Source organism: Curtobacterium sp. MCSS17_005, from assembly GCF_003234225.2.
GTDB classification, from domain to species: Bacteria; Actinomycetota; Actinomycetes; order Actinomycetales; family Microbacteriaceae; genus Curtobacterium; species Curtobacterium flaccumfaciens.
The window spans coordinates 1,469,509-1,525,267 of record NZ_CP126258.1 but is presented as its reverse complement, the minus strand read 5'-3'; the positions used below and the strand labels follow the sequence as shown (position 1 = coordinate 1,525,267).

Here is a 55,759-nt window from a genome sequence, read left to right as displayed (position 1 = left end):
GATGACGTCCGGATCCTGCAGGGCGACGAAGTCGGTCGACTCGGGCAAGGGCGTTACCTCGGTGTTCTGTGCGGGCGGCCCGACGACGCTGACCGTACCGGGCCGCGCGTCGTCGATGGGCGTCCTGGCGGGGTGCCGGGACCATCAGAGCCTAACGTGCAGGCGTCGACTTCCGTTCCCGCATGACGGCCTCGCGCGCGGAGCTCGCCCGCTCCTTCACGCTGGTGGCGTAGACGTCCATGTACTCCTGACGGCTCAGGCCGGCGAGCTCGTGCATGACCTCGTCCGTGACGCTGCGCAGGATGAAGCGGTCGGTCTCGAACCCCTGGAACCGCGAGAAGTCGAGCGGCTTGCCGAACACGACCCCGACGCGCTTGATCTTCGGGAAGCGCTGCCCGATCTGCTGCACCTCGCGCGTGCCGACCATGGCCACGGGGACGACGAGCACGCGCCCCTCGAGGATCATCCGGGCGATGCCGGTGCGGCCGCGGTAGAGCTTGCCGTCGGGGCTGCGGGTGCCCTCGGGGTAGATGCCGAGCTGCTCACCGCGCGCCAGGACCTGCAGGCCGGTGCGCAGCGATGCCTCGGACGCCTTGCCGCCGGAGCGGTCGATCGGCAGCTGGCCGATGGCGTTGAAGAACGTCTTCGTCGCCCAGCCCTTCAGCCCGCGGCCGGTGAAGTAGTCGCTCTTCGCCAGGAACGACAGTCGACGGTCGAGCACCGCCGGCAGGATCACCGAGTCGATGAACGAGATGTGGTTCGACGCGAAGATGACCGGGCCCGAGGTCGGGACGTGCTCACGTCCGACGACCCACGGCCGGAACAGGGTGAGGATGAGCGGGCCGAGCACGAAGTTCTTCAGCAGCCAGTAGGTCATCGACGACTCCAGGTGGTGAGAAGGTGGTGGCCCGGGTGGGTGGCCCGACCCTACGCCGTGCGGGCGTGGATGCGGGCGAGGTCGGCGGCACCGACGACGCCGGCGTCGTTGACGAGTTCGGCGATCACGAAGTCCGGCTCCGGGTGGTACCCGCGGGCCGGCAGGTTGTTGAGGTACGCCTGCTTGATCGGGTCGAGCAGCCGGTCCCCCGCACTGGCGACCCCGCCGCCGAACACGAAGAGCTGCGGGTCGAGCACCGCGGACAGCGACGCGCACGCCTCGCCGAGGTGTCGACCGAGCCGACGGAGGGCCGCGAGGGCACCCGGGTCGTCGGCCAGGATCAGGTCGCCGACGATCTTGCCGTCGAGCTGGCCGCCGTTGTCGGCGCGGGCGTCGGCCAGCGCCGAACCGATGCCACCGGCGTCGGCGACGTCGTTCGCCATGCGCTGCAGGGCACGGCCCGAGCCGTACTGCTCGATGCAGCCGCGGGCGCCGCAGCCGCAGGGCAGCCCGTTCGGGACGATGCGCAGGTGGCCGATCTCGCCGCCGGTGCCGAAGCCACCGCGGAACAGGCGGTCCTCGGTCACGATGGCCCCACCGACACCCGTGCCGATGGTCAGCATGGTCATGTCGGACACGAGTCGACCGGCGCCGAACCGGAACTCGGCCCAACCGGCGGCGTTCGCGTCGTTGTCCACCGTGATGTGCAGGTCGCCGAGGCGCTGCTGCAGCTTCTGCCGGAGCGGTTCGTTCCGCCACCGGATGTTCGGCGTGTAGTAGACGATCGACTGCGAGGCGTCGATGAACCCGGGGGCAGCGACCCCCACGGCGCCGACCTGGTGGAGCGAGCTGAGTCGCTCGACCATCGAGACGACGTCGTCGAGCATGGCGTTCGGGTCCGCAGCGTTGGTGGCCACGCGGTCCTCGGCGACGATCTCGCCCAGTTCCGTCACGACCGCACCCGCGATCTTGGTGCCCCCGATGTCGATTCCGATGGCGTGCACGAGCAACGAGCCTACCGGTTCGCCGCGAAGTCACGGAACGCCCGGTGACGCGTCCTATGCTGGCGGTGTCGCCTCGGTGTTGAGGCGCACTCGAGTCGAACCGGCAGACAAGGGAGTCACCGTGAACGATCAGCGTCCTGCACGCAGCAGCGCCTCCACCGACACGTCCACCGCTGGCAGCGCCGCCACCGGGACCACGCCGTCGGCCGGGAGGCACGCCACACCACCCAGCGCCGGTCCCGTCGCCCCGGACCACGGCTCGGCAGCGAGGCTCCTCGGCGACCGCGTCCGCCGGACGCCCGACCGTCCGATCCTCGCTCAGCGCCACGGCGACACCTGGACCACCTTCACCGCTGCGGAGACCCTCGCCCGGGTCCGCGGCATCGCGAAGGGCTTCGTCGCCGCCGGGCTCGAACCGGGCGCACACGTCGCGATCCTGTCCCGCACCCGTCTGGAGTGGACCCTGGTCGACTTCGCCGTGTGGACAGCCGGCCTGGTGTCCGTGCCCGTCTACGAGACGAGCTCCCCCGATCAGGTGCGCTGGATCCTGTCCGACTCCGAGTCGGTCGCGATCGTCGTCGAGCAGGAGGAGCACGCACGCCGCGTCGCCTCCATCGCGCCCGACCTGCCGTCCCTGGGCCAGCACTGGACGATCGACGGTGGCGGCCTCGACGACCTGACCCGGCTCGGCGAGGACGTCACCGACGACGAACTCGACGCCCGGACCGCGAACGTGCACGGCCACGACGACGCCACGATCATCTACACCTCCGGCAGCACCGGCCGGCCGAAGGGCTGCGTCCTGCGGCACGACAACTTCACCGCCACGGTCGAGGGCGCGAGCGAAGCGATGCCCGAGGTCGTCGCCGACGACGCCTCGACCCTGCTGTTCATCCCGCTCGCCCACGTCTTCGCCCGGTTCATCGCCGCCATGTCGGTGTCCGCCGGCGTCCTCGTCGGCCACGAGCCGGACACCAAGGACCTGATGCGCGCGGTGTCGACCTTCGAGCCGACGTTCCTGCTCGCGGTCCCCCGGGTGTTCGAGAAGATCTACAACTCCGCCGAGCAGAAGGCCGACCTCGGCGGCAGGGGCCGGATCTTCCGCGCGGCGGCGGACACCGCCGTCGCCCACTCCGAGGCCCTCGCAGCCGGCAGGGTGCCGTTCCTGCTCGGGCTGAAGTTCAAGCTGTTCGACCGGCTCGTGTACGCCAAGCTCCGCGACGCCCTCGGCGGACGGGTCGAGTACGCCGTCAGCGGTTCGGCCCCCCTCTCCCCGCGGCTCTCGCACTTCTTCCGCTCGATCGGGGTGCTCATCCTCGAGGGCTACGGCCTGACCGAGACCACCGCTCCCGCCACCGTCAACCGTGCCCGGGAACTCCGCATCGGGACGGTCGGTCGGGCGCTGCCCGGCATCGAGGTCCGGATCGCCGACGACGGCGAGATCCTGATCCGCGGCGTCGACGTCTTCGACCGGTACTGGCGGAACGACGAGGCGACCGAGCACGCCTTCGCCGACGGCTGGTTCCGCACCGGCGACCTCGGCCGGATCGACGCCGACGGGGTCCTCACCGTCACCGGCCGCGCCAAGGAGCTCATCGTCACCGCGAGCGGCAAGAACGTCGCGCCGGCACCGCTCGAGGACGGCATCCGCGAGCACCCGCTCATCGGCCAGGTCGTGGTCGTCGGTGAGGGCAAGCCGTTCGTCGCAGCACTCGTGACGCTCGACCGCGAGATGCTCCCCGGATGGTGCGAGTCCCGCGGGATCACCCCGGCGCTGAGCGGGCACGAGGCCGCCTACGACGAGCGTGTGCTCTCCGCCGTCCAGGAGGCCATCGACGCCGCCAACGGCCGGGTCTCCCGCGCCGAGTCGGTCCGGTCGTTCACGATCCTCGACACGGACCTGACCGAGGCCTCCGGGCACCTCACGCCGAAGCTGACGATCAAGCGGTCGGTGATCCTCAAGGACTTCGCCGCGGACATCGACCACATCTACTCCGGGTCGAAGGTGCAGACGACGGCGACCCCGGTGATCGAGGGGCGGCGCCGCAACCGCGCGTAGCGCCCGCCGGGCGTCCCTGGTCGTTCCGGGCGTACCAGGTCGTTCCTTCTGACCAGGTACGCCCGATTCCGCAAGGTGCGCGCGCGGCTGCCCGTGAGCGACCAGCTCCGGGCGTACCGGGTCGTTTCGGGGGTTCCGGGTCGATTCTTCTGACCCGGTACGCCCGATTCCACCAGGTACGCGCGGGTCGGAGACGCAACGGCCTGGAGGCCCGGATCACGTCCGTCGGACGTGATCCGGGCCTCCAGGCCGTTCAGCGGGCGCCGGGGGCGCCGCGGGGCTCAGGCCTCCGGCGACTGCTCCGTCGCGGGGGCGTCGAGGACGGCGGTCGAACCGGTCGGGACGGTGGTCTCGGCTGGTCGACGGTTGGTGCGGGTGCGGTGCGAGCTGAGCTCGTCGTTCTGACTGGTCATGCGGGAGTCCTGGGGGGATGGGATGGTCGTCGGTGGGAGGCCGACAGCAGCACGGTACCTCCTCGTCAGGACAAAGCGACAATCCCCCGTGGGGGTGTCACACCACTGTTCACAGCCGGCGAACGCGGGCCTGTGCAACCACTCAGTGGAACCAGTCCTGCGCGCGGATGTCGCGCAGTGCCTGACGGCGGATCTCGGGGTCGAGCGTCATCACGTAGACGGTGCCGTCGAGGTGGTCGCACTCGTGCTGGAGCGCCTCGGCCATCAGGCCCGTGCCCTCGAGGACGACCTCGTCGCCGTCGACGTCCACACCCCGCACCTTCGCGTACGGGGAGCGACGCGTCGGGTAGCCGAGCCCCGGGACGGAGAGGCAGCCTTCTTCCATGAGCTCGGGCTCCCCGGAGACCTCGACGATCTCGGGGTTGAGGACGTAGCCGACCTCGCCGTCCACGTTGTACGAGAACGCACGGAGCCCGACGCCGATCTGGGGCGCGGCCACTCCGGCACGTCCGGGTTCCTTGACGGTGTCGATGAGGTCCTGCACGAGGTCACGGACCCCGGCGCTCCCGAGCAGTTCGGGGCGGATCGGGTCGGCCGGCGAACGGAGGACGGGGTCGCCGAACAGGCGGATGGGACGAACGGTCAATTTACTGCAGCACCACCAGGAGGTCGCCGGCGTCCACCTGCTGGGTCACCGGGATCGCGAGTCGGCCGACGGTGCCCGACACGGGCGCCGTGATGGCCGCTTCCATCTTCATCGCCTCGATGCTCGCCACCGGCGTACCGGCCTCGACGACGTCACCGACGGCGACCTTGAGCGTCACCACGCCGGAGAACGGCGCGGCCACGTGCTTGGGGTCCGACGCGTCGGCCTTCTCGGCCGCCTTCGTCTCGACCTCGACCGAACGGTCGCGGACGGCGACCGGGCGGAGCTGCCCGTTCATCGTCGCCATGACCGTGCGGATGCCCTTGGCGTCCACCTCGCCGATCGCCTCGAGCCCGACGAACAGGTCGACGCCCTTGCCGAGCGGGACGCTGTGCTCCTGCCCGGGGCGCAGCCCGTACAGGTAGTCGACGGTCGGGACGACGGACAGGTCGCCGTACTGCTCCCGCACGCGCTGGAACTGCTGCGTCGGCTGCGGGAAGAGCAGGCGGTTGAGGGCCTGCTGGCGCTCGGGTCCGGGGTTCTCGAGGTGCGCGCGCTCGTCGGCGGGCACCGGGGTGATCTCGAGTCGGACGTCACGCCCGGCCAGGACCTTCGAGCGGAACGGCTCGGGCCAGCCGCCGGGCAGGTCGCCCAGTTCGCCGGCCATGAACCCGACCACGGAGTCCGGGATGTCGTACTTGTCGGGGTTCTGCTCGAAGTCGACCGGGTCGGCACCGACCGCGGCGAGCTGCAGCGCGAGATCACCGACGACCTTCGACGACGGCGTGACCTTGGTGGGGCGCCCGAGGATCCGGTTCGCCTCGGCGTACCAGTCCTCGACCTGCTCGAACCGGTCACCGAGGCCGAGGGCGATCGCCTGCTGCCGGAGGTTCGAGAGCTGACCGCCGGGGATCTCGTGCTTGTAGACACGCCCGGTCGGACCGGCGAGCCCAGACTCGAACGGGGCGTACACGCGACGGACCGACTCCCAGTAGGGCTCGAGGTCACCGACGGCGTCGAGGGACAGACCGGTGTCGCGCTCGGTGTGGGCCAGCGCGGCGACCAGGGCGGACATGCTCGGCTGGCTGGTCGTGCCGGCCATGGGTGCCGCGGCCACGTCGACGGCGTCGGCCCCGGCGCGCGAGGCGGCGAGCAGGGTCGCGAGCTGGCCGCCGGCGGTGTCGTGGGTGTGCACGTGCACGGGCTGGTCGAAGCGCTCGCGCAGGGCGGTGACGAGCTTCTCGGCCGCACCGGCACGGAGGAGCCCAGCCATGTCCTTGATGCCGATGACGTGCGCGCCGGCCTCGACCATCTGCTCCGCCAGGCGGAGGTAGTAGTCGAGCGTGTAGAGGTCCTCGGCGGGGTCGAGGAGGTCGGCGGTGTAGCAGAGCGCCGCCTCGGCGACGGCCGTACCGGTCGCGAGCACGGCCTCCAGGGCTGGACGCAGCTGGCTGACGTCGTTCAGCGCGTCGAACACGCGGAAGACGTCGACGCCGGACCGGGCCGCCTCGTCGACGAAGGCGTCGGTGACCTCGGTCGGGTAGGGCGTGTACCCGACGGTGTTGCGGCCGCGCAGCAGCATCTGGATCGGGATGTTCGGCATCGCTTCGCGCAGCGAGGCCAGGCGCTCCCACGGGTCCTCGCCGAGGAACCGGAGGGCGACGTCGTACGTCGCACCGCCCCAGGCTTCGACGCTCAGCAGCTGCGGCGTGAGCCGCGCGACGTACGGTGCGACGGCGACGAGGTCCTTCGTGCGGACCCGGGTGGCGAGGAGCGACTGGTGGGCGTCGCGCATCGTCGTCTCGGTCACCGCGAGGGCCGTCTGGGCACGCAGGGCCTTCGACCACTCGGCCGGACCCATCGCCAGCAGGCGGTCGCGCTGTCCCTCGGGCACCGGCGTCGTCAGGTCGGTGGCCGGGAGCTTGTCGGCCGGGTCGGTGACCAGCGGCGACCGCTCACCGTTCGGCTTGTTCACCGTGACGTCGGCGAGCCAGGTGAGCACCTTCGTGCCGCGGTCCTTCGAGACGTGGCCGCCGAAGAGCTGCGGACGTTCCTCGATGAACTTCGTCGAGACGTCGCCGCGGGCGAAGTCCGGGTCCTCGAGCACGGCCTGCAGGAACGGGATGTTCGTGCTGACGCCGCGGATGCGGAACTCGGCGAGGGCGCGCTTGGCACGGGACACCGCCGCCGGGAAGTCCCGGCCGCGGCACGTCATCTTCGCGAGCATCGAGTCGAAGTGCGGGCTGATCTGCGCGCCGGTGGCGACCGTGCCGCCGTCGAGCCGGACGCCCGCGCCGCCGGGGCTGCGGTAGGTGCTGATCCGGCCGGTGTCCGGACGGAAGCCCTGCGTCGGGTCCTCGGTCGTGATGCGGGTCTGCAGCGCGGCGCCGTGCACGGCGACGGTGTCCTGCGACAGGCCGAGGTCGGCGAGGGTCTCCCCCGCCGCGATGCGCATCTGCGACTGCACCAGGTCGACGTCGGTGACCTCTTCGGTGACCGTGTGCTCGACCTGGATGCGCGGGTTCATCTCGATGAAGACGTGCTGCCCCTCGCGCTCGCCCTCGGTGTCGAGCAGGAACTCCACGGTGCCGGCGTTCACGTACCCGATCGACTGGGCGAAGGCCACGGCGTCACGGTGCAGTGCCTGTGCGATCGCGGGGTCGAGGTTCGGCGCCGGCGCGATCTCGACGACCTTCTGGTTGCGCCGCTGCACCGAGCAGTCCCGCTCGAACAGGTGGATCGTGCCCGCTTCGGTACCGGTCGCGTCGGCGAGGATCTGCACCTCGATGTGGCGCGGACGGATGACGGCCTGCTCGAGGAACATCGTCGGGTCGCCGAACGCGCTGTCGGCCTCGCGCATGGCTGCTTCGAGGGCGTCGCGCAGCTCGGGCTTCGTCTCCACCCGGCGCATGCCTCGGCCACCACCACCGGCGACGGCCTTCGCGAAGACCGGGAACCCGATCGCGTCGGCGCCGGCGATCAGTTCGTCGATGTCGCGGCTCGCCGGGGTGCTCGCGAGGACCGGGACGCCGGCCGCGATCGCGTGCTCCTTCGCGGTGACCTTGTTGCCGGCCATCTCGAGCACGTGCTCGCCCGGACCGATGAACGTGATGCCGTTCGCGGCCGCTGCCGCGGCGAGCTCGGGGTTCTCGGACAGGAACCCGTACCCCGGGTAGATCGCGTCGGCCCCCGACTCGCGGGCGACGCGGATGATCTCGGAGACGTCCAGGTACGCCCGGACCGGGTGGCCCCGCTCCCCGATCAGGTAGGCCTCGTCGGCCTTGAGGCGGTGCAGGGAGTTCCGGTCTTCGTACGGGTAGACGGCGACAGTACGAGCCCCCAACTCGTAGGCGGCACGGAACGCGCGGATGGCGATCTCGCCACGGTTCGCAACGAGGATCTTCGTGAACACGACGTCCCTTTCAGCCCGGGTTGAGGTGAGACAACCCTAGTGGCGGTAACGTTGCTCAACGTGCATGTACTCAGCGTGAGCTCCCTCAAGGGTGGTGTCGGCAAGACGACGGTGACGCTCGGCCTGACCTCGGCCGCGTTCGCCAAGGGACTGCGCACGCTGGTGGTGGATCTGGACCCGCAGTCCGACGTCTCCACGGGCCTCGACATCAACCTCGCCGGCCACCTCAACGTCGCCGACGTCCTCGAGAACCCGAAGGAGAAGATCGTCCGTCAGGCGATCGCCCCCTCGGGCTGGACGAAGGGGTCGCAGGGCAAGATCGACGTCATGGTCGGGTCGCCCTCCGCCATCAACTTCGACGGGCCGCACCCGTCGATCCGCGACATCTGGAAGCTCGAAGAAGCCCTGGCCAACGTCGAGCAGGACTACGAGCTCGTCCTCATCGACTGTGCGCCGTCGCTGAACGCCCTGACCCGCACCGCGTGGGCCGCGTCCGACCGCGTCACCGTCGTCACCGAGCCCGGCCTGTTCTCCGTCGCCGCCGCCGACCGTGCGCTGCGCGCCATCGAGGAGATCCGCCGCGGCCTCTCCCCACGCCTGCAGCCCCTCGGCATCATCGTGAACCGTGCCCGGGTGCAGTCACTGGAGCACCAGTTCCGCATCAAGGAACTCCGGGACATGTTCGGCCCGCTCGTGCTCTCCCCGCAGCTGCCGGAGCGCACGTCGCTGCAGCAGGCGCAGGGTGCCGCGAAGCCGCTGCACGTCTGGCCCGGTGAGTCCGCGCAGGAGATGGCGAAGAACTTCGACCAGCTGCTCGAGCGCATCATGCGCACCGGCAAGATCGGTCCGTACGCCGAGGGCGGCGCCGCGTAGGTCGGTGCTCGTGCGGTCGCGGCGCGGTCGCGGTCGCGGTCGCGTGACATGCCGCTCACGTCCGCCGAGAGGTCACCAACCGTCGGTCGGCAGCGTCGCAGCCGACAGTTCGTGACCACTCGGCGACTGCCGGGAGGCCCGCCCCGGCCCCGGCAGGCACGCTCGACCCCGGCTCGCCCAGCGGCCACAACATGCCGCTCACGTCCGCCGAGCGGTCACCAACTGTCGGCAGGCGGCGTCGCAGGCGACAGTTCGTGACACCTCGGCGACGCGCACACGACGGTTCGCGACCACTCGGCGACTGCCAGGAGGCCCACCCCGGCCCGGCAGACACGCCCGGCCCCGGCTCGCCCAGCGGCCACAACACACCGCTCACGTCCGCCAAGTGGTCACCAACTGTCGGCCGGCGGCCGCGCAGGCGACAGTTCGCGACCACTCGGCGACACGCAGGCGACGGTTCGCGGCCGCTGGGCCCGAACCCGAAAGGTCAGGAAGCGCGGGAAGCGCGACGAGCGGCGAGCTCGTCGGAGGGGTCGGCCGCGGCGGTGGCGTCGAGCTCGACCAGGGAGCTCTCGACCTCACGCAGGACCTTGCCGACCGCGATGCCGAAGACACCCTGGCCGCGGGACACGAGGTCGATGACCTCGTCGTCGGAGGTGCACAGGTACACCGAGGCGCCGTCGGACATCAGTGTGGTCTGCGCCAGGTCGGAGACGCCGGACTCACGGAGCTGGTTGACGGCGGTGCGGATCTGCTGCAGCGAGATGCCGGTGTCGAGCAGGCGCTTCACGAGCTTGAGCACGAGGATGTCGCGGAACCCGTACAGGCGCTGTGACCCGGAGCCGGCGGCCCCACGGATCGTCGGCTGCACGAGCTCGGTGCGGGCCCAGTAGTCGAGCTGTCGGTACGAGATGCCAGCTGCCCGTGCGGCGACGGTGCCGCGGTAGCCGTTCTGCTCGTCGTGCTCGGGCAGACCATCGGTGAAGAGCAGCCCGAGGTCGTACCGGGTCACATCAGACTCGGTGCCAGGGGTGTCGTTCCCACTCATGAGCTTGCCTTCCACGACGATCGAGCTCCCGCCCGAAGCTTCAACGACGGGTTGAGAGTTGTTCCGAGGTCCACGGTAGCGACTCCGACCGCTCCCGCGCGGGACATCCGACCCGGCGCGTCCGGCGTGTCGAGGATACGCCTCGGCCACTGACACACAAGCCCTGTCGGAGCACCGGACGGCGTCATGCGTCGAGACGACCGATGGCCTGGCGGATGAGGTTCGACCGGATGATCTCGAGGTGCCCGGCGATCTCACGTGCGAGCTCGGTGGCCTTCGCGCGAGAGGTCGCGTCGCCCCGGCGGGAGACCGGCATGAGGGCGGACTCGATGAGACCCACCTCGCGTTCGGCGGTACTGCGCAACGTGCGGAGGTGTCGCGGCTCGATGCCGGTGCGCTGCAGTTCGACCAGGGCCTTCAGCACGGAGACGCCGTCGTCGCCGTAGGTGTCGGTGGCCGGCAGCAGCGAGGCCGAGACCGCATCGGCGAGGAGCATCGGGGAGGCTCCGGCTGCCCGGACCGTCTCGTCGCGGGTGTACCGGCGTTCGCGACCGAGGATTGACGGCTTCGGCGCGTCGCCACCGCCGGGGAGGACGGGTTCGCGTCCGGCATCGAGGTCGGCGAGGTACTCCTTGATGACCTTGAGCGGCAGGTAGTAGTCACGCTGCAGTCCGAGGACCACCCGGAGCCGCTCGAGGTCGGCAGCGGAGAACTTGCGGTACCCACTGGCAGTGCGGATCGGGGTGACGAGCTCGCGCTCTTCGAGGAACCGCAGCTTCGAGCTCGACAGGTCCGGGAACTCGGGCTTGAGGCGAGCGAGGACCTGCCCGATGGTGAGCAGGTCCGGTGCCGCGGACCCCGCCCGGGCCGCAGCGGACCGTGCGGCCACTACGCGTTCGCCAGGCGCGCCAGGTCGACCCGAGATGCGTAGAACGTCAGGCGGAACTTGCCGACCTGGACCTCGGCCCCGTCGGTGAGCAGCGCTTCGTCGATGCGGACACCGTCGAAGTACGTGCCGTTCAGCGAACCGTTGTCCTTGACGCTGAAGCTCGTGCCGTGGCGCAGGAACTGCGCGTGCTTGCGCGACACGGTGACGTCGTCGAGGAAGATGTCGGCGTCGGGGTGTCGACCGGCCGTCGTGACGTCGGAGTCGAGGAGGAACCGCGCACCCACGTTGGGGCCGCGACGGACCACGAGCAACGCCGACCCGGAGGGCAGTGCGTTGACGGCTTCACGTTCTTCGGTCGAGACACCGGACTCGGCGGTGAGCGCCGCGCCCATGTCCATGCTGAAGGTCAGCGTGGTGTCGACCAGCCGCTGCTCCGGGGTCTTCTGACCGCCCGGCTGCGGGACCACTGGATCTGGCATCGGTGGACCTCCTCCTCTTGGCCCACCAGCGTATCGGAAACGACGGCCCGAGCGGCAGCCCCGATCTGGGACTGTGGAGGGACTTCCGCGATCCGCGAACGCACGAGCCGCGTCAGCGACCCGTGGGACCCGGCGTCAGCGTCCCCGCGCGAGCAACCAGAGCAGGTACGGCGCCCCCACGACGCCCGTCACGACGCCCACCGGCAACGCGGTGCCGGGGAAGGCGAACTGTGCCAGCAGGTCGCTGCCGAGCGTGATCGCGGCACCGACGGCGGCGGCCGGCGCGAGCGCCACCCGCCCGCCGCCGACCAGGCGTCGGGCGATCGGCGCGGCCATCAGCGCGACGAACGACACGGGCCCGGCCGTGGCGACGGCTGCGGCGGTCAGGCACACGGCGGTGAGGAGCAGGAGCACCTTGGCCCGGTCCGGCCGGAGTCCGAGTGCGGCGGCGACCTCGTCCCCGAGGCTCAGCACCTGCAGACGGGCGGACTGCAGCAGCGCGAGCACGACGAGCACGACGAACGCGACGCCGAGCACCCCGACCAGGTCGCGGTCGACGGCGTTCAGGCTGCCGGAGAGCCAGAGCAGCGCGGTGCCGGCCTGGGTGACGGTGCCGCTCGTGAGCATCCAGCCGGTGATGCTCAGGCAGATCGCCGCGACGCCGATCCCGACGAGGATCACCCGGTTGCCGGTGATCCCCCGTCGCCAGGCGAGCCCGGCGATGACGATCGAGACCACCACGGCACCGACGAGCACGACCGAGAAGAGGGTGCCGCCGCTGGCACCGAACAGCACGATGGCGGTGAGTCCGGCGGCACTGGCCCCCGAGGTGATGCCGATGACGTCGGGGCTCGCGATCGGGTTCCGCACGACGCTCTGCACGATGGCGCCGGCGACGCCGAGGCTGGCGCCGACGAGGACGGCACCGAGCACCCGCGGCCCGCGGAGCTGCCCGATGACGAAGTCCGAGATCCGGTCCCCCTGGCCGAACAGGGCGGCGAGCACCTGCCCCGGGGTGAGCGGGATGGAACCGGCACCGAGCCCGACCAGGACGAGCACCACGACGACCGCCACCACGGCGACGAGCACCGCGACCTCACGACGCAGGCCGGCCGAGCGGCGCAGACCGCCAGACCGGCGGCGGCCGGAGCCGAACAACTGCCTCACAGTCCTCGCACCGCCCTCGACCGCACGAGCGCGATGAACACCGGCGCCCCGATCAGCGCCGTGACGATACCGACCTGCAGCTCCCCCGGGTACGCCACGACGCGGCCGATCACGTCGGCGACGAGCAGCAGTGCGGGGGCGACGATCGCCGACAGCAGGATCGTCCAGCGGTGGTCGGGTCCGCTCAACCGACGGACGGCGTGCGGCACGGCGAGCCCGACGAAGGCGATCGGCCCGGCGGCGGCCACCGCGGACCCGGCCAGCAGCACCGCGACCAGACCGCCCACGGCGCGGACGAGCACGACCCGCTGCCCGAGCGACGCCGCGAGTTCGTCCCCGAGCGCCAGCGTGTTGAGCGACCGCCCGAGACCGAACGCGATCACCAGCCCGACGAGCACCGGCGCCGTGATGATCCCCGCCGTGCCGAGGTCCTTGCCGGCGAGGGCACCGACCTGCCAGAACCGCAGCTGGTCGAGCAGGCTCTGGTCGGTCACGAGCACCGCGGTGGTGACCGACGACAACGCTGCGGCGACCACGGCTCCGGCGAGTGCGAGTCCGACGGGTGAGAGGCCGCGACGGGCGACGGTCGCGATCCCGTACACGAGCAGTGCGGCGAGGGCGGCCCCGACGAACGCGAAGGGCAGGTAGGCGGCCGTGCCGCTCACGCCGAAGAGCGCGATCCCGGCCACCACGGCCAGGGTCGCACCGGAGTTGATGCCGAGGACGCTCGGGTCGGCGAGCGGGTTGCGCGTCACGCCCTGCATGACCGCCCCGGCCACCCCGAGCGCGGCTCCGGCGAGCAGTCCGACGACGGTGCGGGGCACGCGGTTGCCGAGCACGATGAGCCCGACCTCGTCACTCCGACCGGGGTGCAGCACCGTGTCGAGGACGGTGCCGAGCGGGATCGGCCGCGAGCCGTACGCGATCGACAGCGCACACGCCACGGCGAGGACGACGACCGCCAGCACGGTCGCACCGACGAGTCGGGGGACGGAGCTGGGAGCCGGGGGCGTGGACGTCGACGGAGGCATGGAAGTAAGGCCACCCTAACGCCGGAGCCCCACTCGGCGTCCCCCGAGCAAGCCCGGAGCGTGCGCAGGGTTCGTTCATAGGCTCATCATGGGGAAGCGATCTGTACTGGTCTCCATCGACGCCCGACCGGGCCGTCGAGGGACGACCGGAGAGCACCGATGAACGAGACCCCGAACCCCGCAGCCGCCGACCACGACGAGGACGGCACCCCCGCCGCGCAGCAGCAGGCTCCCGGGATGCACTGGGAGGCGCCGCACGCCGACCCGGCCTCCCTGCGCCCGGCGTACGCGTTCGACGGCTCCGGCCCCTACCTCTACGGTCCGGACGGCTCCGGCCCCTACGCCTACACCCCGGACGGCCGCGGCCCGTACCTGATCGGCAGCCCCGCCCTCGCCGGCGCCAACCACGCGTGGGCGTACTCGGCGGCGACCGCGAACCACCCCGGCACGACGAAGCGCCCGCGCCGGCTCGGGCTGATGATCGGCTCCGGGATCGCCGCACTCGCCATCGTCGGTGCGGCCGGCGGCACCGCCCTCGGCCTGTCCTCGCAGGGGACGACCACGACGTCGAGCCAGTCGCAGGGCACCACGACGCTGCCCGGCACCGGATCCGGGACCGACGGGACCGGCGGCACCGGAAGCAGCGACGGCACGAACGGCTTCACGGTGCCCGGCGACGGCAGCGGCAGCGGCTCCAGCGGAGACGGCAGCACCGGCACGAGCACCCAGTCCCCCGCCACTGCGGCGACGGCAGCCGACAAGAAGGGCGTCGTGACCATCAACACCGTCCTGAACTACGACGAGTCGTCGCAGGCCGCCGGCACGGGCATGGTCCTGACCTCCGACGGCACGATCCTGACGAACAACCACGTGATCCAGGGCGCGACGAGCATCACCGTCACCGACGAGACCACCGGCAAGGAGTACAAGGCCGACGTGGTCGGGGCCGACGCCACGAACGACGTCGCCATCCTGAAGCTCGAGAACGCCTCCGGGCTGTCCACGGTCACGCTCGACGACGACGGCGAGCCGAGCACCGGTGACACCGTCAAGGACGTCGGCAACGCCGAGGGCACCGGCAACCTCGTCGCAGCGGAGGGGACCGTCACCGCGACCGACCAGGACATCCAGGTGCAGAGCGAGTCCGGCACCGGCACCGAGTCCCTGACCGGCCTGATCGAGATCTCGGCGGACATCGTCTCCGGCGACTCCGGCGGGCCGGTGCTCGACAGCGAGGGCGAGGTCGTCGGCATGGCCACGGCAGCCTCCTCGGGCACGGCCGACGTCACCGGCTACGCCATCCCGATCACCACCGCGAAGACGATCGCCGAGAAGATCCTCGCCGGGGAGTCCTCGAGCACGATCACCATCGGGCTGCCCGCGTTCCTCGGGGTCGAGGTCAGCAACACCACCGGCACCACCACCGGCGGCGTCGCCGTCGCCGGCACGGTCGAGGGCTCCGGCGCCGCGAGCGCCGGCCTGGCCGCCGGGGACACGATCACGAGCATCGACGGCACCGCGGTCACGAGCTCGGACCAGCTGACCGAGGTCGTCCAGTCGCACTCGGTGGGCGACGAGGTGAGCGTCCGGTACACCGACAGCACCGGCGCCGCGAAGACGGTCACGATCACCCTGACCGCAGGCCCCGCCGCGTAGCGGGAGAACCCGGGCGCGCTCAACCCAGCAGCGCCCGCACCACCGACCGGTAGACGTTGGCCGGGGAGTCCGTCCGGAAGGCGGTCTCCCCGGCCTTCGTCGCGCCCACGCGCGCGAACCCGTGCCCCTCGGTCCGCACGATCGTGATCGGCTTCGGCTTGCCGGGTCGACGCAGGTACGAGACGGTCCACGGCGCAGCCCAGAACCGCGCGAGGCGGGGGTCCGCCTCGGCGAGGGCCTCCGGCAGGTCCGGTGCGTCCGGACCGCCGGCCAGCCTGCGGCCGAGCAGGTGCCCTGGGAGCGACCCCGTGCGGAACGGGAAGGTCCACGTCGGACCGATGCCGAGCCTCCCGGCCAGCAGCGCGACGGCCCGGTCCGGCGTGACCGAAGCGACCACGGCGCCCGCCGCGTCGGTCCCGTCGACGACGGTCTGCGACCAGGCCTGGAGGCGCGACTCGCCCCCGTCAGGCAGGTGCTGTTCCAGCGTGACCGGCTGGGCATCGCCCTGCCAGGGTTCGAGCAGGGTCTGGGTCGACTCCGGCAGGGTGCCGAGCCGGCCGACGAGGCCCGCCTCGATGAGTTCGCGGCCCGCCGCGGTGCGGAGGAGCGTGGGGTTCCACCGGCGTCCGGCGAGGCTCTGCAGGGTGCCGACCGCGTCCGTGCTGAGCCGGGGGCCGTCGAGCGGTGTCGTCGGGTCGGGGGCCGGCAGGGGCTCGAGGTCGCGCTCGGGACGGACCGGGACCGTCTCGGTGGCGCGGACGCTCTCGAGGACGCCGAGCACGAGGTCGTCGGTCTCGAGGAGCCGGGCGAGCGGGCGTTCGATCGTCAGGTCGACGCGGTGCCGACCGGTGACGAAGAGCAGGTGGGTGCCGGCGACGTCGCCGTGCTCGTCGGGCCGGACGTACTCGACCAACCGGGCCGGCGCGCCGGCGGTGGTCCACGGGTCGCAGCCGACGAGCAGCAAGCCCTCGACCGAGCCGGGCAGCCGTTCGAGCAGACCGGTGTTCTCGTCGCCGATCGCGCGGTCACTGGGGCGGGATCGGACGGTGAGGACGACGTCGTCGCCGGTGACGCGCAGGTCCGCCTGGGCTGAGTCCTCGCGGCGCCAGGAGTCCGGGCGGCGGAGGGTCAGGCGGGCGGTGCGGTCCTCGGTGCCGAGCGGGACGGGGACTGCTGGGATGAGCGTATGTCGGGAGCGGGGCGCGGGGGTCTGCGGCTCGCCGGGGTGGGCGGGGCCGGGTGCGCGGCGGGGCGGGAGGTTCGCACGGAGGTGTGGTCCGCACGGTGCGAGGTTCGTCGGCCGGTGCGGGGCTGGTGGCTCCGTGCGGCACCACAACCCCGCACCGAGCCTCCGTCGATGCGCCCGCCGACGAAGTCCGCACCGTGCGACCCCGGCTGCGCGAATCCCGCACGGTGCCGCCTCCGCCACACCGTGCGGGGCTGGTGGCTCCGTGCGGCACCACAACCCCGCACCGAGCCTCCGACGGCGCACTCGCTGACGAAGTCCGCACCGTGCGACCCCGGCTCGACAGCACGACAAGTCCGCACGGTGCGAGCCGAGCGCGTCAGCGCCGAGCAGGCCGCGCGGGCGGCGGCGGCGGGACGGGCTTCGCGGCGACGACGTCGGCGAGCCGGACCTCGACCGGGCCGCGGCGGGTCGCGATCGTCACGGCGTCGGGCGTCCGTGCGACCAGGTCGCCGAGGGCGTCCTGCGCGCCGTCCCCGTGGTGCGCCCGGACCACCAGGCGGTCGCCGAGCGCGGCGTCGTGCAGCACCCCGAGGGCACGGGCCCGGGCGATCGCCGCCTGTTCGTCCGCATGCACCACCCCAGGGTACGGGCCGCCTAGAGTGTCGGCATGGAGAAGGCCCGGGTCGACAGCTGGATCTGGGCCGTCCGGATCACCAAGACCCGGTCGGCCGCAACTGCCGCGTGCAAGGCCGGGCACGTCCGGGTGAACGGGGAGCGCGCGAAGCCGGCCCAGCCGATCGGGCCCGGTGACGAGGTGCGGGTGCGCCAGAACGGCTTCGACCGCATCGTCGTGGTGACCGGCATCATCCTGAAGCGGACGAGCGCCCCCGAGGCCGCGAAGCACTTCGAGGACAAGACCCCGCCGCGGCTGTCGAAGGAAGAGGCCGGGTTCGTCCCGATGCGTGATCGCGGCGCCGGACGGCCGAGCAAGCGCGAGCGCCGCGACCTCGAGAAGCTCCGCGGCTACTGACGCTTCGGCTTGCCGTACGGGTCGATGACGACCTCGAACTCCTCGTCGGCGGCCCACTCGACCGCGATCGGCTGGCCGGTCCAGCGCGCTTCGAGGTGCCCGTCGTCGTCCTCGTCGGACCCGCAGAGCGCCGAGCCGCTCGGCACCCGCTCGACGGCGACCCGACCGTCGACCCCGACGGCGTACAACTCCACCACCCGACCACGGATGGTCTGCGTCCGCACCGTGTCGTGCCGGACCTCCTCGAACCGACGCGCGCCGTCAGCGGGTACAACGCCGTACTCGACGACGTCACCGATCTCGACGGCCGGCCCACAGCACTGGTGCTCCCAGCCGCCGATCTCGACCACGACGTGCGACGCGGACATCAGACGAAGCGGACGGTCTGCTGCAGGCGGTCGCGGATCTCGAACACGTCGACGGAACCGGCCGGCGACCAGACACCGTTCAGCACCTGGGCGAGCGCACTCCGGCGGACGACGAGCGCGGTGGGCTTCTTCGGGGAGCCGACGAGCTGCACGTCCTCGGTGACGGCGGCGTCCGGCACGACGAGCAGCCGCCCGGAGAACCGCACCCGGGTCTGCTTCTGCACGGCACGGGCGGCGCGGACGAGTTCCTTGACGGGTCGCTCCCCCGGCGCGAGCGTCTCGCCGACGATCTCGCCGTGCTCGACGCGGACCGGAGCGCCCCAGTCGATGGACTCAACGGCCCAGAGTCCGCTCGGGGTCAGGACGGCGTGGTCGAGCTTGCCCTCGGCTCCGGCGTCGAGGTCGTGCCACACCGTGACGCCGATCCCCATGTCGGAGACGATCGAGGCGGTGGCTTCTTCGGCCAGGGCCTCGGCGAGCAGCCGCCGGATGTGCCGGGGCGCGGAGCGGATGAGCGTGGGGTCGTAGGGGTCCTCGATGGGGTCGCCGAGGCCGACCCACTCGCGTTCGGCCTGCAGGAAGACCTCGCGCGACCGACCGCCGGGGTGCCCGTGGGACCGAGCCCGGGGGCGGGTGTCGCGACGCGCTGCCGGGGGTGCGTAGGCGTCGCGACCGGTGTCACCCCTGCCGGTGGAGTCGGAAGCACCGAACGAAGCCGACGCCCGGGACCCGATGTCGTACGCGCGCCGGGCTGCCGGCGTACCGATGCGCTCCCATGCGAGCTGGACCTGGCGGAAGCGCTGGGCGTCGCCGCCGAGGTCGGGGTGGGTCTCGCGAGCCGCCCGCCGGTAGGCGCGGCGGAGCGCGTCGTCATCAGCCGTCGCGGGGACGCCGAGGACTTCGTAGGGGGTGGCGTCGGCCGGGCTGTCCGTCATGGCCCTGCGACATTACCGGAGGCAGTGTCGGAGTCCGCCGCATGGTTGCTGGGTACGGTCTGGAGGGTCGGGGCGGCCGGGCAGCCTCGGCACGCGGCCCGCGGGTGGTCGCGTCAGACCACCGTGGTCGCGACGGTCGCACCGAGGAACGCCGCGTACCGCGCGGCCGCCGCCTCGAGTGCGCGGACGGACGACGCGTCGAGGACGCCGAAGGGTGCGACGGTGACGAGGTGCCCGGCCCGGCGCTCGGTGCGCTTCCACGTGCCGACGACGCGACCCCGGACGACGGCCATCGGCAGGAACATGCCGTTCGCCCCGGGGACGACCCGGTCGGCGTGGACGGGGTCGAGCTGCGCGGACCGGTCGGCGTACCCGAGCAGGTACTCGTCGAAGCCGGGGAGCAGGTGTCCGGTGGGGACGCGCGCGGCTGCCGGCCGGTCGGCGACGTCGAGGAGTCCGTCGCCGAGGTCCTCGACCGCGTCTCCCGCCGCGGCCCGCGCTCGGCGGAGGTCACCGAGCGGCAGCTTCGTCCAGCTCGCCGCGTCGGCCTCGGCCGCGGGGCCACGGCCGCGCAGGTACCCGAGCAGGACACGGCGGAGGGCTTCGTCGCGGTCCGGCAGGTCAGCGGTGGCGGGTGCCCACTCGTCGAGCAGCACGAGCCCCTGCCCGACGCGGGCGGTGGGGCCCCAGGCGACGAGGCCCTCCTGCGCGAGCTGCAGGACCAGGTGGTACCCACGCCCTCCGGCCGGGTCGATGCCGGCAGCGCGGTACGCCGCGAACAGGTCGTCCCGGACCAGAGCGCGACCACCGGCCAGGGCACCGATCGTCGCGTCCCGGGCCCGGCCGAGCAGGGCGTCGTCGATGCCGAGCTCGGCGGCGCGTCGGGCGATCGTGCGGAGCGTCCGTTCGGCGGTGAGCGAGAGCAGCAGGCGCAGGTCGTCGGGGCGCAGGGCGTGCAGGGTGCCACGCATCGGCCACGAGCGGACGAGTTCCCCGCGGTCGAAGGCCTCGCGGACGTCCTCCCGCGTCGATCCGGGAGCGCGGACCCCGATGGCCCAGAGCACCTGGCCGAGGTCCTGCCCCTGCACCGCCAGCATCCGCTCCACGACCGCGGTGGGGCGCAGCCCGGGCGCCGCGATGCCCTGCGCCGCGAACCGCGCCGTGCGGAGCCGCGCGGGGCTGGTGGTCACGCGACGGCGGCGGTGACGGCGTCGGCGTGCTGCTCCAGGTAGGCGACGTCGGCGCGGTACAGGTCGGCGTGGCCGTGCTGCAGGTCGCTGACGAACTTGGGGTTGCCGGCGGCGGCCTCGTGCTCGATCGTCGTGACGAGGGCGACGAGGGACGCGATCATCGTCTCGGCCAGGACGCTGCGGGAGCGGTCGTCGAGGCCGTAGGCGCGACAGAACTCGGCGGCGCGTGCGAGCCGCTCGTCGAGGGCGCGAGCGGTCGATCCCTCGACCGCGCCGGTGGTGAACGGCGCGAACCGGTAGACGGCACTCGCGACGTCCCAGACGCGAGGGCCGGGGTGTGCGGTGTCGAAGTCGATCAGGCCGACGGCGGCGATGCCGTCGTAGACGCAGTTGTACGGGGCGAAGTCGCCGTGCACGATCGTCTCGACCGGGGCACGGTCGGCCTGGGACCAGAGGTCGTCGGTGGCGCTCCGCGGGAAGTCGGCGGCGGCGTCGTGGAACTGGCGGAGCAGGCGGGCGCTGGTGACGAGGGCGGCCTCGCTGGCGATGTCCTCGGTCCAGGGGTACTCGCCCGCGACGCCGGGGACGAACGAGACCGTCTCGAGGGTGTCACCGAGGGCGATCGGTTCCGGCGCTGCGACGAAGCCCTGCTCGTGCAGGTGGGCGAGCAGCCGGTGCACCGTGGGGGTCCACGGCCCGGCGGGGCGGTGGACTCGGTCGTCGGCCCTGGTGATGCGCTCCAAGGGGAACCTCCTGCGTGTTGCGTCTCCGTTGACGGAGGGCCAGCGTACCGATCAGGACCGACATGCGTCCCACTCCATCCGGAACACGATCGGCCCCAGCGCGGTGACTACAGCTGGTCGCGCAACCAGGACGGCCCGTGGACGGTCGCGCCGAGGGCCTCGACGCGGTCGCGGAGGTCGCGGTCGGCCGTCACGACGACGACCGGCCCGTCGCCGGCCTGCACCGCGGCCCGCGCGGACTCGACGATGGCGTCGTCGCCGGAGGCCGGAGCACGGACGACGTCCACGGCGCCGGTGGCGACGCCGCGGTCAACGCCGACAGCGCGGTCCGCACCCCCGTCTCCACCAGCACCGCCCGCGTCGGCAGCGGCCCGGGCCTCCCCCTCGAGCACCACGGTCCACCGCGGCCACCACCGTGCGAACGGCAGGTCGAGCAACGACGCGGACACCCCGCCCGCGGCGAGCGCCGACACCTGTGCCAACAGGCGCGATGCAGCGCCGGCTCGGTCCTTCCACCAGCCGTCGGGCACGCTGCCGACGACGTTCGCCGCGTCAACGACGACGTGCGGTGTGGTCGCGACGGTGGCACGGAGCGCCGGCCAGGACCTGCCGAAGCCGGGGTGCAGGGGCAGGTCGTCGACCTGGTCGATCGGGATCCACGACAGGGCGAGGCTCTCGCGGTCGGCGATGACGGGTTCGAAGGGCCGGGAGGCGCGCCCCACGACGGTCGTGTAGGTCCAGAACCCCAGGTCGAGCAGTGCCGTGTGGCGCAGGGCGATCGCGTCGTCGGGCACACCGGCTTCTTCGGCGGACTCGCGGAGCGCGGCGGTCACCGCTGCTTCGCCCTGGTGCCGTGCACCGCCGGGGATGCCCCAGGTGCCGCCGTGGTGGCTCCACTCGACGCGGTGCTGCAGGAGCACGCGGCCGGCGCCGTCGTCGACGAGCAGGCCGGCGGCGCCGAAGCGTCCCCACGCCTTGGTGCCGTCGGGGCCGACCGCCCAGGCGTCGCCGGGGTCGCGGGGGCCGGGTGGGGGCCCGGGGGGCGTTGCGTCTGACACGGTCCAACCCTGGCACACGGTGCCCGGAGCGGGCCTCGAAGTGGTCACCGGGCGTCGTGTACGGTGTCGCTCGAGACACGGGGTGCCGCATCCAGCGGCTGAGATCACACCCGTCGAACCTGCTCGAGCTCGTACTCGCGAAGGGATCGTCCATGGAGACCGCTGCGCCCTCCCCTGCCTGGGCCCACCGAACCGCCGAACTGCTCGAGGCCGTGCGTGCCCGGGCCCCGCTGGTGCAGTTCATCACGAACACCGTCGTGCAGAACGTCACGGCGAACGTGCTGCTCGCGCTCGGGGCCTCGCCCGCGATGGTCGACGTGGCGACCGAGGCGGGGCCGTTCGCCCGCGTCGCCGACGCCCTGCTGGTGAACACCGGCACCCCGCACGCCGAACCGCGGGTCGCCGCGCTCGAGGCCGTGCACGCCGCCCGTGACGCGGGGACCCCGTGGGTCCTCGACCCGGTGGCGGTCGGCTCGCTGCCGGTGCGCACCGCCCTGGCGCGCGACCTGCTCGCGCTGCACCCGACGGTGCTGCGGGGCAACGCCTCCGAGGTGCTCGCCCTGCTCGGCGACTCGGCCGGTGGCCGCGGGGTCGACAGCACCGTGGGCACGGAGGACGCCCGGGTCGCGTCCGTCGCTGCTTCGGACGGGAGGCTCGTGGCCGCGGTGGCCGTGTCGGGTGCGGTCGACCTGCTGGTCGCGCCCGGCATCGGTGTGGTCCGGGTCGCGAACGGCACCGACCTGCTGACGCGGATCACCGGTGGCGGGTGTGCGCTCGGCGCGGTCGTCGCTGCGTTCACGTCGGTGGCACCGGAGGACGCGGGTGCCGCTGCCGTCGCCGCGACCGCGGTGCACACGATCGCCGCGGAGCTCGCGGCGCGGGACGCCGGTGGGCCGGGGACCTTCCAGCCGCTGTTCCTCGACCGGTTGGCGTCGCTGACCCCGGAGGACGTCGTCCGCGAGGCCCGGATCACGGTCGAGACGGCTCCTGCGGTCGATGCCCGGGCGGTGTCGGCATGAGCGGGCTGCAGTCTGCGGGGTCCGGCGTCTACCTGGTGACCGACGGCGCCCTGGCCGACCGGCACGGCATCGGGGTGCTCGGGGTCGTCCGTGCCGCCGTGCACGCCGGGGTCCGGATCGTGCAGGTGCGGGACAAGGACGCCTCGGCGCGTGACCTGCTCGCCCTGACCGCCGCGGTCGCCGGCGCCGTCGGGGACCGTGCGACGGTGGTGGTCGACGACCGGCTCGACGTCGCCCTCGCCGCACGGCACGCGGGACACCGGGTGGCGGGCGTGCACCTCGGCCAGTCCGACGTCCCCGTCACCGCCGCCCGCGCCCTGCTCGGAGCGGACGCCCACGTCGGTCTGACCGCGAACACGCTCGCGCACCTGGCTGCCGTCGAGCGACTCCCCCGCGGCACCGTGGACCTGCTCGGCGTCGGGGTCGTGCACCCCACGTCGACGAAGGCGGACCACCCGCCGGCGCTGGGCCACGACGGGTTCGCCCGGTTGGCCGCCGCGACCGACGTGCCGTGCGTGGCGATCGGCGGGGTGACCCTCGACGACGTCGCGCCGCTCCGGGCTGCCGGTGCCGCGGGCGTCGCGATCGTGTCGGGCATCTGTGCCGCGGCCGACCCCGGATCCGCGGCGGCGGCGTACGTGGCCGCGTGGGGCCCTGGACCCGACCACGCGGCGGAGGCGAGGCCGTCAGGTGATGGCGATCCGTCCCTCCAGGCCGACGTGACGCACCACGGGGCGGACGCATGAGCGTCCCACGGGTGCTGAGCATCGCCGGGACCGACCCGACGGGCGGGGCCGGGATGCAGGCGGACCTCAAGGCGATCGCCGCGCACGACGGGTACGGGATGGGGGTCGTGACGGCGCTCGTCGCGCAGAACACGCACGGGGTGCGGTCGGTGCACGTGCCGGACGTCGGGTTCCTGCGGGAACAGCTCGACGCGGTGTCGGACGACGTCGTGGTCGACGCGGTGAAGATCGGGATGCTCGGCACCGCCGACGTCGTGCGGGTCGTGACGGACTGGCTGCGGGAGCACCGGCCGCCGGTGGTCGTCGTCGACCCGGTGATGGTGGCGACGAGCGGGGACCGGCTGCTCGACGAGGACGCGGCGTCGGCCATGGGGGCGCTGTTCGCGCTCGCCGACCTGGTGACGCCGAACCGGGCCGAACTCGTGGTGCTGGCGGAGCTGGCCGGGTCGGGTGCGGCTGGTTCCGGTGCGTCTGCATCGACGTCGGCGTCGTCGCTGGATGCCGCGCGTGCCGTGGCGGCGCGCTGGGACGTCCTGGTGCTGGCGAAGGGCGGGCACGACGAGGGACCGACCTCGGACGACGTGCTCGTGGCACCGGACGGCACCGTGCGGGTGTTCACGGGTCCCCGGGTCGCGACGACGAACACGCACGGCACCGGGTGCTCGCTCTCCAGTGCGATCGCGACGCTCGCCGCGCGGCACGGCGACTGGGAGCTCGCGGTCGGGGTGGCGAAGGAGTGGCTCACGGCGGCGCTGCGCGGGGCCGATGCGCTGTCGGTCGGGAGCGGCAACGGCCCGGTCGACCACGGGGCGCAGGCGCGGGCAGCCCTGCCGGCGCCGTCGTACACGGACGTGTGGTGGGCGGATGCGGCGTCGGTGCTGCAGGAGACGATCGACTGCGCGTTCCTGGTGGGGCTCCGGGACGGGACGCTCGAGCCGGAGGTGTTCGCGGGCTACCTGGCGCAGGACGTCCACTACCTGCGGGCGTACGAGCGGCACCTGGCGGCGCTCGGGGTCGGTGCTCCCAGTGCTGGTGCCGGCGCTGGTGCCGGCGCTGCTGCCGGTTCGGGTGATGGTGTCGGTGCTGCTGCTGCTGCGTTCTGGGCGGCTGCTGCGCAGGGGTGTGCCGACGAGGCGCGCGACCTGCACCACCGTCGGCTGGCCGGCTCGCACGCCGACGATCCCGTGCACCCCACGTGCGCCGGGTACCTCGCACACCTGCGGCAGGCGGCGGACTCCGGCTCCCCGGCAGTGCTCGCCGCCGCGGTGCTGCCGTGCTTCCGGGTCTACGCCTGGGTCGGGTCGCAGCTCGGGGTCGCTCCGGACGGGCACGCCTTCGCCGACTGGATCACGGCGTACGGGGACCCGGGGTTCGCGGCGTCGAGTGCCGAGGCAACCCGGCTCGTCGAGGAGCTGGCCCGTGCCGCGACGCCCGACGAGCGAGGGCGGATGGCGCGGGCGTTCCGGCGTTCGACGGAGTGGGAGCTGGCGTTCTTCCGGATGCCGACGGAGGCCCGCGACCGGGGCGAGCGGGCAACCGGGGGCTAGCGGGAGACCGGCGGCAGCCGCACCAGTTCGACGGACAGCTCGGCGCCGCTGACCGTGCCGCGCATCCACGTGTGGTCGGGCTGACGACGGCGGTCGGTCGGCGAACCGGGGTTCAGCAGGCGCATCCCCGACGGCGCCACGGTGTCCCACGGGATGTGCGAGTGGCCGAAGACGAGCACGTCGGTGTCCGGGTACTCGGCGTCCATCCGCCGCTCCCGACCGGTCGACGCCCCGGTCTCGTGCACCAGGGCGAAGCGCAGGTCCTCGACGCCGAACCGGGCGACGAGCGGCAGCCGGTCGTCGAACTCCGGACCGTCGTTGTTGCCCCGCACGCCCTCGAACCGGCGGGACCGCGCCTGCACGGCGTCGAGGGTCGCCAGGTCGACCCAGTCCCCCGCGTGCACCACGAGGTCGGCCGCGTCGACGTCGGCCCACAGCCCGGGCGGCAGGTCCTTCGCGCGCTTCGGCAGGTGCGTGTCGGACAGCAGGACGAACGACGTCGTCACGACTCGGTGGGTGCCGGCATCGGGAGCCCGGCCTCGTCCGAGGCGCCGAGGCGCTCCAGCAACCCGGCGAGCAGCGCGATGTCGTCGTCCGACCAGTCGGCCAGCCGTTCGTCGAGCGCGTCCCGGTGCAGCTGCACCGACCGCTCGAGCGCTGCGCGGCCGGCGTCGGTCGCCTCGAGCGGCTTCGCGTTGCCGCTGCCACCGTCGGTCGTCCGCACCAGCCCGGTCGCGAGCAGCCCGGACAGCTGCCGCGAGATCGTCGAACGGTTCAGCCGCAGGTAGCGGGCGATGTCGATGGCCATGCAGCCCGGGTGCTGGACGACGAAGTCGACGAGGGACTGGTCGACGACGCTCAACACCTGGTCCGAGCCCCGGGCACGGATGCTCGCCCGACGGGTGATGCGGGCGAGCTCGGTGTACGCCCGGCTGATGTCGCTGTTCCGGACCCTCGAACTCGGGTGGTCCATGGTGGCTCCAGCCTGTCTGTGCCGGCGCCTGCCGGCGGTCTTCTGGTCCGGTCACACTACCGGCGGGTCCGCGTGCATTGGGGTCAGCGACCGGCCGCGGCAGCCTGCAGTGCGGGGATGTCCAACTTGACCATCTGCATCATGGCCTCGAACACGCGGGCGTTGGCCTCCGGGTCGCCCGATCCGCTCATCAGCTCCCCCAGCATCGACGGGGTCACCTGCCACGCCAGGCCCCAGCGGTCGGTCAACCAGCCGCACGCCATCGGGCTCCCGCCGTCGGCGAGCAGGGCGTCCCACAGACGGTCGAGCTCGTCCTGCGTGTCCACGTCGATCTGGAACGAGACCGCGTCGGTGTGCGGGTGCCCGGGGCCACCGTTCATCGCGCGGTACGGGGCGCCGAGCAACGTGAACTCGACGACGAGGGCACGACCGTCGGGCATCCGGCTGACGCTGTCGACGCGGCTGTCGGGGAACAGTCCGACGTAGTACTCGGCCGCTTGTTCGGCCTGGTCGTCGTACCAGAGGAACGGGGTGATGGTGGGCACGGGAGCCCCTTCGTTCTGTGCTCAGTCCGCGGCGCTGCGGCTGAGCAGGTCGGCTTTCTCGGGGTGTTCGTCGAACCACTTGCCGACGAACCAGCACATCGGGACGATGCGCTTCGTGGTCGACGACTCGACGTCGGCGACGGCGTACTCGACGAGTTGCGCCGCGTAGCCGTGGCCGCGGTGCTTCGGGACCGTGTAGGTGTGCGGGAACGCGACAGCGTCACCGTTCACCCGGTAGTCGAGCACGCTCACGAGCTCGCCGCCGACGTACATCGCGTAGCGGTCCTGGTCGGTCTCGTCGCGGAACTCGTGGTCCATGCCCGCCATCATGCTCCCGGCGGGGCGTTCGTGCCGCCCGGGAATGCACGACGTCGAGCAGCGTTGCTGGGACATCATGACAACCATCGGAATCATCGGCGCCGGCAACATCGGATCCCAGCTCGCACGACTCGCGGTACGGCACGGCCACCAGGTCGTCATCGCGAACTCCCGCGGCCCGGAGACCCTGACCGACCTGGTCACGGAACTCGGCGAGGACGCACGCGCAGCGACCCGCGACGAGGCAGCCGCAGCGGGCGAGATCGTCGTCGTGACGGTGCCGCTCGCCGCGATCGAGACGATCCCCGTCGAGCCCCTCGTCGGCAAGGTCGTCATCGACACGAACAACTACTACTGGGAGCGCGACGGCCACATCGCCGCCCTCGACGACCAGTCCACCACCACGGCCGAGATGCTGCAGGACCACCTGCCCGGCGCCCGCGTCGTGAAGGCGTTCAACCACATCGGCGCCGACGACCTGACCGGCCACGCGACGCCCGCCGGCACCCCGGACCGTCGTGCCCTGGTCATCGCCGGCGACGACGACTCCGCCAAGCAGACGGTCGCCGAGCTCATCGACGCGTTCGGCTTCGACGTCGTCGACGCCGGGCCGCTCGCCGAGGGCTGGCGCATCCAGCGGGACACTCCCGGCTACGGCCCGCGGATGACCGCCGCCGAGCTGCGCGACGCCCTGGCCGCCGCGACGCGCTAGTCCGCCGCTCCGGCGCCGCACCGCCGCCGTTTCGCGCTGAGCGACACCCCACGGGCGCCGCAGCCCGTGACCAGTCGCTCAGCGCGAAACAAACCGGCGCAAAACAAGCGGGCCCGAAAACGACCGAAAGCCCGCTCAGGCCCGGTCGAAGATCGTCGTCATGTCGGCGATGTCGTCCTCGGTCGGCGCCCACGTCGTGCCGGCCTCGACGTTCTGCGTGATCTGCTCCGGCTTCGTCGCGCCCGCGATCACGCTCGACAGTCCCGGCTGTGCCAGGAGCCACGCGAACGTCGCCTGCAGCATCGTGACGCCCCGGTGGTCGCAGAACCGCTGGTAGTCGTCGAGCACGTCCCACGGGGCGTCCTCGAGCACCTGCGGCTTGGAGGTCGTCAACCGCCCGTCGGCCGGGCCGCCCGCCTTCGTGTACTTGCCGGTGAGCAGCCCGTTGTACAGCGGGAAGAACGGCAGGAACCCGAGCGCGTACGCTCGCACCGCCGGCAGGACCTCGGCCTCGGCATCCCGGGCGAGCGGGCTGTACTCGTTCTGCGCGGACACGAACGCGGTGGTGCCGGCGATCGACGCCGTGAGTTCGGCCTCGGCGATCTGCCACCCCGCGAAGTTCGAGTGCCCGACGTACCGGATCTTGCCCTCGCGGACCAGGTCGTCGAGGACGGACAGGGTCTCCTCGATCGGCGTCACGTCGTCGGGCCGGTGCATCTGGTACAGGTCGATCCAGTCCGTGCCGAGACGCCGGAGCGACGACTCGACCGCGAGCCGCACGTACCGGCGGGACCCGCGGACGCCCCAGTCCGGCCCGTTCGCACCCTGCATGTCCATGCCGAACTTCGTGGCGAGGACGATCTCGTCACGGCGGCCGCGGATCGCGCGTCCGAGCATCTCCTCGGACATGCCCGGCACGCCGCCGTAGATGTCGGCGGTGTCGAAGAGCGTCACCCCGGCGTCGAGGGCCGCGGCGACGACGGCATCGGTGCCCTCCTGCGACTCGGACGCGGTTCCCCGCCGCCCGAAGTTGTTGCAGCCGAGGCCGACGGTGGAGACGACGAGCCCCGAGGGGCCCAGGGAACGGTGTTCGATTCCGGTCATCACCCGAACGTACCGGCGACCCCGAACTGGGGCTGCGATCTGCACAGCAGTTGCCGCTACAACTGAGCGTGGATCAGTCGACGGAAGGAGCGCCGCAGTGGCAGCGCATCGCATGCCCGAATCGGACCGGCCCCGTCGGCCCGTCCCGGCCTGGGTGACCGCGCCGCCCGTGGACGAGGTCGCGCCCGAGCGGGTCGCCGCCGCCGGTCACGTGAACGCCTCCGGCCGGGAGGCCCGCCCCACCCCCGCCTCGTCACGCGCCGCCCACGTGGCGCCGGTCCCACCGACCACGCTCACCCCGGCCGGGAACGTGCCGGCTGCGCAGGCACCCGCCGCGCATGCGCCGGCCGCGCACGCACCGACGTCCGAGCCCGCGTCGATCGCCGCACTGGTCGAGGCCGACGCGCCCGTGCCCGACTTCCCGCCGCAGCAGGAACTGCTGCCCCCAGCCCCGACGTCGCCCAACGTGCACACCGTGCCGTTCGAGACCCCCGCGGTGCCGCCGTCGTCGGTCGTCCCCGCCACCGGGCTCGTGGTGCCGGTCTCACCGGTCGCCGCGGCACCCGCCTCGGCGGACGCCGCACCGCTCGTCGCACCGCTCACCACCCCGTCGCCGGAGGCTGCCCCGGCACCACCGACCGCCGCACCCGCGGTGCCCGTCGCCGGACAGCCCCGGTTCTCGGTGCCCGGCCTCGAGCACGTGGTCGTCGAGGGCACCGATCCCGAGCCCGTCGGCCCGATCGGCTACCGGACGCCCCGACGCTTCGCCCACCAGCAGGCCGCCGCACGGTCGGCCGCACCAGCACCAGCACCCGCTCCCGCAGCCGCACGGTCGTTCGACGCCGTGCTGCACGCGGCGCCGACCACCGCCGCTCCCGGCAGCACCGCCGTCGCGACCCCCGATTCCCTGGCGACCACCGCCCTGGTCGCACCCGCCCCGGTGCCGCAGGGTGCTGGCGGGGGCGAGGCGGGCCTCCCGACCGAACTGCTCGACCAGCCCGTGCCCGCAGCCGCCGTGCCGGAGCCACGCCGTGCGCTCGGCGCGACCGCCGGTGCGGTGCTCGGTGCCGTCGCCGGGATCGCGACGATCGGTCTGGCGGCCTGGTGGTTCGCCGCTCCCGCGACCGTGCACGGCGTCGGCGTGGTGCTCGGACTGCTCGCACTGGTGCTCTCGATCGTGACGCTGCGCGACCGCACGGCCACGTGGCAGCGGCCGGTCGCGCTGCTCGGTGCCGTGCTCGGTGGTGTCGGCACGGTCGTGCTGCTGTGGGCGGTCGCGGCGGCGCTGCTGCCGCTCGCGGGCGTGACGCTGCCGGACGTCACCGGCACCGGCACGACCCCGACGCTCGCCCCGTAGCGCGGCGAGCCCCGCGAGCGCTCGGACGCCGTCGTCTCGGCAGGACGCCGCGTCGACGTCGAGACGCCCCCGAACGTCGAGGCGTCTCGGCGGTTCGGCGGCGGCGGGACAACACGACGGCGTCTCGTCGCGCTCACCATCCCGGAACACGCCGGCGTCTCGCCGCCGATGCGCGCGCTCAGACGGCGCGGACGACCCCGCGGGACAGGATCGCGTTCGTCAGCGCGTCGATCGGCTCCCGCTGCACCGTCGGGTTCGCGATGAGGACGTAGTCCACCGCCGGCAGGTCCGGCAGCCCGAGCCGCTGCGACACCTTCACCAGGTCGGCGGGGATCAGCGAGTGCGGGAACACCGCGACGCCGATGCCCGCGCGCACCGCGGCGAGCACCCCGTTGACGTCGCGGGTGTTGCAGGTGATCCGCCAGGTGCGGCCGGCGGCCTCGAGGGCGTCGATCGCCATCTGCCGGCTGATGCTCGGCGCCTGGTACGCGATGAGTGGGACGGGTTCGCCGGGTTCCAGGGCGATGCCGTCCTGCGCCATCCACACCATCTGGTCGGTGGCGACCCGGGTGCCCTCGGCGGACTCCCCCGCCGTCTGCTTGATGAACACCAGGTCGAGCTGGCCGGCGTGCACCCGGCGGAGCAGCGGTGACGACTGGTTCACCGTGAGCTCGAGGTTCACCTGCGGGTGCAGCCGTCGGAAGTCCCGCAGGATCCGCGGCAGCTGGGTGATGGCGAGGTCGTCCGCCGCCCCGAACCGCAGGCGTCCGCGGGTGGCCGCCCCGGAGAAGTAGGCGTCGGCGGTGGCGTGCGCGGCGAGGATCGTCCGAGCGAACCCGGCCATCGCGTCCCCGTTGTCGGTCAGGGCGACGCCGCGGGTGTCCCGGGCGACCAGGGTGCGCGCCACCGCGGTCTCCAGGCGCCGAACGTGCTGCGACACCGTCGGCTGGCTGATGCCGAGCCGGGTGCCAGCCTGCGTGAAGCTGCCGGTCTCCGCCACGGCCAGGAACGTCTGCAACAGGACCGGATCGAGCACGGGGCACCTCGTTCGTTCGCGCGGCGTTCGCGCGGTCGTTCGCGCGGTCGTTCGCGCGGTCATCCGCGCGGTCATCCGCGCGGTCATTCGACATCGCAATGGAGTGATAGCCACCATAGGGGTATCGAATGGGCCGGCGCCACGTAGTTTCGTTGGGGTACCAGATCCACCCCGACGTCCGGAGAACCCCGCACCGTGAGCGCGTCACCGACGACCCTCCCCCCGCCCACCGAACCGCTCCCGATCCAGGCCACGCGACCGCCGTGGCGCCACACGCTCATCGCCCTGTCCGTGCCGAACTTCCGGCTGTTCACGGCGACCAACCTGGTGGCGATGACCGCCGGCTGGATGCAGCGCATCGCCCAGGACTGGCTCGTGCTGCAGCTGACCGGGTCGGTCGCGCAGGTCGGCATCACGGTCGCCTGCCAGTTCGCGCCGATGCTGCTGTTCGGGCTGCTCGGCGGCGTCCTGGTCGACCGGTTCTCGAAGCGCGCGCTCATGATGATCACCCAGGGAGCCTTCGCGGTGCTGTCCGCGCTGCTCGCCGTCCTGACGCTCGCCGGCGTCGTCGAGGCGTGGCACATCTGGGTGATCGCGTTCCTGGTCGGCATGGTCACCGTGATCGACAACCCGGCGCGGCAGGTGTTCGTCACCGAGATCGTCGGCCACAAGCACCTGCGGAACGCCATCAGCGTGAACTCGTCGGTGTTCCAGCTGGGCGGCATGATCGGTCCGGCGCTGTCCGGGGCCCTGCTCGTCGCGGTCGGCGCGGGGTGGTCGTTCGGTGTGAACGCGATCGCCTGCGTCGCCGTCGTCGTGACGCTCGGGTTCCTGAAGGTCTCCGAACTGCACCGCACACCCCCGGCGCCCCGCGGCAAGGGGCAGCTCGTGGAGGGCCTCCGCTACGCCGTGCACAAGCCGACGATCATCGTGCCGGTGATCCTCGTCGCGTTCTTCTCGGTGTTCGCGCTGACGATGCCGGTGCTGCTCTCCGCCTTCGCGTCACAGGTGTACGACGTCGGTGCCGGCGGCTACGGGGTGTTCAACTCCGCAGTGGCGATCGGCGCCCTGGTCGGCGCACTGCTGTCCACCCGGCGGGCCGTCGTCCGGCTCCGCACCATCGTCGGCGGGGTGTTCTGGACGGGCGTGCTGCTCGTCGTCTCGGGGTCGATCCCGGCGATCGCACCGTTCACCGTCGCGCTGGTTGCTGTCGGGATGTCGCAGCTGCTGTTCCAGACCGCATCGAACTCGCTCGTGCAGCTGTCGTCGAACGTGGCGATCCGTGGCCGGGTGATGTCGCTCTACGTCCTCGTGCTGCTCGGTGGGCAGGCGATCGGCGGGCCGCTGATGGGCCAGATCGTCGACCGCTTCGGTGCACACGCGGGGATGATGGTCGCCGGAGGCGTGCCTGCTGCGGCCGCCGCCGTGATCGCGCTCGTGCTCGCCCGCCGGGGCGGCCTGCACCTGGCGGTGCGGATGCGCCACCACCTGCCGGTGCCGGCGATCGTCGCGCACTGACGCTGGGGCACTGGCGGTGACCACCTGCCGGCCTGGAGGCCCGTGGCGGCCTCGCCCCGCGCCTCCCGTCCGCCCGTCGGTCGCGCCGGGCAGTACGCAAGACACCGGTGTTCACGCTCGACGCCGCGGGATCCCGCGGTGTGTTGCGTGAACACCGGTGTCCCGCGAGGGGCAGTGCCTCAGTAGGCGACGCCGAAACGCGCCTGGTGGTGCGCCGGGGTGACGATCTCGTCGACGAACGCGATGGCGTAGTCGGCGCCGGAGATGTCCGAGTTGCCCTCGGCGTCGGCGAGCAGGACCTCGTCCGAGGCGCGGTAGGTGCCGCGACGCTCGCCCGGGTTGTAGCTGCCGAAGGCCGCGGCGGGGCTCACGTAGAACCAGTCGACCTGGGTGTCCGACGCACGGAGGGCGTCGAGGATCTGCGCGTGGCTCTTCGCCTCGCCCTTGAAGGCGTCCGGGAAGCCGTCGGTGTCGAAGAGGCGGGGGCCGTCCTCGGACACGCGCATCGAACCGGCACCGCCGACGATGCCGAGACGCGCACCCGCTGCTGCGGCGGCGTCGACGAAGTGCTGGAACTTGTCCTTCAGCTCGCTGCCGTCGGCCTGCACGGCGTGGAGTGAGACGATGACGACGTCGGCACCCTTGGTGACCTCGGACACGAAGTCGGCGTCGAACGCGTCACCCTGCGCCAGGGTGAGGCCCTCGGCCGGCTCGAGCTTGCTCGTGTCACGGGCGACCGCGGTGACGGTGATGCCGCGGGACAGTGCTTCGTGGGTGATGGCGGAGCCGGCGTAGCCGGTGCCTCCGAAGACGACGATGTTGGTCATGGTGTTCCCTTCGTGGACGTCACGGGCGTCGGTGACGTTGACAGTCACCGTACAAGAGTTACTCTCTTTGAGTAAGTAGGCACCTGGCGGTGCGTTGCGGAGGACACCATGTCAGCACTCGAGTACAGCCCCTACGCGGCGGACTGCCCCAGCCGGCAGCTGCTCGACCGGATCGGCGACCGCTGGAGCGTGCTGACGATCGGCGCCCTCGCCGACGGTCCCGCACGGTACTCGGCGGTGGCGGCCCGGGTGCAGGGGGTCTCGCAGAAGATGCTCACCCAGACGCTGCGGGCGCTCGAACGCGACGGCATGGTGACGCGGACGGTGTTCCCCGAGATCCCGCCGCACGTGGAGTACGAACTGACCGAGCTCGGGCGGTCGCTGCGCACGGTGCTCGTGCCGCTGGAGGACTGGGCCACCTCGCACATGCCCGACGTCGCCGAGGCGCGCGAGGGGTACGACGCGCGCTGAGCACCCCGCACTCGGAATCCCCGACGGCGACGAGTGGTTGCCTGGGGACATGCGATCGATCGTCTACACGAAGCCCGGTGCCAGCAGCGTCCTCGAACTCGTCGAGCGGGAGATCCCGGAGCCCGGTGCCGGTGAGGTCCGCGTCCGCGTCGTCGTCTCCGGCGTGAACCCGACCGACTGGAAGGCCCGTGCCGGCGGCACGTACGGCGACGGGCTGCCGTTCCCCGAGATCACGCCGAACCAGGACGGCGCAGGTGTCGTCGACGCCGTGGGCCCCGGAGTCGACGGGCTGGCCGTCGGCGACCGCGTCTGGCTGTTCATGGCGGCGGCGTCACGGCCGACCGGCACCGCGCAGGAGTTCACGGTCGTGCCCGAGTCGCGCGTGGTCCCGCTGCCCGACGGCGTCTCGTTCGACGTCGGCGCCTCGCTCGGCGTCCCCGCGATGACCGCGCACCGCGCCCTCACCACCCACGAGGACGGCCCCGCACGCCTGGGCCCCGGAGCCCTCGACGGCTTCACCGTGCTCGTCGCCGGCGGCGCCGGTGCCGTGGGGCACGCCGCGATCCAGCTCGCCCGCTGGGCCGGAGCGACCGTCATCACGACGATCAGCTCGGACGCGAAGGCAGCCCTCGCCACGGCGGCCGGCGCCCACCACGTCGTGAACTACCGCGAGGAGGACGCCGCCGAGCGCATCCGGTCGATCGCGCCGGACGGTGTCGACATCGTCGTCGAGGTGTCGATCCCGCAGAACGCCGCGCTGGTCGCCGACGTGCTGGCGAACCACGGCGTCGTGTCGATCTACGCGAACAACGGCGGTGACGAGGCGAGCCTGCCGATCCGCCCGAACTTGAGCGTGAACGCCCGCTACCAGTTCCTGCTGCTCTACACGATCGGTGACGAGGCGCTGTCCGCGGCGGCCGAGGACCTCACCGAGGCGTTGCACGACGGTGTGCTGCCGGTCGGCGAGGACGCCGGTCTCCCGCTCACCCGCTTCGCGCTCGAGCAGACCGCCCAGGCGCACGACGCCGTCGAGCAGGACACGGTCGGCAAGGTGCTCATCGACGTGACCGAGGCGCGGTAGCCGCGACACCGGCTCCGGCTCGGGATCGGGTTCCGCAGACGACGAACGGCTCCCACGCATGCGTGGGAGCCGTTCGTCGTGGACGATGCGGGAGGGGTCAGCGACCCAGACGCGCGGCGATGGCTGCGGTGACCCGGAGCCGGGCTGCAACGCGCTCGCGTTCGATGTTGGCGGCGATGACGTCGAGGTCTTCGTAGTCGGCGTCGGTGGTGGTGTCGTTCCAGTTCGGCGAGGAGATCCGGGCACGCCCGAACGACGGCGGAGCAGGGTTCACGGTCGTCATGGGGGCATCGTACGTCGAGCGTCCGACAGAGCGTGTGAGCATCACGGGCCTTTCCTTGGATTGCGGTCGCGCTCGGGGAACGAGTAGGTCAGCGAGAACGCGACGGCCATGAACGACGCCATCATCGCGATGTTCTTGGCGTCGAGTTCGGTGAAGGCATCGGGGACCGGGGAGTCGACGGTGAGCATGCCGAACGAGTACTGGTCGGACCGGATCACCACCGAGACGTACGAGGTGTACCGCGGCTCGAAGCCCGGCAGGTCTTGGTCGACGTCGACGTCGGCCGAGCGGTCACCGACGATCCGGGGTGATCCCCCGACCAGCACCCACTCGAGGTTGCGGTCACCGTAGGGCGTGCCCGCTCGGAAGACCCCGGCGGTGTCGCCGGCGCCACCGTGACCGATCGGCTCGAGCGCCCGCAGATCGGTGGACAGCTGGTACACGTTGGCGCGGACGTCGGGCACCTTCGGCAGCAGGTAGAACGCCAGGGCCACGGCGACGCGGTCGGCGACGACCGAGAGTTCGCCGTGGCGATCGGACCGGGGCAGCTCGGTGAACCGGACGAGCCGGGTGGCGATCTGGCCGAACGCGTACCGGACCGCCGTCGACTGCTCGAGCTCCGCCGCGGTGGCGTTGTCCTCGGCCACCGACCGGGCGGCGTCGCTGCGCCGGGTCCGGACCACCTGCACCGTCACGGCACCGACGAGCACGACGAGCCCGAACGCGACGAGCGACAGTCGGACCGCCGGCGTGACGAACAGGTTCGGCAGCTGGAACGCCGCGGTGGGCGCAGCAGCCACCACGATCGGCCACACGACCGTGCCGACCCGTCCTGAACGCTGCTGCCCCATGACCACGACGCTAGGTCACGCCACCGACGCGGACGGAGTTGTCCACAGGCGGGTTCTCCACAGGATCCATCGGCCTCCACCGGCCCGTCGCACGCAGCTGGTAAGCAGGACCCATGACCGACGTCAGCACGCCCGTCCCCGGATCCAGAGCCCTCGTCCTCGGTGGCGGAGGTGTCGCCGGCATCGCGTGGGAAGTCGGTGTCCTCGTCGCCCTGCAGGAAGCCGGCGTCGACCTCGACGCGGCCGACCTCGTCGTCGGCACCAGCGCCGGCAGCGTCGTCGGCGCGTTCGTCCGGAACGGTGCCGTCCAGCAGGCCTACGACCAGCAGCACACCCCGGCGCCGACCACCTACGAAGAGCCGGCGCCCATCGACGTCGAAGCCGTGCAGCAGCACATCGGCGCAGCACTGCAGGGTGCGACCGGCGAGCAGGACGCCCGTACTCGACTCGGTCAGGCCGCCCAGCGGGTCGTCGGCGGGCAGAGCGACGACGAGCGCACGGCGACCTTCGGCGAGACGCTCCCGTCCACCGAGTGGCCGGAGAAGCCGCTCGCCGTCACCGCGGTCGACGCCACCGACGGCACCTTCCGCCTGCTGACGGCGGCCGACGGCGTGCCGCTCCCCCGCGCGGTCGCGGCCAGCTGCTCGGTGCCGTTCGTCTGGACACCGGTCGCCATCGACGGCCGCCCGTACGTCGACGGTGGCGTCCGCTCGGGCACCAACGCCGACGCCGCCGCCGGGTACGAGCGGGTGCTCGTCATCGCCTGCGGCCCCGAGAGCCCGTCACCGTGCGGGCCCTGGCTCGACGTCGCCGTCGAGACCCTGCGGGCCGGCGGTTCGTCGGTCGAGGTCGTCGTGGCGGACAGCGCGTCCCAGCAGGCCTTCGGCACGAACTCGCTCTCGCTCGCCACCCAGGCACCGTCGGCCGAGGCCGGCCACGCCCAGGGCACCGCGGTCGCCGAGCAGGTGGCCGCCTTCTGGGCCGAGGACCTGGCGAGCGTGCACGCATGAGCACCCCGTTCTCCGACCTCGACCAGTACATCGCGCTCCCCCGCGTCGACGGCATCGACATCACCCCCGACGGCACCCGCGTCGCGCTGACGGTCAGTGCACTCGACCCGGACGGCACCGGGTACCGCCGGTCGATCTGGCAGGTGCCAGCAGCCCCGGCCGAGGACACGGACGACGCCGGTACACCCGCCGCACACCCGGTCCGCCTCACGCGCTCCGCCAAGGGCGAGGGCGGCATCGCCTTCACCCGCACCGGTGACCTGCTCTTCGTCTCCGCCCGGCCCGACGCCGACGCCACCGACCTCGAGGCCGCCCAGCTCTGGGTGCTGCCCGCGACCGGTGGCGAGGCCCGCCCGCTCACCCGCCTGGCCGGGGGCGTCGGCGGGGTCCTGGCCACCGCGGCCTCGTCGGAGGTCGTCGCACTGACCGCCGACCTGCTGCCGGGGGCCGGCTCCGACCCCGCGACCGTGCTCGAAGCCGACGCGGAGCTCCGGAAGACCCGGAAGGACAAGCACGTCCGCGCGATCCTGCACGAGACCTACCCGGTCCGGTACTGGGACCACGACCTCGGCCCGGCACAGACGCACGTCCTGACGCTCGACGCGGCCGGCGGCGACACCGACAGCGACGCGGCCGGCGCCGAACCCGTCCGGCCAGTCGACCGCACACCGGCCCCCGGACGCTCGCTCGACCACGTCAGCGGGGCGCTCACGCCCGACGGCTCGGTCCTGCTGGCCTCCGTGGGCGTCCGGGAGGCCCGTGGGGACCGCTCGACGCTCGTCACCATCGACCTGTCCAGCGGCCACCGCACGGTGCTGTTCGACGACGTCGACGTCGACCACGAGATGCCGGCGCTCAGCCACGACGGCAGGACGATCGCCTGGGTCCGCACCGTCCGCTCCACCCCGGCCGGCGCGAACCAGCAGGAGGTCTGGGTCGCCGGCATCGACGGCTCCGACGCCCGCCGCGTCGCGACCGACTGGGACCGCTGGCCGAGCGAGCTCGTGTTCGAGCACGGCGACCGCGCGCTCCTGGCGGTCGCCGACCAGGACGGCCGCGCGCCGGTCTTCCGCATCCCCCTCGACGGCGGAGCCGTCGAGCAGCTGACGCACGACGACTGGGCGTACTCGAGCCTGCGCGTGGCGGCGGCGACGGGCGTGGTGGTGGCACTCCGGGCCTCCTGGGCGGCCCCGCTGCACCCGGTGCGGATCGCGGCGGACGGCAGGGTGACCCCGTTGGCGGCTCCGGCGCCCCTGCCGGACGTGCCCGCCCACCTGGAAGAGGTCGAGACGACCGCAGCCGACGGCGCCCGCGTGCGCGGCTGGCTGGTCGTGCCCGAGGGTGAGGGGCCGCACCCGCTCGTCCTGTGGATCCACGGCGGACCGCTCAACTCGTGGAACCAGTGGTCGTGGCGCTGGAACCCGATGCTGCTCGCAGCCCGGGGCTACGCCGTGCTGCTGCCGGACCCCGCGCTGTCCACCGGCTACGGGCTCGACTTCGTGAACCGCGGCTGGAACGCCTGGGGGCAGGCGCCGTACACCGACCTGATGGCGATCACCGACGTGGTCGAGGCGCGGGCGGACATCGACGCGACCCGGACCGCCGCGATGGGTGGGTCGTTCGGCGGGTACATGGCCAACTGGGTCGCCGGGCACACCGACCGGTTCCGCGCGATCGTCACCCACGCCAGCCTGTGGGCGCTCGACCAGTTCAACGGCACGACGGACTCGTCGCAGTACTGGTCCTCGATCTTCGACGCCGACGGGATCGCGGCGAACGACCCGCACCTGTTCGTGGCGGAGATCACGTCACCGATGCTCGTGATCCACGGCGACAAGGACTACCGGGTGCCGATCGGCGAGGGGCTGCGGCTCTGGTCCGAACTCGCGGAGCACCACGCTGCGCCGGACGGCTCGATGCCGCACCGGTTCCTGTACTTCCCGGACGAGAACCACTGGGTGCTCGCCCCGCAGCACGCCGTGGTCTGGTACGAGACGGTGTTCGCGTTCCTCGGGCAGCACGTGCTCGACCAGGAGTGGGAGCGGCCGGCCCTGCTCGGGTAGCGCGGGCGGGCCGGGCGGGCCGCTAGACGAACGCGGCCTGCCCGGTGATCGCCCGCCCGACGATCAGGGTGTTGACCTCGCGCGTGCCCTCGTACGAGTAGATCGCCTCGGCATCGGCGAAGAACCGGGCCACGCCCTTGTCGAGCACGATGCCGTTGCCGCCCTGTACCTCGCGGCACCAGGCGACGGTCTCCCGCATCTTCGCGGTGGCGAACGCCTTGGCCATCGCCGAGTGCTCGTCGGCACCGACCCCGGCGTCCTGCATGGCCGAGGCCTGCGTGCACAGTGCGATCGAAGCCGTGATGTTCGACAGCGACTTGACGAGCAGGTCCTGCACGAGCTGGTGCGCGGCGATCGGCTTGCCGAACTGGATCCGCTCGCGGGCGTAGGCCAGCGCGGCCTCGTACGCCCCCACCGCGATGCCGACGGCCTGCCAGGCGACCTCGGTGCGGGTCAGTCGGAGCACCTCGGCCGTCGAGCGGAACGACGTCGCGTTCTGCAGCCGACGCGACTCGGGCACCCGGACGTCCTGCATGACGATGTCGGCGTTCTGCACCCCGCGCAGGGCGATCTTGTCCTCGATCTTGGTCGCGGTGAAGCCCGCGGTGTCGGTGGTGACGAGGAAGCCCTTGACCTGACCGTCGGCGACGTCCTTCGCCCAGATCACGACGACGTCGGCGAAGGTGGCGTTGCCGATCCAGCGCTTCTCGCCGTCGAGCACCCACTCGTCGCCCTCGCGCCGGGCGGTGGTGCGCAGACCCTTCGCCGAGTCACTGCCCGAGTACGGCTCGGTGAGCCCGAACGCCCCGACGATCTCGCCCGTGGCCATCCGGGGCAGCCACTCGCGCTGCTGTTCGTCGCTGCCAGCGACCGCGATCGAGTTCATCGCCAGGCCGGACTGCACGCCGATGAAGGTGGCGACGCTCGCGTCCACGCGTCCGAGTTCGAGGGCCGCCCAACCGCGGTACACGGCCGAGTTCTCGAACTGCCGCACGAGCGGGACGCCGGGCCCGTACATGCCGAGCTCGGCGAGGGGCGCGATGACCTGCATCGGGAACTCGGCGCGCGCCCAGTACTCGTCGGCGATCGGCGCGACCTCGCGCTCGAGGTACTGCCGGAGCCGCCCGAGCGACGCGCGCTCCTGCTCGGTGAGCTGCTGCTGGAAGCCGTAGAAGTCCGATTCGAGCAGGGGCGTCGCGGGCATCGTCGTTGACATGGGAACCACGATGCATCATTCTCGGAAACGTTGCAAGAGAGGATCGCGTGTACACATCGGACTCTGCGCTGCGCGCCTTCCGGGAGGCCCGTCACACCTTCATCGCCGGCTCACGGATCGACATGGGGGCGTTGGCTGCCGCACTCGGCGTCGACCGCACGTCGCTGTTCCGGTGGGTCGGCAACCGTGACCGGTTGCTGTCCGAGATCCTGTGGTCCCTCGCAGTCCCGACCCTCGACGGGGCCACCCACGCCGCCGACGAGATCGGGGCGACCGGAGCGGCCCGGCTCGTCGTCGTGCTCGACCGGTTCACCGCCGACCTGATCGACGCCCCGTACTTCCGGGCGTTCCTGACGCGCGAACCCGCTCGGGCGATGCGTCTGCTCACCACCTCGGACAGCGACGTGCAGAGCCGGTTCGTCGCCCGGGTCACCGCACTCATCGAGCAGCAGGAGTCGTCCGGTACGTTCGATCCGGCACCGTTGTCGGCTGAGGAGCTCGCACGGCTGCTCGTCCGGATCTCCGAGTCGTTCACCTACGCCGAGTTCATCTCCGGCGAGACCCCTGATCCCGACCGGGCCCGTGCGGCGTTCGAGTACGTCCTGCGGCCCGACGCGGTGCACGCCACACCCGCACCACCGATCGGAGACCGATGACCATCGACGAGTACCCGTTCCACCGGACCTACCCCACCCGGTGGAACGACAACGACATGTTCGGGCACGTCAACAACACGATCTACTACTCGGCGATGGACAACGCGTCGACGTACTGGTTCCGCGAGGTCGCCGGGCTCGACCCGTTCTCGTCGGAGTGGATCGCCGTGCTGGTGTCGTCGAGCTGCCGGTTCGTCGAGTCCGCCGTCTGGCCGGACGTCATCGAGGTGGGGATGCGCTCGAAGCACCTCGGCACCACGAGCCTGTCGTGGGAGTTCGGCCTGTTCCGGCAGTCCGACGGCGCCCTGCTCGCCACGGGTGAGTTCGTGCACGTCATCATCGACCGCGAGGGGGCGCGCCGTCCGATCCCGCTGCCCGCCGAGCTCCGCGAACTCGTGACCGGCTCGATGGTCGCGCAGCAGCCCGCCGTCGCCGACTGACCGGGACCCTCCGCAGAACCGAAGTGCCCCCGAACCACGCGATCGCGCGGTTCGGGGGCACTTCGGTTCTGCAAGCGGCGCTGGACCCGAACGCCAGCGCCGCAGTCCGGGGTCAGATCAGGTCGTCGGTCAGGTGGTTCGGCGTGCCGAAGCGGTGCGCCGTGATCGACACCGCCTGCTCGCGGACGAACGGCAGGATCTCGAGCCGCCCGGCCTCGGTCACCGGGCCGCCGTACACCGCGACGTCGGGACGTCCACCGACGGCCGAGTACAGCGCCGAGGTGTCCCCGCCGATGAGCCGCACCCGGGTCGACGGCCCCGAGGCGACCGAGTTCGCGAAGGCCTCGTCGGACACCGTCTGCGACAGCGAGCGGACGATCGGCAGCGAACGGATCGCCGAGGCGACGGACGAGGGCAGTGTCGCGGCCGTGGAGACCTCGATCTTCGTGCCGGCACGGAGTGCAGCGGCGACGACGCGGACGAGCTCGACCACCGAGGCGTCGGGGTCCGTGTCCGAGCCGGCAACCGCGGCCAGCCGCACCTGCACCGACGGGAACGGCAGGTACCGGGCGATGTTCCGCTCTGCGGAGAGCGCGGACACGTCGGTCGCGGTGCCGAAGAGCGTCGACCAGGCCTGCTCGTCGGACGCCAGCGCACGGTCGAGCATCGGCGAGGCGACCTCGGCAGCCCGGGCGAACGCCGAGACCGGACCCGACACGGCGACACCGGACGCAGCGACCGCCGGTGCAGGCGTCCACGACCCGAGCCCGAGCAGGTAGTTCAGCCCACCGGCCTTCGTGCCGGCACCGACCGCCGACTTCTTCCACCCGCCGAACGGCTGGCGGCGGACGATGGCGCCCGTGATGCCGCGGTTGACGTAGAGGTTGCCCGCCTGGATCCGCGTCAGCCACGCTCCGATCTCGGCCGGGTCGAGCGAGTGCAGGCCCGAGGTCAGGCCGTAGTCGACCTCGTTCACGATGTCGATCGCCTCGTCGAGGGAGTCCGCGGTCATCATGCCGAGGATCGGGCCGAAGTACTCGGTGCGGTGGAACTCGGAGCCACGGCGGACGCCCTGTCGGACACCCGGGCTCCAGAGCTTGCCGGTCTCGTCGAGCTGCTTCGGCTCGACGGCCCAGGACTCCCCCGCGCCGAGCTTCGTCAGGCCGCCGAGCAGCTTGCCCGAGGCCGGCTCGATGACGGGACCCATCTGCGTCGCGGCGTCGGTCGGGTACCCCACCGTGAGCGAGGCCACCGCGTCGAGCAGCTGGTTCCGGAACCGCTTGGACTTGGCGACCGAGCCGACCATGACGACGAGGGACGCGGCCGAGCACTTCTGACCGGCGTGCCCGAAGGCGGAAGCGACGACGTCCTTCACGGCGAGGTCGAGGTCGGACGACGGCGTGACGATCACGGCGTTCTTGCCCGAGGTCTCGGCGAGCAGCGGCAGGTCGGGGCGGAACGAGCGGAACAGCTCGGCCGTCTCGTACGCACCGGTGAGGATGACCTGGTCGACCATCGGCGAGGCGATGAGCTGCTGCCCGAGGTCGTCCTCCGACACCTGCAGGAACGCGAGCACGTCGGCCGGGGCACCGTGGGCGTCGAGCGCGGTCTCGATGATCGAGGCGAGCACGGCGCCGGAGCGCTCGGCGGGCGGCGCGGGCTTCAGCACGACGGCTGACCCGGCCGCCAGCGCGGCGAGGGTCGATCCGGCGGGGATCGCGACGGGGAAGTTCCACGGCGGCGCGACCAGGGTCAGCGCCGCGGGCGTGAAGGTCGCACCGTCGACGTCGTCGAGCGAGGACGCCAGGGTGCCGTAGAAGTGCGCGAAGTCGATCGCCTCGGACACCTCGGGGTCGGCCTGGTCGATGGTCTTGCCGGTCTCCGACGCCATGACCTCGATGAGGGCGGCGCGGTTCGCCTCGAGTGCGTCACCGACGGCGTGCAGCACGGCGCCACGCGCACCACCGGACCAGGTCCCCCAGACGGCACCGGCGGCCTTGGCGCGGCCGAGCGCGGAGTCGAGCGCCGTGGCGGAGTCGACCCGGGCCTCCTGGACGGCGCGGACGCCGAGCGTCGACGAGGCGACGCGCGCGGTGATGGCGTCGCCCCAGGCGCGGACGGCGCCGACCGAGGGGTCGCTGTCCGGGGTGTTCTCGAAGTGGCCGGGGCCGGGGCGGCCGACGGCGGCGTACCGGTCGGCGACACGGTGGGAGGCCGGCGCTTCGAGACCCTCGGGCGTCGCGAGCGGCACCAGGGAGGCGCGGAAGCGCTCCTCTTCGCGGGCGAACAGCGGCGGCGAGGACACCAGCGAGAAGACCGCGGACATGAAGTTGTCCTGCGACGCGCCCTCCTCCAGACGGCGGATCAGGTAGGCGATCGCGACGTCGAACTCGCCCGGGTGCACGACCGGCGTGTAGAGCAGGAGCGAACCGACGGTGTTCTTCACGGCCGATGCCTGGCCCTGCGCCATGCCGAGCAGCATCTCGAACTCGATGCCGTCCCGCACACCGCGCTCACCGGCGAGCAGCCAGGCGTGCGCGACGTCGAACAGGTTGTGCCCGGCGACACCGACGCGGACGTTCTCGACGCGCGATGGGGTGAGCGCCCAGTCGAGCACGCGCTTGTAGTTGGTGTCCGAGTCCTGCTTGGTGTGCCAGGTGGCGAGCGGCCAACCGTGGACCGAGGCCTCGACCTGCTCCATCGGCAGGTTCGCGCCCTTGACCAGACGGACCTTGATGCCGGCACCACCACGAGCGCGGCGGGCGGCGGACCACTCCTGCAGCTCCTGCATCGCGGCGAGCGCGTCGGGCAGGTACGCCTGCAGCACGATGCCGGCTTCGAGGCCGAGGAACTCCGGCTCGTCGAGGAGCTTCGTGAAGACCGCGATGGTGAGGTCGAGGTCCTTGTACTCCTCCATGTCGAGGTTGATGAACTTGGCCGGGGTGGCGGCTGCGGCACGCTGGAAGAGCGGTCGGAGCTGCTCGACGATGTCGTCCACCGCGTGGCCGAACGCCCACGGCGAGTGCGGGTGCACGGTCGAGGACACCTTGATGGAGACGTAGTCGACGTCGTCGCGGGCCAGGAGCTTGTGCGTGCCCTCGAGTCGGCGGGCGGCTTCGCGCTCCCCCAGGACGGCCTCGCCGAGCAGGTTGACGTTGAGGCGGACGCCGTCGCGCTTGATGCCGGCGATGGCCGGGCCGAGCTTGGAGTCGGTGGCGTCGACGATCAGGTGGCCGACCATGTTCCGGAGGACCCGTCGAGCGATGGGGACGACGACGTTCGGCAGCATCGGAGCCATGCCGCCGCCGAGCCGGACGAGTCCGCGGAGCGCGGCGGGCAGGAACCCGGGGGCATCGGGGGCGATCTGGCGGAGCTTTCGGGCGGCGACGGCGAGGTCTTCCGGTCGCACGACCCCGTCGACGAACCCGACGGCGAAGTCGAGGCCGGCGGGGTCGGCGAGCACGCCGGCGAGCTGCTTCGCGGAGCCGTCGACCGGGTAGGTCTCGGCCTCGGCGAGCCACTGTCGGACGAGCGCGACGGACTGGTCCGCCAGGGCGTCGTGGTCGATGGCGGAGTCCTCGTGCAGCGTCGTCATGGGTTCAGTGTGGAGGTCGGGGATGCGGTAGCGGAAGTGAGCGTTCCTGATGGATACCGTTCAGTTCCGCTACCGTTCCGGTCCTGATCCGGCTAGCGTCGGACCATGCTCGACGTCCGCCGTCTCGTGCTCCTCCGTGAGCTGTCCATCCGCGGCACGATCGCGGCCGTCGCCGAGGCCGTGAACTTCACCCCGTCGGCGGTCTCGCAGCAGCTGAGCGCCCTGGAGCGGGAGGCCGGTGTGCAGCTCCTCCGCAAGGCCGGGCGTCGGCTCCAGCTCACCCCACAGGCCGAGGTGCTCGTGGCCGCGGCGGGCCAGGTGCTCGACGTCCTCGAGCACGCGCAGTCACAGGTGGAGGAGACCCTGTCGTCCGTGCAGGGGCGTGTGCGGGTCGCGGTGTTCCAGTCCGCGGCCCTCGCCCTGATGCCGAGCGCCCTGCACGAGATGGCCACGGAACACCCCGACGTCCGGGTCGAGATGGTCCAGCGGGAACCGGAGACCGCACTGAACGAGACGTGGGCTCGTGACTTCGACATGGTCATCGCCGAGCAGTACCCGGCCCACGCCGCTCCGCACCTGCCCGGGCTCGACCGCTCCGACCTGACGACCGACGCCGTCCGGCTCGCCCTGCCCCCGCTCGACACGGCCCTGCGCCCGGTGTCGTCGCTCGAGGACGCCCGCACCATGCCCTGGGTGATGGAACCCCGCGGCACCGCGTCGCGGCACTTCGCCGAGCAGGTCTGTCGGCGCTGGGGCTTCGAGCCCGACGTCCGGTACGAGACCGCCGATCTGCAGACGCAGATCCGTCTGGTCGAGTCGGGCAACGCGGTGAGCCTGATGCCGGACCTGATGTGGACCGGTCGGACGACGACCTGTCGGCTGCTCGAGCTGCCGGAGGGGCCGCGACGCACGATCTTCACCGTGGTGCGGTCCGCGGGGTCGTCGTCCCCGGCGGTCCGCGCACTCCGTGACGCGCTCGAGCGCGCGGCGGCCGCCGTCGGCGACTGATCCGCCGGCGCGCCAGCCAGCGCGCACGCCATCCAGCGCGCGCCTTCCAGCGCCGTGACCGGATCGAGACCTGTGCATCCGTCAGGATCTCGTCGACACAGACATCTCCTGGATGAGGGCACCTCCCGGTGCCCCGACCGGCATCCGAGGGGGATCCCATGAACCAGCCCTGCTCCACCACACGACGGGTCGCTGCCATCGGCGCAGCCGTCGCCATCGTCACCGCGTCGTCGGCGTTCGGCATCGGCGCCGCGACCGCCGTGGCGGCCGAACCCACGACCGCCACGAGCACGGCGACACCCGGTACGCCGGCCGAGCCCGGTACGCCGGCTGAGCCCGCCGCGCCCGTCACGACGGTCGACACCGACGAGCAGCCGGGAGGCCCGTCCACCGACCCGACGCCGACTGCGGTCCCGGAAACGCCGGCACCAGAGCCCACGGCGTCCGCCGCACCGGCGACACCTGCGGCGTCCGCGGCACCCGCGGCCGACGACGGCAGCGATCTCGCCTTCACGGAACCGTCGACCGCCGAGGACCCGATCGAGCTCACCGCCACCAGCGGCACGCCCTTCACACGCACCTTCGAGACCACCGGCGGCGACGGCACCGTCGGCTACGCCATCCAGGACGCCCCGTCCTCCGACTACTGGGTCAACGTCGACACCGGCGTCCTGAGCGGTGACCCGAAGGAGGCCGGGACCTTCCGGTTCCAGGTCGTCGCCCTGAGCGGCTCGACCGAGATCACGCAGTACGTCGAGCTGACGGTCGCTCCCGGCGACCCCGTGGGCGTGACGTTCGGCGTCGCCACCCCCGACCACAACGGGCTGTGGCAGGTCGAGACCGACGGCACGATCTGGGAACAGGCCGCTGGTCAGGGCCGCGTCCGCATCGTGCCGAACATCCCCGTCGCCGAGGACACTCCGCTCACGCTCGCCGGCCTCGCAGTCGACGCGTACGGCAACCGGACCACGCCGGGTCCGGACTACCCCCGGTCGACGGTCACGAGCACGGACGACTCCGACGCGGCGGTGTGGAACGACGGGGACTCCTCGAACACCGTGACCTTCGGCGGCACCGGCGCCCGGACCGTGACCGTCTCCGAAGGGGGCGTCTCCACGTCGTTCGAGGTCGTGGTCGGCGCCGAGGACACCGACGAGCCCGCCGCCCCGGACACCATCACGTTCACCGAGCCCTCGACGCCCGAGTCCCCCATCCGCATCGAGACCACCGCGGGCGAGCAGATCGAGCGCACCTTCACCGCGACGGGGTCGTCGACGGAGCTGCACTACGTCTTGCTGACCGGCCCGACGGCGTTCCCCGTCCCGGGCAACGAACACCCGATCGCACCGCTCGGCCTCGCCGTCGGTGACACGAGCGGGGTCCTGAGCGGCGCTCCGACGGTGGCCGGCGAGTACGACTTCCAGGTCATGGCCATGAACGGGTCCCGCGCTGCCACCCAGTACGTCCACCTGTCCATCCGTCCCGCCGCGACGAAGGAACTCAGCCTGCTCGTCAGCACGATCGGGTCCCCGAAGGGGTGGCTCCGCGACGCCGAGGGCCTGCGCGAGGTCTTCGCGGAGAGCCCGAAGTCGATCCCGGTCGACGCCGTCCCGGTGACCCAGGGGGCGACGATGGTCGTCCGGGTGACGGCCCTCGACGCGTTCGGGAACAGCACGAAGGAGTCCGACGGGGCGCAGCCCGTCGTGACGAGCAGCGTGCCCAGCGACGAAGTGACGCTGCCGTACGGCGAGTGGGAGCCCCGCGTCGGGTTCCCGCACGCCTCGCCGCACACCATCACGGTCGCCCTCGGTGACGTCTCGACCACGTTCGACGTGGACGTACGGCCGTCGGTCGCGACCGTCGGCGACACGACCCCGACAGCCGGCGGCGGTGGGCACCTCGCCTACACGGGCGCTGACGCCTCCGGGCCGCTCGCGTGGGCGCTCGGCCTGCTCGCCGCCGGCGGCGGTCTGCTGGTCCACCGTCTGCGTCGCCGTCGCGCCTGAGACGCGGCCCCGGACGGACGGGAGGCGCGGTGCGGGCCCGCACCGCGCCTCCCGTCCGCCCTGCCGCGCCAACAGGGCACGCCGCGCGTGCGGGGGTCCGGCGGTTTCCCGCACGCACCCCCAACCCGGGTCACATTCCGGTGAATCGTCACAGCCCGGCAACGTCATCCCGCTACGATCCGAGAACGCCGACATTCTCGGCAAATTCACATGATCTGGGCGATGAGCCCGGACCGAATCCCTGGGGGATCCCGTGCACCGCAGCACCTCCACTGTCCGTCGCGCCTGCGCCGTCGGCACCACAGTCGCCCTGGTCGGCCTGACCACCGGCCTCGGCATCATGACCGCGACGGCCGCCAACGCCGAGACGCTCGACACCACGCAGCCGATCGTGGCCGCCGAGACGCCGGCCCCGAACCCGGCCGAGGGCAGCGAGACGCCCACGCCGACGGACCCGCCCGTCGAGACCGCGCCCGAGACCCCGGCTCCGGCCGAGGAAGCCCCGGCGCCCACCCCCGAGGCCACCGAGCCCGCCGCGCCGGAGACCACCGCGCCGGCCGCCACCGAGGCTCCGAAGCCGACCGAGACCCCGAAGCCGGACGTCACGGCCAAGGCCGCCGACGCGACCGTCACCATCGAGGGCACGGCCAAGGTCGGCACCCGACTCGTCGCCGTCGTCACCGGCTTCGACGACGAGGCGGGGTACAAGTACTCGTGGACCGACCAGGACGGCAACGTCCTGTCGAAGGCCGCGAGCTACGTCGTCGAGCCGACCGACGTCCGCAAGACCATCACGGTCGCCGTCACGGGCACGCTGCCCGGCGCGACCGAGACCTCCACGGTCGAGTCCGAGGCCACCGCCGCCGTGACCCAGACCCCGGCGTTCCTCGGTGAGGACGGCCAGCCCACCAAGGCCGGTGCCACGCAGGACAGCCCGCTCGAGCTGAGCACCGCCGCCGGTGACGCCTTCTCGCACACCTTCCGTGCGCAGGGCTTCCCGGAGCCGAAGTACAGCCTCGCCTGGTTCGACGAGGACGACGCCGAGTACGCCGAGGAGTTCCCGGAGGACGACATGTCCCCCGCAGACCAGCTCCCCTACGGCCTCACCTTCGACGCGTCGACCGGTGAGCTCAGCGGCGTCACGACCGAGGCGTGGGACTGGACCTTCGCCGTCACGGCGACCAGCGGCACCGAGTCCGTCACCCAGTACGTCTCGCTCACCGTCGAGGCCGGCGCACCGCTCGGCGTGCAGGTCTACACGGTCGACCGTTCGCAGCTGGAAGCCGAGAAGCAGCGCTCGTGGGTCATCGCGCCGGACGGCTCGGTCTACACGGTCGACGCCGAGTCCACCGATGACTCCTTCTCGGTCGTGTTCACCGACGGCGGTCGTCCGACCGTGAAGCAGGGCGGCACGCTCGTCGTCCAGGGCGGGCTCGTCGACCGCTACGGCAACGACATCCTGGCCGACGAGGACGAGACGGTCCTGCCGACCGTGACGTCGGACATCGCCAGCGACGTGATCGCTCCGGACCCCGAGCTCGGTGACTTCGGCATCGTCGGCGTCACGTTCCCGCACGCCTCGGTGCACAACCTGTCCGTCGCCTTCGGTTCGTTCAGCACCTCGTTCGCCGTGGACGTTCAGCCGACCGCGGTCGCCGGCATCGCCGACCCGACCCCGGTCGCGCCAGCAGCAGCCCCGGTCGCCCCGGTCAACACCGGTGGCCAGCTCGCCTACACCGGTTCGGACACCACCGACGCACTGCCGTGGGCCCTCGGCCTGCTCGTCGCCGGTGCCGGCCTCATCGGCGCCCGCTTCGCGCGTCGTCGTCGCGCCCAGCGCTGACACCCTGAGACGTCTCCCGGCCGTCGCGTGCCCGCGCGGTGGACGGGAGGCCCGTGACGGCCCCGCCTGCTCCTGTACCGGAGCAGGCGGGGCCGTTTCGCATCCGCGCCCGGCCGGGTCCGCGCCGGTAGCGTTGGCGACATGCCCACGCTGCTGCACATCGACTCCTCGGCCGACCTGTCCCACTCCCGCTCGCGCGCGCTGACCGCGGCCTTCGCCGACGCCTGGCGCACCCGCGGCCCGGAGTACACCGTCGTCCGACGGGACCTGCACGTCGACCAGCTCCCCCACCTGGAGAGCTCTGCGCTGCACTGGGCCGCCGCCGACCGCACCGCCGAGGAGACCGTCGCCCCCGAGGCCGAGGCACTGCGTCAAGAGGTCATCGACGAACTCCTGGCCGCCGACGTCGTCGTGGTGGGTGCGCCGCTGTACAACTACACGGTGCCGTCGACCCTGAAGGCCTGGATCGACCGCGTCCACGTGCCCGGCATCCTGACCGGCGGCGTGCAGCCCCTGGGCGGACGCCCCGTCGTGACCGTGGTGAGCCGCGGCGCCACCTACGACGCCGGCACCCCGACCGAGGGCTGGGACCACGGCTCCCCCGTCCTGCACATCGTGCTCGGCACCGCGCTCGGCATGAAGCTGTACCCGATCACGGTCAGCGCGACCCTGGCCGACCGGCTGCCGGACCTCGCGCCGCTGGCCGACCACGCCGCCGCGGAGTTCGCCGACGCGAAGACGACGATCGAACGCCTGGCGACGACGCTCGGCTGACCCGCGCGTCCGTGGCGCTCGTCAGGCGGGCCGGACCTCGTCGGCCCGCCCGAGCAGTTCCGCGTGGAAGGCCGTCTGCGTCAGGGCGCTCGCGAGCAGGAACCCGGTCATCGACTCGATCCCGCCGCTGAAGGGCACCCGGGCGGCGACCTCGAACAGCGTCGGACGGTCCAGTGTGTCGAGGGCCGCGGCGACGTGACGCGAGCGTTCCTCCCGGTGCCTGGCCAGCGTCTGCGCGCGGGTGACGACGTCGCGGAACCGGTACTCGTGCCCCGGGCAGACCTCGAGGTCGGCGTACGGGTCGAGCCGCGCGAGCGACGCCAGGTAGTCGCCGAGCGGGTTCGTGCCGGTCCGGCCGCCGAGCCCGATGCCGGAGTTGATCCGCGGCAGCACGTGGTCGCCGGAGAACAGCAGCCCATCGGCCTCGTCGAGGAAGCACACGTGCCCGCTCGTGTGCCCCGGGGTCCACAGTGTGCGGATCGTCCGACCGGGGATCGGCAGCAGGTCGCCGTCCTCGAGCAGCACGTCGGCGTACGGCGCCTCGATCCGGCCCATCCCGATCTGGCGTCCGCTGCCCCACGCCTCGACGACCCCGGCCCGCAGGTGTTCCGGCAGCCCCCACGTCGCGATGGCGGTGTCGTTCCGCTCGGCGTCGGCGCGTTCCCGTTCGAGCGCGCGGACCTCGAGGCCGTGCATCGCCACGCGTGCGCCCGTCGCCCGGCGGATGGCCGCCGCGGCACCCAGGTGGTCGGCGTGCAGGTGCGTCACGGCCACGAGCGACACGTCGTCCAGGGTGCGTCCGATCGCGGCGAGCCCGTCCCGTAGCTCGGCGAGCCCGCCGTCGGCAGACCACCCGGGGTCGATCACCGCGAGCGAGCCGTCCGACCCCTCGACGACGTAGACCAGCGTCGCGTCGGGCACCCCGAACCGGAACGGCACCGCGAGGGTCCAGATGCCCGGCCGGACCTGCTCGACGGGTGGCAGGACGCCGTCGCGGAGTGCGGCGGCCTGCACGGGGCTGATCGGTTCCGGGGCCGGCGCTGCCGGCGGAGGCACGGTCGTCACGCTCGCCACCCTATCGACGCCGCCCGACCTGCCCGGGGTGATCCGGGCCTCCCGGCCGCGCATCGTGAGCAGAAGATGTCGGGTCGTCGAGCCGGACCCGACCATTCCTGCTCACGAAGTGCGCAGCCCCGCCGACTCCCGCGAGTAGACAGGACCCATGGAGATCGCACCGATGCTCGCCAAGGCCGTCGCCACCGTCCCCGATCAGGACAGCACGAAGGGCGGGCTGCGGTACGAGCCGAAGTGGGACGGCTTCCGGGGCATCGTGACCATCGACGGTGAGGACGTCGAGATCGGGAGCCGCGGCGCCAAGCCGCTCACCCGGTACTTCCCCGAGCTCGTCGAGGCGTTCCGCGCCCAGTTCGGCGGCCGCGACCACCCGGTCGTCCTGGACGGCGAGGTGATCCTGCGCTCCGGCGAGCCCGGTGCCGAGCGCCTCGACTGGGAGGCGCTGTCGCAGCGCATCCATCCGGCAGCCTCGCGGATCGCCAAGCTCAGCGTCGAGACGCCGGCGCAGTTCGTGGCCTTCGACCTGCTGGCGGTGGACGGCGAAGAGCTGGTGGACCGCCCCTTCGACGAGCGTCGCGAGCGCCTGGAGCAGCTCGGCGACGCGATGACCGACCCGCTCTTCGTCACCCGCACCACGCTCGACGTCGAGCAGGCGCGCGAGTGGCTCACCACGTTCGAGGGCGCCGGGCTCGACGGCGTCGTCGCGAAGCCGCGAGCGCGGCCGTACGAACCGAACAAGCGCTCGATGCTCAAGATCAAGCACCACCGCACGGCCGACGTCGTCGCCATCGGCTACCGCGTGCACAAGAGCGGCTCCGGCGTCGGGTCCCTGCTGGTCGGCCTGTACGACGCGGACGGCGAGCTCCGCCAGGTCGGCGGCGTCTCCGCCTTCTCCGACAAGCGCCGGGCCGCGTTGATCGACGAGCTCGAGCCCGTCGTGCTCCGCGATGCGGACGGGAGGCCCGTCACCGGTGACGGGGAACGGTCGCGGTTCTCGTCGGGTCGCGACACGTCGTTCGTCCGGCTGGCGCCGGAGCTGGTGCTCGAGGTCCGGTACGACCAAATGGAGGGCGACCGGTTCCGGCACACCGTGCAGTTCGAGCGGTGGCGGCCCGACCGTGACGCGACGTCGTGCGGGTTCGAGCAGCTCGAGGTGCCGAGTGCGTACGACCTGAACGACGTGCTGTCCTGACGACGGAACGCACTGCGGTGTCCGTTTGTCGCTGTTCTGTCACGTTCGGGGAAAAGTAGTTAGCCGAACTAGCGAAGCCGTGCCAGGATGATCTCAGCAGCACGAGGCGTCCAATTCGGACGCCCGGATCGAAAGCGGTCGACATGAGCACCAGCACGCTTGTCCGCCACCCTCGGCGGAGCCCCTTCACAGAAGTCCGAGAGGCACGGCGCCAGCGCGTCCTGCAGCTCAGCGCGGTCATCAGCGCCATCGCCGGCGTGACCGCCACGGCGCTCGCACTCGTCACGGTCGGACTCGGCTCGTGATCGTCGACGGCATCACCGACGTGCACCGCGGCACCTGGTCGCGGCTCACCCGCCTGCACACCGCCAGCATCGGGCTGCCGACGCACACCACGCGCGTCGAGGACCCGGACCGTCAGCGGGACGTCTCCTCCGCAGCCTGAGGCTCGGCTGCGACTGTTCGGCATTCGGCCGCCTGTTGCTCGGCCCCTCGGCCGCTCGGCCGCTCGGCCTCAGCTCGGCTTCTTCGCCCGTGAGGGCTGCACGCGCGGCGGCTCCCCCGGCATCTTCGGGAAGTCCGGCGGGAACGGCAGCTCACCCTCGCCGTTCGCCAGGTCCCGCTCCCACCACTCGAGCAGCGGCGCGATGCTGCCCGGCTGCTCCCCCATCGACTCCCACGGGTCGCCCGTGGTCCGCAGCCGCTCCGGCACCGTGCGGATCGTGAAGGTCGTCGGGTCCGCGGTGCGCAGTTCCTCCCACGCGATCGGCGTGGACACCGAGGCGTGTGCGAGAGCTCGGGGACTGTAGGCACCGGCCATCGTGCGGTCACGGTTCGCCTGGTTGAAGTCGACGAAGATCCGCTGCCCCCGCTCCTCCTTCCACCACGCCGTCGTGACCCGGTCGGGCATCCGTCGTTCGAGTTCGCGCGCCGCAGCGATCACCGCATGCCGCACGTCGAGGAACTCGTGCTCGGGGCGGATCGGCGCGAACACGTGCAGGCCGCGGTTGCCGCTCGTCTTGATCCAGGTGGTCAGACCGACCTCGTCGAGGACCTTCCGGAGTTCCTCGGCCACCGGCACCGTGTCGCCGAAGTCGGTGCCGGGCTGCGGGTCGAGGTCGATGCGGAGCTGGTCCGGGTGGTCGCTGTCCTCGGCACGAGAAGCCCACGGGTGGAAGACCACCGTGTTCATCTGGGCGGCCCACACCGCCACGGCCGGCTCGTCGATCACGAGCTGCGGGTGCGACCGCGCACTCGGGTAGGTCACCGTGACCGAGCGGACGTAGTCCGGCGCCCCCTTCGGCGGGTTCTTCGAGAAGAACTGCTCGCCGTCGACGCCGCCGGGGAACCGCTGCAGCGAGATCGGCCGGTCGCCGTTCGCCCGGACGAAGGCGTCCCCCGCCGTGACGAGGTACTCCGCCAGGTCGAGCTTCGTGATGCCCGCCTCGGGCCAGAGCACCCGCGAGGGGCTGCTGATCCGGACCTCGCGGTCACCGTCAGGGCCGGGCACCCGCACCGTCGTCGCTTCGCTCGCCATGCAGCGGACCGTACACGCGTGCCGGCCGTCCGCCCGCAGCCGGGACCGCTCTTGCTCCCGCAAGACACCGGTGTTCCCTGGTCGAACACGCGCACGCCGGTGTTCAGCGCGCGGACACCGGTGTCTTGCGGGCAGGGTCGGCAGGATGGGCGGGTGAACGCGTACCTCGGCATCGACCTGGCGTGGGGGCTCGGCTCCGAGCGGAAGGCCGCGAACGAGACGGGGCTGGTGGCGATGGACCACGACGGCACGATCACCGACGCCGGGTGGGCCCGCGGGGTCGACGCCGTCACGGACTGGATCGCCGAGCACCTCGGGCCACGATCCCTGATCGCCGTGGACGCCTCGCTCGTCGTGACGAACCCGACGGGCATCCGCGAGTCCGAGCGGCAGGTCGGGCAGCGGTACGGCCGGTGGAAGGTCGCCGCGAACCCGACCAACCAGGCATCGGCGGCGAGCGCCGGCTCAGCGCTGCTCGACCGGCTGACCACGCTGGGCGTCGGCTACGTCTCCGACACGGACTCGATGCGCCGACGCACCGGTCCGGCGATGTTCGAGTGCTACCCGTACACGACGCTGGTCGGCGTGGAGGAGCTCGGCTACGACGTGGAACGACCCCGGTACAAGCGGCTCGACCTCCGGATCCCCGCCGCCGAGGCACGTGCCCGTCGCGCCGAGGCCTTCGACGAGCTGGTCCGGCGGCTGCGCGAGACCCCGCTCGACCCGCCGCTGCTGCTCGACTCGCACCCGCTGACCCGGCGGCTCGCCGACCCGTCGGTGCTGCACGGTCCGACGCACAAGCACCGCGAGGACCTGCTTGACGGGGCGCTGTGTGCGTGGACGGCGGCGTTCTGGGAGCGAAACGGCGACGACCGCGTGCAGATCCTGGG

At 72.4% G+C, this 55,759-nt stretch carries 55 protein-coding genes and 1 riboswitch (2 of these 56 running past the window's edge); of the genes, 24 read left to right on the top strand and 31 right to left on the bottom strand.

Features of this window, described 5'->3' with window-relative positions; genetic code table 11:
• From DEJ20_RS07340 to DEJ20_RS07330, 3 genes are all read right to left on the bottom strand, one after another.
• Positions 1-48: the 5' end (the start) of a class II 3-deoxy-7-phosphoheptulonate synthase gene (locus DEJ20_RS07340; RefSeq protein ID WP_110864693.1), read on the bottom strand. 1,338 nt of this gene lie to the left of the window's left edge; the window shows 48 of its 1,386 coding nt (coding positions 1-48); its start codon is at positions 46-48; its stop codon lies off the left edge, out of view.
• Between the two features lie 103 nt (positions 49-151).
• Positions 152-877: a lysophospholipid acyltransferase family protein gene (locus tag DEJ20_RS07335; RefSeq protein WP_111236455.1), complete on the bottom strand. Its 726-nt coding sequence runs from the start codon at positions 875-877 to the stop codon at positions 152-154.
• A gap of 50 nt (positions 878-927) precedes the next feature.
• On the bottom strand, positions 928-1,881 hold the full coding sequence (locus DEJ20_RS07330; protein ID WP_017886608.1) for an ROK family glucokinase: 954 nt from the start codon (positions 1,879-1,881) through the stop codon (positions 928-930).
• A gap of 121 nt (positions 1,882-2,002) precedes the next feature.
• Between DEJ20_RS07330 and DEJ20_RS07325 the strand changes: the two genes are divergently transcribed.
• On the top strand, positions 2,003-3,940 hold the full coding sequence (locus DEJ20_RS07325; protein WP_111236454.1) for an AMP-dependent synthetase/ligase: 1,938 nt from the start codon (positions 2,003-2,005) through the stop codon (positions 3,938-3,940).
• 281 nt (positions 3,941-4,221) lie between these two features.
• Here the strand turns inward: DEJ20_RS07325 and DEJ20_RS07320 are convergent, their stop codons facing one another.
• From DEJ20_RS07320 to DEJ20_RS07310, 3 genes are all read right to left on the bottom strand, one after another.
• Positions 4,222-4,353, bottom strand: a complete 132-nt coding sequence (locus DEJ20_RS07320; protein ID WP_258377259.1) for a hypothetical protein — start codon at positions 4,351-4,353, stop codon at positions 4,222-4,224.
• Positions 4,354-4,495: 142 nt separating this feature from the next.
• Positions 4,496-4,999 carry a peptide deformylase gene (locus DEJ20_RS07315; RefSeq protein WP_027465234.1) on the bottom strand — a complete coding sequence of 168 codons (504 nt, stop codon included), beginning with the start codon at positions 4,997-4,999 and terminating at the stop codon, positions 4,496-4,498.
• Position 5,000: 1 nt separating this feature from the next.
• Positions 5,001-8,411 carry a pyruvate carboxylase gene (locus DEJ20_RS07310; protein WP_111236453.1) on the bottom strand — a complete coding sequence of 1,137 codons (3,411 nt, stop codon included), beginning with the start codon at positions 8,409-8,411 and terminating at the stop codon, positions 5,001-5,003.
• Between the two features lie 60 nt (positions 8,412-8,471).
• Between DEJ20_RS07310 and DEJ20_RS07305 the strand changes: the two genes are divergently transcribed.
• A complete protein-coding gene (locus DEJ20_RS07305; protein WP_027465232.1) occupies positions 8,472-9,284 on the top strand; it encodes a ParA family protein in 813 nt (270 codons plus the stop codon).
• 487 nt (positions 9,285-9,771) lie between these two features.
• Here DEJ20_RS07305 and DEJ20_RS07300 read toward each other — a convergent pair whose 3' ends face one another.
• From DEJ20_RS07300 to DEJ20_RS07280, 5 genes are all read right to left on the bottom strand, one after another.
• Entirely contained in the window at positions 9,772-10,332 is a 561-nt protein-coding gene (locus DEJ20_RS07300) for a MerR family transcriptional regulator (protein WP_027465231.1), read from the bottom strand.
• A gap of 184 nt (positions 10,333-10,516) precedes the next feature.
• Positions 10,517-11,221: a transcriptional regulator FtsR gene (gene ftsR / locus DEJ20_RS07295; RefSeq protein ID WP_111236452.1), complete on the bottom strand. Its 705-nt coding sequence runs from the start codon at positions 11,219-11,221 to the stop codon at positions 10,517-10,519.
• A complete protein-coding gene (locus DEJ20_RS07290; RefSeq protein WP_051596676.1) occupies positions 11,221-11,700 on the bottom strand; it encodes an FHA domain-containing protein in 480 nt (159 codons plus the stop codon). Before DEJ20_RS07290 ends, ftsR begins: the two co-directional genes overlap by 1 nt.
• 135 nt (positions 11,701-11,835) lie before the next feature.
• Positions 11,836-12,867: a FecCD family ABC transporter permease gene (locus DEJ20_RS07285; protein ID WP_258377258.1), complete on the bottom strand. Its 1,032-nt coding sequence runs from the start codon at positions 12,865-12,867 to the stop codon at positions 11,836-11,838.
• On the bottom strand, positions 12,864-13,898 hold the full coding sequence (locus tag DEJ20_RS07280) for a FecCD family ABC transporter permease (protein ID WP_111236451.1): 1,035 nt from the start codon (positions 13,896-13,898) through the stop codon (positions 12,864-12,866). Before DEJ20_RS07280 ends, DEJ20_RS07285 begins: the two co-directional genes overlap by 4 nt.
• Before the next feature lie 159 nt (positions 13,899-14,057).
• Here DEJ20_RS07280 and DEJ20_RS07275 point away from each other — a divergent pair, with 159 nt between their 5' ends.
• Positions 14,058-15,554, top strand: a complete 1,497-nt coding sequence (locus tag DEJ20_RS07275) for a trypsin-like peptidase domain-containing protein (protein ID WP_258377257.1) — start codon at positions 14,058-14,060, stop codon at positions 15,552-15,554.
• Positions 15,555-15,573: 19 nt separating this feature from the next.
• Here DEJ20_RS07275 and DEJ20_RS07270 read toward each other — a convergent pair whose 3' ends face one another.
• Positions 15,574-16,890, bottom strand: a complete 1,317-nt coding sequence (locus DEJ20_RS07270; RefSeq protein WP_284183382.1) for a hypothetical protein — start codon at positions 16,888-16,890, stop codon at positions 15,574-15,576.
• Between the two features lie 229 nt (positions 16,891-17,119).
• Complete coding sequence (locus DEJ20_RS07265; protein ID WP_258377218.1) at positions 17,120-17,377, bottom strand: hypothetical protein; 258 nt, start codon at positions 17,375-17,377, stop codon at positions 17,120-17,122.
• A 33-nt stretch (positions 17,378-17,410) separates the two neighbouring features.
• Between DEJ20_RS07265 and DEJ20_RS07260 the strand changes: the two genes are divergently transcribed.
• Positions 17,411-17,773, top strand: a complete 363-nt coding sequence (locus DEJ20_RS07260; RefSeq protein ID WP_027465224.1) for an RNA-binding S4 domain-containing protein — start codon at positions 17,411-17,413, stop codon at positions 17,771-17,773.
• Here DEJ20_RS07260 and DEJ20_RS07255 read toward each other — a convergent pair.
• From DEJ20_RS07255 to DEJ20_RS07235, 5 genes are all read right to left on the bottom strand, one after another.
• Positions 17,767-18,141: a hypothetical protein gene (locus DEJ20_RS07255; RefSeq protein WP_111236052.1), complete on the bottom strand. Its 375-nt coding sequence runs from the start codon at positions 18,139-18,141 to the stop codon at positions 17,767-17,769. The two genes, DEJ20_RS07260 and DEJ20_RS07255, sit on opposite strands and share 7 nt — an antisense overlap.
• Positions 18,141-19,076 carry a J domain-containing protein gene (locus DEJ20_RS07250; RefSeq protein ID WP_111236053.1) on the bottom strand — a complete coding sequence of 312 codons (936 nt, stop codon included), beginning with the start codon at positions 19,074-19,076 and terminating at the stop codon, positions 18,141-18,143. The genes DEJ20_RS07255 and DEJ20_RS07250 overlap by 1 nt, the downstream gene beginning before the upstream one ends.
• Before the next feature lie 113 nt (positions 19,077-19,189).
• The gene (locus DEJ20_RS07245; RefSeq protein ID WP_111236054.1) at positions 19,190-20,266 is read right to left on the bottom strand and encodes a winged helix DNA-binding domain-containing protein; all 1,077 of its coding nucleotides are present in this window, start codon (positions 20,264-20,266) and stop codon (positions 19,190-19,192) included.
• The gene (locus tag DEJ20_RS07240; protein WP_111236055.1) at positions 20,263-21,009 is read right to left on the bottom strand and encodes a phosphotransferase enzyme family protein; all 747 of its coding nucleotides are present in this window, start codon (positions 21,007-21,009) and stop codon (positions 20,263-20,265) included. The genes DEJ20_RS07245 and DEJ20_RS07240 overlap by 4 nt, the downstream gene beginning before the upstream one ends.
• 107 nt (positions 21,010-21,116) lie before the next feature.
• Positions 21,117-22,067 carry an NUDIX domain-containing protein gene (locus DEJ20_RS07235; protein WP_111236056.1) on the bottom strand — a complete coding sequence of 317 codons (951 nt, stop codon included), beginning with the start codon at positions 22,065-22,067 and terminating at the stop codon, positions 21,117-21,119.
• A gap of 68 nt (positions 22,068-22,135) precedes the next feature.
• Positions 22,136-22,231: riboswitch (TPP riboswitch) on the top strand.
• On the opposite strand from DEJ20_RS07235, the gene thiM reads away from it, so the two are divergent.
• The 3 genes from thiM to DEJ20_RS07220 all read left to right on the top strand — a co-directional run bounded on the left by thiM (position 22,220) and on the right by DEJ20_RS07220 (position 25,379).
• Complete coding sequence (thiM, locus tag DEJ20_RS07230; protein ID WP_181431604.1) at positions 22,220-23,086, top strand: hydroxyethylthiazole kinase; 867 nt, start codon at positions 22,220-22,222, stop codon at positions 23,084-23,086. Its footprint overlaps the riboswitch before it by 12 nt.
• Positions 23,083-23,832 (top strand): thiamine phosphate synthase, encoded by a 750-nt coding sequence (gene thiE, locus DEJ20_RS07225; RefSeq protein WP_258377219.1) that lies wholly within the window; start codon positions 23,083-23,085, stop codon positions 23,830-23,832. Before thiM ends, thiE begins: the two co-directional genes overlap by 4 nt.
• On the top strand, positions 23,829-25,379 hold the full coding sequence (locus DEJ20_RS07220; protein WP_258377220.1) for a bifunctional hydroxymethylpyrimidine kinase/phosphomethylpyrimidine kinase: 1,551 nt from the start codon (positions 23,829-23,831) through the stop codon (positions 25,377-25,379). The genes thiE and DEJ20_RS07220 overlap by 4 nt, the downstream gene beginning before the upstream one ends.
• Here the strand turns inward: DEJ20_RS07220 and DEJ20_RS07215 are convergent.
• From DEJ20_RS07215 to DEJ20_RS07200, 4 genes are all read right to left on the bottom strand, one after another.
• Complete coding sequence (locus DEJ20_RS07215) at positions 25,376-25,885, bottom strand: metallophosphoesterase family protein (protein WP_111236057.1); 510 nt, start codon at positions 25,883-25,885, stop codon at positions 25,376-25,378. The two genes, DEJ20_RS07220 and DEJ20_RS07215, sit on opposite strands and share 4 nt — an antisense overlap.
• A complete protein-coding gene (locus DEJ20_RS07210) occupies positions 25,882-26,352 on the bottom strand; it encodes a MarR family winged helix-turn-helix transcriptional regulator (RefSeq protein WP_051596672.1) in 471 nt (156 codons plus the stop codon). The genes DEJ20_RS07215 and DEJ20_RS07210 overlap by 4 nt, the downstream gene beginning before the upstream one ends.
• Before the next feature lie 83 nt (positions 26,353-26,435).
• Positions 26,436-26,897, bottom strand: a complete 462-nt coding sequence (locus DEJ20_RS07205) for a VOC family protein (RefSeq protein ID WP_071247264.1) — start codon at positions 26,895-26,897, stop codon at positions 26,436-26,438.
• A gap of 21 nt (positions 26,898-26,918) precedes the next feature.
• A complete protein-coding gene (locus tag DEJ20_RS07200) occupies positions 26,919-27,215 on the bottom strand; it encodes a GNAT family N-acetyltransferase (protein WP_027465216.1) in 297 nt (98 codons plus the stop codon).
• Between the two features lie 76 nt (positions 27,216-27,291).
• Here DEJ20_RS07200 and DEJ20_RS07195 point away from each other — a divergent pair, with 76 nt between their 5' ends.
• Positions 27,292-27,927, top strand: a complete 636-nt coding sequence (locus DEJ20_RS07195; RefSeq protein ID WP_111236127.1) for an NADPH-dependent F420 reductase — start codon at positions 27,292-27,294, stop codon at positions 27,925-27,927.
• Positions 27,928-28,062: 135 nt separating this feature from the next.
• Here the strand turns inward: DEJ20_RS07195 and DEJ20_RS07190 are convergent, their stop codons facing one another.
• Positions 28,063-29,031, bottom strand: coding sequence for an aldo/keto reductase (locus tag DEJ20_RS07190; protein ID WP_111236058.1), 969 nt, complete (start codon positions 29,029-29,031; stop codon positions 28,063-28,065).
• A 97-nt stretch (positions 29,032-29,128) separates the two neighbouring features.
• On the opposite strand from DEJ20_RS07190, the gene DEJ20_RS07185 reads away from it, so the two are divergent.
• A complete protein-coding gene (locus DEJ20_RS07185) occupies positions 29,129-30,388 on the top strand; it encodes a hypothetical protein (protein WP_146245466.1) in 1,260 nt (419 codons plus the stop codon).
• A 178-nt stretch (positions 30,389-30,566) separates the two neighbouring features.
• On the opposite strand, the gene DEJ20_RS07180 is transcribed toward DEJ20_RS07185, so the two are convergent.
• A complete protein-coding gene (locus DEJ20_RS07180) occupies positions 30,567-31,424 on the bottom strand; it encodes a LysR substrate-binding domain-containing protein (RefSeq protein ID WP_017886578.1) in 858 nt (285 codons plus the stop codon).
• Between the two features lie 195 nt (positions 31,425-31,619).
• Between DEJ20_RS07180 and DEJ20_RS07175 the strand changes: the two genes are divergently transcribed.
• Complete coding sequence (locus tag DEJ20_RS07175) at positions 31,620-32,942, top strand: MFS transporter (protein ID WP_111236060.1); 1,323 nt, start codon at positions 31,620-31,622, stop codon at positions 32,940-32,942.
• Between the two features lie 179 nt (positions 32,943-33,121).
• Here the strand turns inward: DEJ20_RS07175 and DEJ20_RS07170 are convergent, their stop codons facing one another.
• The gene (locus DEJ20_RS07170; RefSeq protein ID WP_111236128.1) at positions 33,122-33,769 is read right to left on the bottom strand and encodes an NAD(P)-dependent oxidoreductase; all 648 of its coding nucleotides are present in this window, start codon (positions 33,767-33,769) and stop codon (positions 33,122-33,124) included.
• A 108-nt stretch (positions 33,770-33,877) separates the two neighbouring features.
• Here DEJ20_RS07170 and DEJ20_RS07165 point away from each other — a divergent pair, with 108 nt between their 5' ends.
• The gene (locus tag DEJ20_RS07165) at positions 33,878-34,240 is read left to right on the top strand and encodes a winged helix-turn-helix transcriptional regulator (protein ID WP_071247254.1); all 363 of its coding nucleotides are present in this window, start codon (positions 33,878-33,880) and stop codon (positions 34,238-34,240) included.
• A 49-nt stretch (positions 34,241-34,289) separates the two neighbouring features.
• Positions 34,290-35,321: an NADPH:quinone reductase gene (locus DEJ20_RS07160; RefSeq protein WP_111236061.1), complete on the top strand. Its 1,032-nt coding sequence runs from the start codon at positions 34,290-34,292 to the stop codon at positions 35,319-35,321.
• A gap of 97 nt (positions 35,322-35,418) precedes the next feature.
• Here the strand turns inward: DEJ20_RS07160 and DEJ20_RS07155 are convergent, their stop codons facing one another.
• Positions 35,419-35,604: a hypothetical protein gene (locus tag DEJ20_RS07155; RefSeq protein ID WP_027465208.1), complete on the bottom strand. Its 186-nt coding sequence runs from the start codon at positions 35,602-35,604 to the stop codon at positions 35,419-35,421.
• Between the two features lie 41 nt (positions 35,605-35,645).
• On the bottom strand, positions 35,646-36,455 hold the full coding sequence (locus tag DEJ20_RS07150; protein ID WP_111236062.1) for a GAF domain-containing protein: 810 nt from the start codon (positions 36,453-36,455) through the stop codon (positions 35,646-35,648).
• Positions 36,456-36,568: 113 nt separating this feature from the next.
• Between DEJ20_RS07150 and DEJ20_RS07145 the strand changes: the two genes are divergently transcribed.
• Both DEJ20_RS07145 and DEJ20_RS07140 read left to right on the top strand, forming a co-directional pair.
• Positions 36,569-37,465: a patatin-like phospholipase family protein gene (locus tag DEJ20_RS07145; RefSeq protein WP_111236063.1), complete on the top strand. Its 897-nt coding sequence runs from the start codon at positions 36,569-36,571 to the stop codon at positions 37,463-37,465.
• The gene (locus DEJ20_RS07140) at positions 37,462-39,528 is read left to right on the top strand and encodes a S9 family peptidase (protein WP_111236064.1); all 2,067 of its coding nucleotides are present in this window, start codon (positions 37,462-37,464) and stop codon (positions 39,526-39,528) included. The genes DEJ20_RS07145 and DEJ20_RS07140 overlap by 4 nt, the downstream gene beginning before the upstream one ends.
• 22 nt (positions 39,529-39,550) lie before the next feature.
• Here the strand turns inward: DEJ20_RS07140 and DEJ20_RS07135 are convergent, their stop codons facing one another.
• A complete protein-coding gene (locus tag DEJ20_RS07135) occupies positions 39,551-40,732 on the bottom strand; it encodes an acyl-CoA dehydrogenase family protein (RefSeq protein WP_111236065.1) in 1,182 nt (393 codons plus the stop codon).
• Between the two features lie 59 nt (positions 40,733-40,791).
• Between DEJ20_RS07135 and DEJ20_RS07130 the strand changes: the two genes are divergently transcribed.
• A complete protein-coding gene (locus DEJ20_RS07130; protein WP_071247243.1) occupies positions 40,792-41,400 on the top strand; it encodes a QsdR family transcriptional regulator in 609 nt (202 codons plus the stop codon).
• Positions 41,397-41,840, top strand: a complete 444-nt coding sequence (locus DEJ20_RS07125) for an acyl-CoA thioesterase (protein WP_111236066.1) — start codon at positions 41,397-41,399, stop codon at positions 41,838-41,840. Before DEJ20_RS07130 ends, DEJ20_RS07125 begins: the two co-directional genes overlap by 4 nt.
• Before the next feature lie 112 nt (positions 41,841-41,952).
• Here the strand turns inward: DEJ20_RS07125 and DEJ20_RS07120 are convergent, their stop codons facing one another.
• Positions 41,953-45,435, bottom strand: a complete 3,483-nt coding sequence (locus DEJ20_RS07120; protein WP_111236067.1) for a proline dehydrogenase family protein — start codon at positions 45,433-45,435, stop codon at positions 41,953-41,955.
• 105 nt (positions 45,436-45,540) lie between these two features.
• Between DEJ20_RS07120 and DEJ20_RS07115 the strand changes: the two genes are divergently transcribed.
• The 4 genes from DEJ20_RS07115 (at position 45,541) to DEJ20_RS07100 (ending at position 51,066) form a co-directional block, all read left to right on the top strand.
• A complete protein-coding gene (locus DEJ20_RS07115; RefSeq protein WP_071405378.1) occupies positions 45,541-46,443 on the top strand; it encodes a LysR substrate-binding domain-containing protein in 903 nt (300 codons plus the stop codon).
• Between the two features lie 158 nt (positions 46,444-46,601).
• A complete protein-coding gene (locus tag DEJ20_RS07110) occupies positions 46,602-48,449 on the top strand; it encodes a hypothetical protein (protein ID WP_111236068.1) in 1,848 nt (615 codons plus the stop codon).
• A gap of 253 nt (positions 48,450-48,702) precedes the next feature.
• On the top strand, positions 48,703-50,292 hold the full coding sequence (locus DEJ20_RS07105; protein WP_111236069.1) for a putative Ig domain-containing protein: 1,590 nt from the start codon (positions 48,703-48,705) through the stop codon (positions 50,290-50,292).
• 141 nt (positions 50,293-50,433) lie between these two features.
• On the top strand, positions 50,434-51,066 hold the full coding sequence (locus tag DEJ20_RS07100) for an FMN-dependent NADH-azoreductase (protein ID WP_111236070.1): 633 nt from the start codon (positions 50,434-50,436) through the stop codon (positions 51,064-51,066).
• 21 nt (positions 51,067-51,087) lie between these two features.
• Here the strand turns inward: DEJ20_RS07100 and DEJ20_RS07095 are convergent, their stop codons facing one another.
• Positions 51,088-52,131 (bottom strand): MBL fold metallo-hydrolase, encoded by a 1,044-nt coding sequence (locus tag DEJ20_RS07095; RefSeq protein WP_181431605.1) that lies wholly within the window; start codon positions 52,129-52,131, stop codon positions 51,088-51,090.
• A 157-nt stretch (positions 52,132-52,288) separates the two neighbouring features.
• Here DEJ20_RS07095 and DEJ20_RS07090 point away from each other — a divergent pair, with 157 nt between their 5' ends.
• From DEJ20_RS07090 to DEJ20_RS07080, 3 genes are all read left to right on the top strand, one after another.
• A complete protein-coding gene (locus DEJ20_RS07090; RefSeq protein WP_111236072.1) occupies positions 52,289-53,332 on the top strand; it encodes an ATP-dependent DNA ligase in 1,044 nt (347 codons plus the stop codon).
• Between the two features lie 143 nt (positions 53,333-53,475).
• Positions 53,476-53,637, top strand: a complete 162-nt coding sequence (locus DEJ20_RS07085; RefSeq protein WP_163343780.1) for a hypothetical protein — start codon at positions 53,476-53,478, stop codon at positions 53,635-53,637.
• Positions 53,634-53,777, top strand: a complete 144-nt coding sequence (locus DEJ20_RS07080; protein ID WP_155896788.1) for a hypothetical protein — start codon at positions 53,634-53,636, stop codon at positions 53,775-53,777. The genes DEJ20_RS07085 and DEJ20_RS07080 overlap by 4 nt, the downstream gene beginning before the upstream one ends.
• A gap of 69 nt (positions 53,778-53,846) precedes the next feature.
• On the opposite strand, the gene ligD is transcribed toward DEJ20_RS07080, so the two are convergent.
• Positions 53,847-54,869, bottom strand: coding sequence for a non-homologous end-joining DNA ligase (gene ligD / locus DEJ20_RS07075; protein WP_111236073.1), 1,023 nt, complete (start codon positions 54,867-54,869; stop codon positions 53,847-53,849).
• Positions 54,870-55,022: 153 nt separating this feature from the next.
• Between ligD and DEJ20_RS07070 the strand changes: the two genes are divergently transcribed.
• Positions 55,023-55,759 carry the 5' portion of a DUF429 domain-containing protein gene (locus DEJ20_RS07070; RefSeq protein WP_111236074.1) on the top strand. It continues 100 nt past the right edge of the window, so 737 of the gene's 837 nt are visible here — the first part of the coding sequence; the start codon lies at positions 55,023-55,025; its stop codon lies off the right edge, out of view.

What these genes read in the sequence shown, in the direction of transcription:
- DEJ20_RS07335 (WP_111236455.1), bottom strand. Translation starts at nt 877, where the DNA reads ATGACCTACTGGCTGCTGAAGAACTTCGTGCTCGGCCCGCTCATCCTC.
- DEJ20_RS07160 (WP_111236061.1), top strand. Translation starts at nt 34,290, where the DNA reads ATGCGATCGATCGTCTACACGAAGCCCGGTGCCAGCAGCGTCCTCGAA.
- DEJ20_RS07300 (WP_027465231.1), bottom strand. Translation starts at nt 10,332, where the DNA reads ATGAGTGGGAACGACACCCCTGGCACCGAGTCTGATGTGACCCGGTAC.
- DEJ20_RS07220 (WP_258377220.1), top strand. Translation starts at nt 23,829, where the DNA reads ATGAGCGTCCCACGGGTGCTGAGCATCGCCGGGACCGACCCGACGGGC.
- DEJ20_RS07200 (WP_027465216.1), bottom strand. Translation starts at nt 27,215, where the DNA reads ATGGACCACGAGTTCCGCGACGAGACCGACCAGGACCGCTACGCGATG.
- DEJ20_RS07320 (WP_258377259.1), bottom strand. Translation starts at nt 4,353, where the DNA reads ATGACCAGTCAGAACGACGAGCTCAGCTCGCACCGCACCCGCACCAAC.
- DEJ20_RS07250 (WP_111236053.1), bottom strand. Translation starts at nt 19,076, where the DNA reads ATGACGGACAGCCCGGCCGACGCCACCCCCTACGAAGTCCTCGGCGTC.
- thiE (WP_258377219.1), top strand. Translation starts at nt 23,083, where the DNA reads ATGAGCGGGCTGCAGTCTGCGGGGTCCGGCGTCTACCTGGTGACCGAC.
- DEJ20_RS07190 (WP_111236058.1), bottom strand. Translation starts at nt 29,031, where the DNA reads ATGACCGGAATCGAACACCGTTCCCTGGGCCCCTCGGGGCTCGTCGTC.
- DEJ20_RS07195 (WP_111236127.1), top strand. Translation starts at nt 27,292, where the DNA reads ATGACAACCATCGGAATCATCGGCGCCGGCAACATCGGATCCCAGCTC.
- DEJ20_RS07150 (WP_111236062.1), bottom strand. Translation starts at nt 36,455, where the DNA reads ATGGGGCAGCAGCGTTCAGGACGGGTCGGCACGGTCGTGTGGCCGATC.
- DEJ20_RS07280 (WP_111236451.1), bottom strand. Translation starts at nt 13,898, where the DNA reads ATGCCTCCGTCGACGTCCACGCCCCCGGCTCCCAGCTCCGTCCCCCGA.
- DEJ20_RS07100 (WP_111236070.1), top strand. Translation starts at nt 50,434, where the DNA reads ATGCCCACGCTGCTGCACATCGACTCCTCGGCCGACCTGTCCCACTCC.
- DEJ20_RS07145 (WP_111236063.1), top strand. Translation starts at nt 36,569, where the DNA reads ATGACCGACGTCAGCACGCCCGTCCCCGGATCCAGAGCCCTCGTCCTC.
- DEJ20_RS07255 (WP_111236052.1), bottom strand. Translation starts at nt 18,141, where the DNA reads ATGTCCGCGTCGCACGTCGTGGTCGAGATCGGCGGCTGGGAGCACCAG.
- DEJ20_RS07115 (WP_071405378.1), top strand. Translation starts at nt 45,541, where the DNA reads ATGCTCGACGTCCGCCGTCTCGTGCTCCTCCGTGAGCTGTCCATCCGC.
- DEJ20_RS07110 (WP_111236068.1), top strand. Translation starts at nt 46,602, where the DNA reads ATGAACCAGCCCTGCTCCACCACACGACGGGTCGCTGCCATCGGCGCA.
- DEJ20_RS07170 (WP_111236128.1), bottom strand. Translation starts at nt 33,769, where the DNA reads ATGACCAACATCGTCGTCTTCGGAGGCACCGGCTACGCCGGCTCCGCC.
- DEJ20_RS07090 (WP_111236072.1), top strand. Translation starts at nt 52,289, where the DNA reads ATGGAGATCGCACCGATGCTCGCCAAGGCCGTCGCCACCGTCCCCGAT.
- DEJ20_RS07125 (WP_111236066.1), top strand. Translation starts at nt 41,397, where the DNA reads ATGACCATCGACGAGTACCCGTTCCACCGGACCTACCCCACCCGGTGG.
- thiM (WP_181431604.1), top strand. Translation starts at nt 22,220, where the DNA reads ATGGAGACCGCTGCGCCCTCCCCTGCCTGGGCCCACCGAACCGCCGAA.
- DEJ20_RS07140 (WP_111236064.1), top strand. Translation starts at nt 37,462, where the DNA reads ATGAGCACCCCGTTCTCCGACCTCGACCAGTACATCGCGCTCCCCCGC.
- DEJ20_RS07120 (WP_111236067.1), bottom strand. Translation starts at nt 45,435, where the DNA reads ATGACGACGCTGCACGAGGACTCCGCCATCGACCACGACGCCCTGGCG.
- DEJ20_RS07260 (WP_027465224.1), top strand. Translation starts at nt 17,411, where the DNA reads ATGGAGAAGGCCCGGGTCGACAGCTGGATCTGGGCCGTCCGGATCACC.
- DEJ20_RS07165 (WP_071247254.1), top strand. Translation starts at nt 33,878, where the DNA reads ATGTCAGCACTCGAGTACAGCCCCTACGCGGCGGACTGCCCCAGCCGG.
- DEJ20_RS07275 (WP_258377257.1), top strand. Translation starts at nt 14,058, where the DNA reads ATGAACGAGACCCCGAACCCCGCAGCCGCCGACCACGACGAGGACGGC.
- ligD (WP_111236073.1), bottom strand. Translation starts at nt 54,869, where the DNA reads ATGGCGAGCGAAGCGACGACGGTGCGGGTGCCCGGCCCTGACGGTGAC.
- DEJ20_RS07135 (WP_111236065.1), bottom strand. Translation starts at nt 40,732, where the DNA reads ATGCCCGCGACGCCCCTGCTCGAATCGGACTTCTACGGCTTCCAGCAG.
- DEJ20_RS07290 (WP_051596676.1), bottom strand. Translation starts at nt 11,700, where the DNA reads ATGCCAGATCCAGTGGTCCCGCAGCCGGGCGGTCAGAAGACCCCGGAG.
- DEJ20_RS07155 (WP_027465208.1), bottom strand. Translation starts at nt 35,604, where the DNA reads ATGACGACCGTGAACCCTGCTCCGCCGTCGTTCGGGCGTGCCCGGATC.
- DEJ20_RS07085 (WP_163343780.1), top strand. Translation starts at nt 53,476, where the DNA reads ATGAGCACCAGCACGCTTGTCCGCCACCCTCGGCGGAGCCCCTTCACA.
- DEJ20_RS07210 (WP_051596672.1), bottom strand. Translation starts at nt 26,352, where the DNA reads ATGGACCACCCGAGTTCGAGGGTCCGGAACAGCGACATCAGCCGGGCG.